Origin of the sequence: Anaerobacillus sp. MEB173, from assembly GCF_052119505.1 — a bacterium.
Classification (GTDB): domain Bacteria; phylum Bacillota; class Bacilli; order Bacillales; family JBJMAU01; genus JBJMAU01.
The window spans coordinates 288,145-345,815 of sequence record NZ_JBJMAU010000001.1; the positions used below are offsets into that span (position 1 = coordinate 288,145).

The window sequence follows — 57,671 nt, forward strand, 5'->3', positions numbered from 1 at the left end:
TTCAGTGGAGGCAGATTCTTTTGTCGATATTTATGAACACGAATAATCCCCCACATCCCTTGTTCAATATCCCAGCGAATATTACCTGACCGATACATGTAATCCCCAGGTAAATGATAAAAGCTGCCAGCCCCATAGTGTACATGTAAATCGGCAGCATGACCTGCAACAATTTCACCTTCAACAGACTTTATCTCAGAAACGATATCCTTATCATCAGTATTCCAATAATGACCATGCAAATGAAACGTATGTGATCGACGACGTTCAGAAGGATTGACGAGCCTGATTGTAATCGGATCACCGGGATATGCTTCAAATAAAGGCGTTGAAGGATCTCCATGCACTTTTGAACTAAATAACTCCTTCAATACAGGGTGCTTTCGCAGACGGTTAATTAAACGTTCTGTTCGATAATTAAATCCTCTGGATCCGTTATCATACGTATCGACAAGATCTCCAATTTCGTTTGGGTCTACCCCTCCCAATATACCATCCACTGGGTCAACAATAAGATCTCCTTTTTTATCAATCAAACGAGCTCCATCATACATGACGAGTACAAATTCCCTCGTTTCTGGTAAAAAAGGATGTCGTAATATGACATTTGCTCCAGTTCTTACCAAAGTCCCTTTGATAGGATGTATATACTCAGTTCCTCGTGGCTCAGCAATGAAAGCTCCAAACGTTCCCAGTGATCGATGATTTCTAATATCAGCCATATCCCACATTCCACATGCTCCAACAGCAAGATCCACATACCATTTGTACGTAACTGTTTCCCCCGGTCCGACTGTTTGATCAGGATTGAATCCGACGGTTTCCCCTGAGGATGTTTTCACATCATATTCAAGGAGCTGCGGATGCAATGATATTCTAAGTGAAGGCGGATAAAAAGCCTGCTCTTTAACAGGTGGGTACGGCCATATCCCATCCGGGAAAGGGAATCGATCACGTTCTAATTTACTTGTCAGGTTGACTTCAACAACCTCTCCTTGATTAGCCCTAATAATAAGCGGTTCAGGCTTCTTCTTTCCATTTACTATGTCTTCTACCTCTTCTTCTAGTGCAAATACAATTCCAAATGGATCTTGTTCACCCCATTTACTGTAAACAATCGGCGTATGGAAGGCGACAATGTTAAAGCGTTTTACAGGTGCATCAGCTGGACCAGGTGAAACAACAATCTCAGCAGGTGCAGGTGGCTTTCCTGTAGGTTTTGGTAATGGCGATGTTCGCTCAGGTGGTGGTTCTCGATCTGGGAGCGGGATAAGAAAATCGACTTCTTGATCAAATGATCTAATCAGTCCCCATAATCCATTCCAGAGGTCCTCTTCCGTTTCAAAAGTCCACAAATAATCACCCGATCTCGGTACAGCCATCTCTAACGTAAACGATTCGGAAATGCCAATGTGTTGCTGTGACTTGAACTTTGTTTCTGAATCTGGATGCTCAGCCTTCCAGCGTAGTCCGTGAATATTGAAACTATGAGATTCTTCTTGTGCCCCTTGCAATAACCTAACCCTTATTGGATCCCCCTCATAACAAAGTAAAATTGGAGTAATTGGATCCCCTTTTACAAATGAACTAAAGGAATAAGCAGGATCACAATCGTCTCCTAGGCGGAATTGAAGTGGCTCGTTTTTATAGTTCACCCCAAATAAACCGGGATCGTCCTGAGAACCAGGGAAATCTGGCGGTTGGAGTGGACAACCGTCTTTATCAAAGAGTAATGAAAAGTCTTGAACCATTAAAACAATGTCCCGGTAATTTGGAACGAATGCATGGACCGCAGTAATCTGTGTGCCATGATCAACTACATTCCCCGTTTTTGAATCCAAAAATGTTGTAAAACGTGGATGAACTACTCCTGTACCAAAGACACCATGCTGCTGATGGAAGTTCGCAAAGAGGTGATCATGGAAAAACCATGCCTTCAATTCAACATCGGCGTAATACTCGTATCGAATCGTTTCTCCAGAAAGAATGCTGGAATCATAATTCCAACCTATGTTTCCCCCATCCGAAACTAATACATCAAATTTGACAAAGTGAACATGTATACCTGTTTCATATGTCCTTGTTACAAGCTGAAAAGCATTTCCCCCTACCACTTCCGGCAAACGGTTTGTAAAATTTATCCGTACACAGGTGTTCGCTGACATGTGAAGGACCAACGGCTCAGGATCCTTACGTCCATTTACTACATCATCAATATCTTCATCCCGTACATAGATTCTGCCTATAGGATCGTTCCATCCTTGACGATTATAGACAATCGGTAGTTGAATAAGAGACACATTAAATTCAACTACCTCTGGATTTTCAACTACTGCACAAGGATCAACAAATACTGCACCCGGTCTCGCACTTGAAACTGCTGCATTTCTTTCAAGCTCCGTCATTTCCCGTCCGCCAACAATCCCAAGCGGTGGTCTTGGCGCTTTACAGCCGATTTTTCCAGGAATAAAATTTGGAAAACCAGGTCGTTCTTTTGTCGGTTTCGGTGGACAAGGACGATCAGGTAATGGTTGCAATTGCTCAATTGGAATCCCATTCGGGTAACATTGACTTCCGTCCTGAAGTGTATCAAATATACGATTGATCCCCCACATCCCAACACCAAAATGTGGATAAAGATGGCAATGGATAATCGCATCACCAATCGCTCCTTGAAGTGACCCTAACCCATAATGGGGTTGAACCGTATACCACGATTGAGGACTTACTGCCTTAGCATCTAATATTTCCGAATCGGTATTTTTAGGGTCTTTGGACCATTGATGAACATGATAATGAAACACATGAGTTTCCTTTACACCGGCATGAACGAGTCTGATTTTGACAGGGTCACCACGATATCCGCGTAATATCGGAGTAGCAGGATCTCCAAATACCCATGAATCATGGTGAACCTCTTCTCCATCACAATCTGGACATACGACACCTTCCTCAAGCAAACGAACTCGATTTTCTGCTGGCTCATAGCGGTAATTTACAGCATGAGTAGACTCTCGCTCTTGGTTCGTTGTCGGACTCAAAGGTTTATTTCCAGTTACGTCTGTTGTCGGCATTTCATCGTGGAATATCCACGCATATTCCCGAAAAGAAGGTACAAATGGGTGATGAACATCCGCATATACACCACTATTTAATGGCCCACCTGTAACAGGATCGGTCCACCAAGATCCTCGTTTTTCTGCAAATAAACACCCAAATAAACCATTGATATTTGTGCCATCATCACTACTATCTGGATTCCCTAAATCGGAAAACATATAGACACCTTCATGATTAACTCTAAAACGATATAAAATTTGATCCCCTGGTTCAGCAAGGGTATCTGGATTAAAACCCACGTTAGCCCCATCTGAATCTACAACATTATAATCCGCTTCTTGAAAATGCATACCTGTCGCATAATGAATGTTATTTTCAAATAAAATTTCAACTTCATCACCAACATTTGCCCGGATACAGAGCGGCTGAACTAAATCTACGGGTGTAAATGGGTTTTTCCGAACCTTTTCTTTTACTTTCAGTTCGTTTTCCTTTAAGACATACATCATACCGTCTCGATTGTAATCACCAAAGTTGTTGAGAACGATCCGAATCGAAATAGCAACAACATGATAAGATCGTTTCATGGTCTCCTCCTCACTAAACTATTAGTCTTCCTTTAATTGCGGTATTCTCGGTTGTCCTTTTCTCTGTATATAATAGGCTTCAACCTGATGAATATGAACATTCCACTGTCGGTTTTCCAATTCTGATATCGATGTGACCTTCACATCAATAACTGCATGGTCTTCGATAACATCGGCCAATTTACCAATGAAAACATATGGGAAGGAAGGAGTCAAAATGAAGATATTGTGACCAATCCCATTAATAAAATCCTGTATAAGCGCTTGATCATGTATGACATTTATTAACGGCAAAGAACCATCAAACATTCCAGATTCATGTTTCATTTGTTATCAGAACCCCCTATTAAACATAATTCAGGTAAGTGGAAGTCTTGCATCACAATCAAAGTCTGGAGTAAAGTGGGCAATTTTTTCTAATGGAATACTTAATGGAGTTGGAAAATTAAAGAATGGCGCATTTACGATTTTAATGTTGACTGGAAATAAAGTGAGATGTCCTTGTTGAACATCAGATATTTTCCCACAAAATATCGGGCGGAAGGTTTGACCAAATAAATTAAGCTGGTCTGATTCTGTTACAATTAAAATATTTTCTCCAATAAGTGCTTGTAATTCTCTCAGTAAACGATCTTCAATCTCCTCTGAGCTTTCATGTATATTGCCGCTCACATTTTTCTCGCTTGCCATGAAAACCCTCCTTTTATTAATAATTGAGAATATCTTATTCAGTATGATAGTGTTGAAGCACGTGCTTAAACAAACTAAGCAGTCGAATCGTTTCGATATACGTGATATCCTTTATAAGGACGTATTCCACACTTCCCCAGAATGACAATGTTAATTGATTATCTATTGAATTAATAATTTTCCCTGTTTTTTTATTACCTTCATCAAGATGAACCACGACCCAAGTTTCTTTCCAGGTGTCTAAATTAGTAAGCAGTGATTCTTCAAAAAATTGTTGTTTTACGAGGTCTCGCTTTGAAACTGTATCTCCAAATTGATGAAGGAGTTTGTAACGTAAATTGTTATCATAAAGATAATGCTGATGCGTATTCGAATAATTAGGCACCCCGAAAACAATATTCGCTGATTCAATCACTGAATACGGAATCCACATTCGTTTTTTCAAGTTTGTAAGCATGACAAAATCCCTGCCAATCGTACTTACTTTCCCTTCTTTATAACGTGATTCTCTACCACAATTAAAATAGATTTCGACTTGCTGATTGCGCTTTGATTTAAAAAACTTGCGTAGCTTTAGTATCTTTCCTCGTTTTTCATCTTGCTTAGATATATGAAATAAATTAGCACGGTCTATATATTCCATTAGTAACCGTGTCTCATCCGTTGTCGTCGTTGTCGTTGGTGAAGTCAACCCTTGCCCATTGCGTTCATTAAATTCATTGATAATGTCTTTCTTCACATGTTCTTGTTTTTGTTTTTCTAATAAATTTTCTACATACTCGTTTAAGTAAATACGCTTTTTCTTTCTTTCTTTTTGATTCACCATCCTGCCCTTCCTCTCTCTTTATGAAACTGATTTATTATCTCTATCAGACTCGCAAAGAGTAATATAGTAAACCAATAGACGTACTAACGAGAGCTGTTCCAAATAGGCTGAAGATAATCATATTTTGATCAACGCTATTTAAATAAGAAGCGGGCAAACCACATAATGCCGGATTTTCAATAACTGCACCAAACATTGTTCCCATAATCCCTCCAATGGCTCCATAGAAAAAACCCGCTAATAATGATTGAAATTTCACAAGAGATCCAAATAAAATTCCGATAGTCCCGCCAATTACGGTCGCAATAAAAGTAATAAGTACCAGGTTTGCAGGTAACAAAAAGTGAATGAGCATCGCAAGATTAACACTTAATACACCGCTGCTGCACATAGTCATAACCATCCCATAACGATCAGTGAACAATTTTCTTTTTTTATACATAAGGTTATATATTAGACTGCCTATTAACCCGTTCACTATTAAAATCATGATCAAAAGAAGGTTCATATTCACCTTTGACAAATCCCTTCCTTCTTGCTACGTATGTTTGGCGGAAAAAAATACTAGAATAAGTGAAAACAGAAAGACAGATTCAATAAAAGAAAGAAAAAGAATACTGTTATTTGCTGCTGCTCCAACCATAGGTGCCATGATTCCCATCATAAGACCATTAATATAACCAGTTAAAAGAGTTTGATAATCAAATAATCCGCCAAACAATCCGCCAATCAACATACCTAGCATTGTTGAGATGATCGTTATAAGTACAAATTTTAATGGGAACTGATAAATTAATATAATACCTGTTACAATCGCGCCAAAGCCTCCAACAAGCATAGAGATATTCATACCTAACTGAAACCCAATTAATTTTCTTAACTTATAAAGATAAACATAAATAAATCCGATCAGCACCAGGTTTCCATACAGTAGATAACCTAGATTTTCAATTAACACTAGATGCCACTCCTCCTACCACCTACTTCTTACATCTATGTTTTTATGGGCTTGCACTATTCAAGTTATTTTCTATTTTAATAAGCAATTTGAATTATCAAGAATTAGTCTGTTTGCCCAACCACAAAGCTAAATGAATCCATACAGTAGTTATATGACCCAAAGAAAGGAGGAATTGGCGATTTCAACTCGTAAGAAGGAAAAACAGACTCATACAGTGATAAAAAAACAAGATAGCCAAGATCCTATCACCCATAAGATGTTTTGTTGTCCAGAAAATGTACCAGTAAATGAGGATGACGGATTTTGCCTCCCTTGTAACTGTCCGGAACAAATTCCTCAACCAAAATTCCCGTCACCTAATACTGCCTTTTCTCCACAAGAATTCGTTGAAATAAAAAAATGTATTGAACAAGCGAATGAACTGTTGCTCGCCCTAGCCAATGATGATGACGATATAAATGAAAGAGCTCTTCAACTTAGTCTTCGCAAATTAAGAAAGCTAACTGTAGTAATCATCGTAAAATGCGGAGTCATGGGGAAAAAGATTTTAGGACGTTTTTTAGATGCAGGTAAAGATTTTATTGTCATGGAGAGTGTGGATACTAATAACATAATGGTTATCATTACGGACAGAGTTCTGTCTATTCATTTTGCGGATAGAAATGACAAACCTCATCAAGAACAAGAATTAATTAATATCGATCCATGCTTTAGACGTAACCTGACTTTTCATTTTAGCGAAGTCGTAACAAGAAGTCCTTTCCTGCTCAATTTATTTTTTGGTTTGGACTTAAGTATGTTCCTTGAAAGTTATGTTGGATATTATTGTTATGTGAAGACCAATAGTGATGAGCACGAACTTACAGGAACTTTCGTCAACGTAAGGAAAAGATCCGTTGTGCTTGAGGAGTATGGGGAAAAACAAGCCATAGACTTTGATGAAATGTGTATCATTGAACTAGAAAAGTAATTAAAAAATGAAGGAATCCACCTTAATAGAGGACTCCTTCATTTTTTAATTCATGAAGTTCTAAAATAACTTTACAACCTTGATGGCGAAATAGTTTAAAATTGATACTATCGGTTAATCCGGCTAACCGTAAGTGAATCCGATCATCGCAAAATGGAATAACATGATCATGTATGCGATTGAATTTCAGACGACATCTGCAATCATTAAAATGATGATGGCAGTGCGAACATGTCAGAGTATGTCTTTCGTTACAATCACAGTCAAGATTGACCCCGTCAACGCATTTGTTTCGGCAGTTACGATCAATCCATTTCACTTTTGAAATCCGGTCTGTTAGTACTCTAATGGTCGTTTGATTATCTCGCACTAGATCGATATGATTAACCCCAATATGACTAATTATGCCACTTAAAGTAATAACAGATCTTTTTCTTCCATGGCTTTTTGACTTAAAGATTTTCTGACCGAGGTGACCAAAGTGATCTTTTTTCGAGGGATCGGTAACACTTTTACTGTTCATGACCTTTTTTTTCCTCCTTCTTTACCTACTGTAATATATGAGTTTTCGTCCAAAGGCGTTCTCTACTTAACAGGGATTCCGCTCTTCTCATACTAGTAACACAAGGTAGGTATCCAATCCCTATATAGGAGGAGAATCTAAGTTATTTATGTCTAACTGGCCTTGGATCGGTATAATCTACAGAAATTCAATAACGAGATTCACAATTACAGGTCCAATAAGGACGATGAAAAGTGTTGGAAAAATGAAAAGAACCATTGGGATCAGCATTTTGACTGGTGCTTTCATTGCTTGTTCTTTCGCTGTATAACGTTGTTTTTCTCGAATTCGCTGTGTTTGTGTTCTGAGTACTTTACTCATCCCTATCCCCATTTGATCAGCTTGAATGATTGAGCCCATAACACTTTTGAAAAAGTCAGACGGTACCCGCTCTCTTAACTCCGTAAATGCTTGTTTTCTTGATTTTCCCAGTTTCATATCCTCTAATGCTGATAGAAATTCCTTTGATAGTGATGTATCCATTTGACTGCATACTTTTTTTAGAGCCCCATCCAGTCCCATCCCAGCCTCAATTGAAACATTTAACATATCAAAGAAATCAGGCATTGCTTTATCAATCAGTTTTGTTTGCAGTTTACTCTTAGCCGTTAAGTAGTAATTAGTATAGGCATAGACAAAAATCGCTACAAATCCTGATAGTATTAGGACCTTCATCGTTTCTCCTGATGCAGGTATAAATAATATCATAAACAAAAAAAATATGCTCATTGGTAAAAATAATTGCAGGAGAATAAAATCACCGGCTGACATACCAAACGGATGTCCTGCAGCTTGTAATTTCTTCTCGATCTGCTCCATTTTTTGCTTTGGCATCTTCCCAATAGCCATGCCACGAATTTTTATAAACAACGGTTGAATTAATCGCTGATAAAACGATTTCTTAGAAAGCTCTTCATCGTGATCTATTTGCATCTCGGCTTCGTTTGTTATAAAAGGACTTGTTCTACGTTGTATAATCATTCTATCGCGATAAACTCGAATGAGGACGATGAGTCCAACCGATGTGAAAAATAAAAATGAGACCAAACATAATAGTAGATTTATCATACATTACACCTCAATCGTGACGACCTTCTGAATAAAAATCCATCCTAAGATACCAGATACCGTCCCTCCTCCTAATAACACCCAGCCTAAAGGATGAGTGAACATTGGGCTAAAAAATTCAGGATTCATGACATTGATTAGTAAGCCTAGTACAACAGGTAATAAAGTGATGACTAAAGCTGACATCCTTCCTTGCGAAGTTAATGCTTTTAATTCATCCTTCATTCTTACTCTCTCAGAAATTGTTTCTTGAATGGTTTCCAGAATCGTAGCCAAATTCCCCCCAGTAGACCGTTGGATTAACACAGCTGTGACAACAATTTCCAGGTCTTTATTTGGTAACCGTTGCAAGAGGTTGTCAAAAGCCACCTCAGTAGAAATTCCTAAATTGATTTCCTTTATTGTTCGTTGAAACTCTGTTCCAAGTGGGTCTGGTAACTCCTTCGATACTAATTGCATCGCCTGCATAAAGCTAAAACCTGACTTCATCGCATTTGCCATGATTTCTAATGCTTGCGGCAATTGTTGCGCACTAGCCGCAATTCTGGCACTCTTTTTCTTTTTTACGTAAACCGATAGCAGTTGCCAGCCAATAAAACCTAACAAAATCGAAACAACAAAGTGTCCACCTAACAATAAGGAAAAAACAAAGGCCATGCCAAAAATGATAATCCGAATTGTAATAAATTCCTCAACCTTTAGCGGTAAACCTGCACTTTCCAATTCATTCTCAAGCTTATTTCGCTTCGTATCAGAAGTTTTTATATTCTTCGAGATACGATGAATGAGGTTCTTCATAGGTGTTTTTTTCATTGGTGTTTTCACATTTTCATAGACAACGTTATTAGATTTATTAGAAATAAATTGCTCGATTCTTCGTTTTACTTTTTGCTGACGTTTTAAAAAAAACATTCCAATAAAAACAAAGCTAAGTGTAGATAGGATAAAAATGATGAGTATCACCAATGTCACTCCCCTTGGAACCAAGCGGCAGGTAGCTCATAGCCATATTGCTCCAGCTTTTCAGAACAGTACGGACGAATCCCTGTGGAAATATGTTTCCCAATCACTTTTCCGTCTGCAGTTGTTCCCGTTTGATTAAACATAAATAAGTCTTGCAAGACGATCGTTTCACCTTCCATTCCAATAACCTCTGTTATACTAACAATTTTTCGGCTTCCATCCTTTAATCGTGATTGTTGAATAATGAGGTCAATGGCACCGGCCATTTGTTCTCTAATTGCTCGGATTGGCAAATCCATTCCAGCCATTAAGACCATCGTTTCAAGACGCGATAACATTTCACGTGGTGAATTCGAATGACCTGTTGCTAATGATCCATCATGACCAGTGTTCATCGCTTGAAGCATGTCCAATGCTTCACCGCTTCTAACCTCACCGATAACGATTCGATCAGGTCTCATTCGAAGAGAGTTTTTAACAAGATCACGTATCGTAACTGAGCCTTTTCCTTCAATATTCGGCGGCCTTGTCTCTAAAGAAACAACATGATCCTGTAAGAGTTGCAGCTCTGCCGCATCTTCTATTGTTACAATTCTTTCGTCATGTGGGATAAAGGAGGATAGGACATTTAATAAACTCGTTTTCCCACTCCCTGTTCCACCGCTAATAAAAATGTTGAGCCTTGCTTTAACACAAGCATCAAGAAACTGTGCCATTTCATCAGTCATCGATCCAAAACCAATCAAATCAGAGATTTGCAGACGATTTTGTGGAAATTTTCGAATGGTAATGGACGGTCCCACTAATGATAATGGCGGGATAATTGCGTTCACCCTTGAGCCATCAGGAAGACGAGCATCGACCATTGGACTGCTTTCATCAATTCTTCTGCCAAGTGGTGAGACAATTTTTTCGATGACCTGTAAAACATGCTCATTATCACGGAAGTAATAGTCACTTAATATGAGTTTCCCTTTTTTCTCGACATAAATTTGAAATGGCCCATTAACCATAATTTCTGAAACATCTGGATCATTTAATAAGGCGGTAATTGGTCCAAAGCCAATTAACTCATATGTCACAGTATTCGTTAACTCTTGTTTATCTTCAAATGATAAACGTTCATTTTTGTCATTGAGAAACTTCATGGCCTCTGTTTCAATGAGTTCCTTTTGCTCGTCATCAGATAGGTTAGGTTTCTTTTTTAACTCGGTAATCAGGTGGCTTTGTAATGCTTTTTTTAGCTCTGACTCCTTTGGTCTGTTTGCTTCCCTATTTTTTAATGAAATATGGTCTTGTCCTTGTTCATTCGTAACAGTAGAGAGATTTTTTTCATTAAGACGTTTTAATAATGACATGTAACATCTCCCTTTATTTTTTATTTTTGCTTAGGAAAAACGATCGTTTCTTCTTTTCTTGCTTTCTTGCCTGTGTGCCTACTGGTTTTAGATTGACTAACTGTTCCGATAGTTTCATCAATGCTTTGGCTACTGGCTTTCTTGGTGCCATTGTGACAAATGGTTCACCTTTATTGATCGATGAAATGACAGTGCGGTAGTCACTTGGAATTGTTGCTTCAATCTTTACCCCCAATACATTCTCAACCACTTCCTTTGTCATGCCTTCTGAATCGGAATCTCGGTTTAAGATTGGTTTGATCTTCTCTTTAAGTCCTAATAAATCCAACGTTTCAATCGCCAATTTCCCATTTTTCAATGCTGGCAAATCTAATGTGGCAACGAGAATAATAATATCGGAATGCTCTAGAGCTACTAAACTTGTTTCAACAAAGGCTGGGGGAGTATCAACGATAATGATATCGTACTCTTTTTTCATCGTTTCTAACAGATATGCGATATGTTCTCCTGTAACCAATTCTGCAAATTCCGGTTGTGTCGGGGCTGCGATAATATCAATTCCACTCTTATTGTGTAATACATACCGGTCAATGGATTTATCGCCGTTCTCATAAGACTGCTTGACCCAGTCATAGATTGATTGGTTGATTTGCTGGTCAAACAACAGGGCGACATCACCAAATTGTAAATCTAAATCAATGACTGCAACCTTTAAGTTATGTTTGTTTAAGGACACGGCAGTATTAACACTAATCGTAGTTTTCCCTACACCGCCTTTTGTACTGCAAACCGTAATAACCTTGCCTTCCTTTTCATCATCATCTCTACTGGAGTCACCTTCGAGCTTTAACTGAACAACTTTTTCAGCTTTTGTGACCGATTCAATTACTTCCGCTTCATCGCTTTCAATATCAAGGACATCAACAGCACCGGCAAACATCGCTTTTTTGTAATCGATATTGTCTTTATTTAATAATAAAAGTACAGCTGTAAGTGGGAACGTTCGTGTAATTTCCTGACAAATGTCGTATGGATTATTGCTACTATTAGGCCCGATAATGACAACGGTTCCTTTAGCTAATGCCAGGTCCGCTTTCAAATCAGAAACTATATCAAAAATCTTGCTGCTTTTTTTCAAATCAACAAGCATCATTTTAACGGCGGTTGAGTACATTCTTTTTTCAGATAAAATAAAATAATTCATTCTCATATTCGTATCATTCCTTTTATCCTGAACAACGGGCAGTTAAAACGCCTATTTCATTAATTGCTCTAAGGATATTTTCACCTGTGGTGAAGGGGCCTCATCTTCTCCTCCGCGAAGCATAAGAGTCATCACACCAATTTCTTGTACATAAGCAAGTGTCGCCCCTTCAGACGGACTTACTTCTAGGGTAACCATTTCATATGGCTCCTGATTCGCATCTGGCTCATTTGTTACTGTTTTGCCAACCGCTATGATTTTTACATTGCTGAGAATCACTTGTGATGATGTATGTTCATCCGTTGGTAAAGGTAGTACAGCGACAATATCAACGTAAGATCCTGGTCTCACAAAGCCTGACACACTTTGAATAGAATTTACTGCAATCGACATCGCTCTTTTTCCTGCTTCAATTTCAAAGGCATCCACTGGGTCCTCCTCAGGACTTGTTTCCTCTACTACTTCCTGGGCTGCCATTACTGACTGTTCATTTGTTTCATCTTGGGAGGCTACTAGATAGATCAAAATGGACATCACCATGCCAAATGTGATAGCCAGCATCCAAAGTTTTTTCATATTCACGTTCATCACCTATTTACTGTGTAAGTTTATATCCATATGTTCCGAAATTGGATTGATTTGGAGAAGATTCACCTGATTGAGCAACCTGTATAAACCGTCCTACAACTTCTGCACCTTGGTTTGTTGAAGAGACACTTTCGATAAAAAATGAAGCAAAACCAACAACACGAACTTGTTTTATTTGATTTTGATCCAATTGAACCGGCTCATAAATTGGGACGAGCACAACACGAGCACAGCCTGGTGGGTAATTTAAATAGGTAGCATTGGGACAAGCTGATATCCTCGGTTGTATCCCATCCCTCGTCGGCCCGGCAAGGTTTCCGGTTTCCGTACTTAAGGTTGACCCTACCTTTAACTCAAATCCATACCCATTCATTAAATCCGTCGTGTAGTTTTTGGCACCGGGACCTGTTAAGGCGATTGCCCCAAAGTTCCCACTAGCCGAATCACTGACCTTTAACGTTTGACTAACACCAAAAGCTAAATTATGAGTTGGTTGAACGCCTAAAGGAATCGCTCCTATTCCAGATTGGATTGGGAGTAAGTCAACTCTCGCCCTTGCTTGGATGGTTGGTTCACTAATTCCGAGTACAGTCGCAAAGTGCATTGTTGCTTGTTTATTTGCGGTGACCTCAATGGATGTATTTTGAATCCTTGTTGAAAAATGACTCAAATCACCTTGATTAAATTGTATCGTTTTATTGACTTCTCCTTGTGCTTTGGCATGAAAACTCGGAAGCTCCTGCGCACCCGCTAATGCCGCCGCATCAACGATTTTTTGGAGTCTGTTTTTTTCAAGGTAAAGGGAACCCGCATCAAGGACTAAAGCCATAAACCCGATAAAAATTGACATACTAAATGCCACTAAAACAATAACAGCACCATCTTCTTTTTTTAGAAAGTTATTCAGCATCATTCAATCCTCATTACCGTTTTCGATTGCAGCACTACGGTTTCAGGTAATATTTCTTTAAACAATGGAATGGAGAATGTTACTGGATAAGACAAATGAACGGTGACATATGTGCCACGCGATCGACTTCCCTTTGAAGGTGAGATTGAAACGTTCATTGCACTTGATGTTAAGGTTGGAGCAGCTGCACTTATCCTTTCATGAATTTGTGCATCCGTTCCACCAACACTCGCTACTCTGGCAGCTTCCCGTCCTGCATGCTCAAGAGTAAGATAAGAATGGAATATACGACCGAAGTCAATAATTCCAAACAATAAAAATAAGAGTATCGTTAATGATAAAGCTAATTCAACAGTTGCTTGACCTTTTTGTGATCTAATCAAAATACATTCACTCCCGTGTAGCAAACTGTACCTAAAACGATCGCCACGCCGTAGGGAAAAGCATGATGGTATTCATTTTTATTCAAACTGTCCAGTGATCTAAGTTGAGCTGAAAAGAAAATTCGCTTTAACGTATTTATTAGCTCTTTTTGCTTAAGTAAAATGACGAAGGCAATCATTCCGCCAATGATTGTAATATAGATAAAGGAACCGAAAACAAAACCTGTTCCTTGTAATGCACCAATTGCCATAAGTAGCTTGACATCACCTGCGGCCATTCCTCCTAACACATAAGGGATCACTAATAACCCAAATCCCATTAAGAAGCCAAATAAACTAAATAAAAACCCTTCCCAGCCGAGTGTTGCAGTGTTAATAATAAAACCTAACAAGATAGCAGGAAATGTAACAACATTGAAAATTTTTCTGTTTTTCAAGTCAGTAAAGAATGAAATAGCTAAAATGATAAAGAGGATTGCAATTGTCATGAAAGATCACCTCGAAAAAAATCCTACTTTCTGCTGTAGATAAAGTAGGATTTTTAGAATTAACATATAATAGTTGTTAGGAATTTAGTAATAAGTAATGACCCTTATTTCAGAACAGACTCTTTAAGTGCCTCAACCTTTGTTTTTAAAGTATCACCAAAGGCAACAAATGCTGCAATTGCTCCAACTGCAATTACTCCTAAAATTAAGCCGTACTCTGTCATTCCTTGTCCTTCTTCTTCTTTTACAAATCGTTTTACTGCGTTCATCATTGCGTGTGACCACCCTTCAGAATATAAAATTATTTTAATATAATGTCATAAAAAAATACTACCCCCGAAGATAGTATCAATGTGATCACTATTTCCGGCAACTGGCTGGCATATCGTTTTTGATGAAGCCCCTCTAGTTTTGCGTCTCAAGGTTTCCCTTGGTTTGCCTTTATCATTTTTTATTTATCTATTAATTTAAGATAGAGTCTTTTAACGCTTCAACCTTAGTTTTTAATGCATCTCCAAAGGCAACGAATGCTGCAATTGCTCCAACTGCAATTACTCCTAAAATTAAGCCGTACTCTGTCATTCCTTGTCCTTCTTCTTCTTTTACAAATCGTTTTACTGCGTTCATCATTGCGTGTGACCACCTTTCAAAATGTTTGGTTTTTGTCATAAAAAAATACTACTCCCCGAAGAATAGTATCTGGTGATCACTATTTTCGGCAACTGGCTGGCATATCGCTTTTCGATGAAGCCCCTCTAGTTTTGCGTCCCAAGATTTCCCTTGGTTTGCCCTTATCATAATTTTATAAAAAGCAACAACAAGCTTCCTGTTTGTTGTTGTCGAAGTGTGTCATTGCTTATGAACTAATATTATCACCCGAATTAATATTGTACAATAGCAACATTATTCCTCTATTACCAAAAAATACACCTATATTAAATCGTTTATTTTACATATAATACGCTCAATCTTAATAAAATAAGTCCGTTATATCTACGTTTTTTTAATGTTTGTTACTATTAATTATGAGATAGAGTAAAAGGTCGTGAGGAAATGAAATTAATTTCAGGGAATCAAATACATAATATTCCAATAACAATTTCAAATTATGATACATTTTTTCAAAGAACAAAAGGGTTAATGTTTCGTTTTAAGCCGATTGTTAATGAAGGAATAATACTTTCCCCATGTAATTCGATTCATATGTTTTTTATGTTTTTCTCGATCGATGTTGTATTTATAAATGCCAATAATGAAATTGTTTTTGTTAAGGAACATGTAAAACCATGGACAGCAATTTTTCCGGTAAAAAATGCAAAAGCAGCAATCGAGTTACCGGCTGGTACCATTTCAAAATATTCCATTCAAAAAGGAGACAGAATTGAGCTTTAGCAGAAAAGCACCAGAACATTACCCCGAACAAAAAATAACTATCAAACAGAGGTAGCTCCGTTTGATAGTTATTTTCACCTTACTATTCTTTTTCCGGTACAATTTCTTTCCATACATCAACAACCAGTCCGACTTGATTTTCATCAAGAACAAATGAACCATTACTGTATCGGTCGGTTGGGTTTAATTGCTGTGAATCTATGACTTCAATATGACCTTTTTCAGCTTGTATGAACATTTGTTCGTCCCCTTCAGTTATTACTTCAAAAGCAACAATACGATGTGGATTTCGCTTTAATTCCCGGAGCATGATTAGACCGCGCTTTGCACGTGACGTCTTCTCAAACTCACTTAATTTCATCTTCTTCATCGCACCCCGTTGTGTGACAACGAATAATTCAGCATACTGATCAGTCGCAATCACTTTGCCGTTCACAACTAAATCATCTTCTTTTAAATTAATCCCTTTTACACCTGAAGCACGTTGACCGACAATGCTGACTTCCTCTTCACTGTACCAGAGTCCGTAGCCAAAATGAGTAACAAGGAAAACATCATTTGTTCCATCGGTTAAAAAGACATCAACGACTTCATCATCCTCTTCTTTTAATTTTAATGCCATTAGTGCCCTTGAAGTTCGTTGTGCTTTATATAACGTCAGCTCTGACTTTTTAATCATTCCTTTTTTCGTTATGAACAGAAGGAAATAACCGCCATTAAATTCTTGAATTGGAATGGCTTGAATAATTTGATCATCACGTTCCATCGTGACAATATTTGCGACATGCTGACCGCTATCCTTCCAGCGTATATCCGGAAGCTGATGGACTGGAATATACAAGTAATTTCCCTTTTTCGTAAACAGTAACAGCGTATCGGTTGTACTCATGTCAAAGTGAGCAAGCAGCCTGTCCGTCTCTTTCATTCCGGGACTTTCCCCGTTTGAGGCGGCATATGAGCGCGGGCTCGTCCGTTTTACATAGCCGTCCTTCGTGACTGTTACCACCGTGTCTTCTTGAGGAACCATTACTTCCAAGTTGATCTTAATTTCCTCAATCTCATCCTCGATCACAGTTCTACGCTCATCAACAAACTGCTTTTTATTTTTAAGCAGCTCTTTCTTAATAACAGAAATTAATTTCTTTTCACTGCCTAAAATTTCTTGAAGTTGCTTGATCTTCTTATCGAGTTCATCAGCCTCTTTTTCAAGTGTAGTCACATCGGTATTCGTAAGGCGATATAGCTGTAATGTCACAATCGCTTCTGATTGAGCCTCAGTAAAGCCAAAACGGGCGATTAAGTTATCCTTTGCATCACGCTTATCCTTGGAGGCGCGAATCGTTTCGATCACTTCATCAAGAATTGAAATCGCTTTGATGAGACCTTCAACTACATGCTGACGCTCCTCAGCTTTGCGCAATTCATACTTAGAACGCTTTGTTACAACGTCCTTCTGATGGTCAATGTATGCTTGCAGCAGCTTTTTTAGGCCCATTAGCTGTGGTGTTTTGTTGTAGATCGCCACCATATTAAAGTTATATGAAATCTGTAAATCTGTATTTTTATATAAATAGTTTAAAATGCCATTCGCATCGGCATCTTTTCGTAATTCAACGACAATTCGAAGTCCTGTTCTGTCTGTTTCATCACGTACTTCAGCAATCCCGTCAACTTTTTTATCCAAACGAAGCTCATCCATTTTCTTTACGAGGTTCGCTTTAACAATTTCATAAGGAATTTCAGTGATGACAATTTGCTGTTTTCCACCTTTAACCGTTTCAATTTCTGTTTTCCCGCGAACAACAACTTTTCCCTTACCTGTTTCGTATGCTTTACGGATGCCATCCTTCCCTTGAATCGTTCCTCCAGTTGGAAAATCTGGCCCTTTTACAATTTTCATCAACTCATCTAATGAAACAGATGGGTTTTCCATTTGCAAGATGACACCATCAATAACTTCACCTAAATGATGCGGTGGAATATCCGTTGCATATCCGGCTGAAATCCCAGTTGAACCATTGACAAGCAAATTTGGATACATTGCTGGTAAGACAACCGGCTCTTCGAGTGAATCATCAAAGTTCGGGATAAAATCGACGGTTTCCTTCTCAATATCACGTAAAAGCTCAGACGAAATCGCGGACAACCTTGCTTCTGTATAACGCATTGCTGCAGGTGGATCACCGTCAATTGAACCATTGTTACCATGCATTTCAATCAGTAGATTGCGCAATTTCCAATCCTGACTCATTCGAACCATTGCTTCATACACCGAGGAGTCACCGTGCGGGTGATAGTTACCAATGACATTACCAACTGTTTTTGCTGATTTACGGAACGGCTTATCGGCCGTATTCCCATCTTTGTACATCGCATATAAAATACGGCGTTGTACTGGCTTTAAGCCGTCTCTTGCATCAGGCAAGGCACGGTCTTGAATAATGTATTTACTATAGCGACCAAATCGATCCCCAATGACATCTTCTAGGGGGAGGTCTAAATAACGTTCATCTGATAGCAAAATTACATACCCCCTCTGTCAATTGAAAGATTTTCGTTTTCTAAAATATTTGTTTCCTCATCTAATCCGAATGCAACATTTGTTTCAATCCATTTCCGACGCGGCTCTACTTTATCACCCATCAGTGTTGAAACGCGACGTTCAGCTCTTGCAGCATCATCGATTTTAACACGAATAAGTGTTCTCGTTTCAGGGTCCATTGTTGTTTCCCACAGCTGAGTAGCATCCATTTCACCAAGACCTTTGTAGCGCTGAATAATATAACCTTTACCGACCTTTTTAATCGCGTCCTTTAAACCGTCTTCGTCCCAGGCGTATTCAATCACTTCTTTCTTACCGGTCCCTTTACTTACTTTATAAAGCGGCGGCAGAGCAATATATACTTTGCCTACTTCAATTAACGGACGCATATAACGGTAGAAGAATGTCAGCAACAATACTTGTATATGAGCGCCATCTGTATCAGCATCCGTCATAATAATAATCTTATCGTAATTGATATCTTCCACTTTGAAATCAGCACCGACATCGCCGCCAATGGCATAGATGATCGTTTTAATTTCCTCATTTTTCATAATATCCGCAAGCTTTGCTTTTTCCGTGTTGATGACTTTTCCGCGCAGAGGCAGAACAGCCTGAAACTTGCGATCACGTCCTTGCTTTGCAGATCCACCGGCAGAATCACCCTCAACAAGATATAATTCGTTGCGCTCTGAGTTTTTCGATTGTGCAGGCGTAAGTTTACCGCTAAGCATCGCATCTTTACGCTTGTTTTTCTTGCCGCTTCTCGCTTCTTCCCGGGCTTTACGGGCTGCCTCCCTTGCTTGTGCTGCTTTAATAGACTTTTTAATGAGCATATTACTCATTTCCGGGTTTTCCTCAAGGAAAAAGGACAGCTTCTCTGACACAACTGCGTCAACAGCAGAACGAGCCTCAGGTGTTCCAAGCTTCCCTTTCGTTTGACCCTCAAACTGCAGCTTTTCTTCAGGTACACGAATCGAAATGACAGCAGTAAAGCCTTCACGAATATCAGAACCGTCTAAGTTTTTGTCTTTTTCTTTTAATAAATTGACCTTCCTAGCATATTCATTCACAACACGCGTAAGCGCTGTTTTCGCACCTGACTCATGGGTACCGCCGTCTTTCGTACGTACATTATTAACAAAGGAAAGTACGTTCTCCGTGTAGGCATCATTAAATTGAAACGAAAACTCAACGGAAATTCCATTTTGTTCGCCTTGAAAAAATACAACTGGATGTAATGTTTCTTTATCCTCATTCAAATATTCAACGAACGCTTCAATCCCGGTTTCGTAATGAAAAAGTTCATGATTTTCCTCATGCCCTTTGCGTTCATCTTTAATTTCAATCTTTAACCCTTTAAGTAAAAAGGCTGCTTCACGTAAACGTTCAGTTATGGTCTCAAAATTGTAAGTTGTGGTACTGAATATGCTCGGATCAGGTTTGAAGTGAATCTTTGTTCCCGTTTTCTTTGTTGTTCCGACTTTTTCAAGTGTTGTTACTGGTTTCCCTCCATTTTCAAAGCGCTGTTTAAAAATATGACCGTCACGCTTTATTTCTACTTCAAGCCATTCTGAAAGGGCATTCACAACAGAAGCCCCAACACCATGTAAACCACCGCTTGTCGCGTATCCGCCTTGCCCGAATTTTCCCCCTGCATGGAGAATCGTTAGGATAACTTCGGGAGTTGGCTTACCCATTTTATGCATACCCGTTGGCATCCCGCGCCCTTCATCACTAACACTAATACTATTATCTTTATGTATGATTACTTTAATATGGTCACCATATCCAGCTAATACTTCGTCGACTGAATTATCAACGATTTCATAGACAAGATGGTGCAATCCTCGACTATCTGTACTTCCTATATACATCCCTGGACGTTTCCTTACCGCCTCAAGACCTTCTAAAACTTGTATCGCATCATCATTATATTCAATTGTTTTTTTTGTAGCCAAAGTGGAAACTCCTTTCCATTTCATATCAAAAATAGAGCGTTTCCATTACGATAATTGCTCTATGTAATGTCGTTTATATTTACGCTTTGCAGGGCTTTCTATTTTAGCATATCGCTATTACGTTGTGTTACAAAAAATTTTTCGGCAATGAACCTGACTGGTATAAAGTATTCCATTTTATGAAAGACAAGCAAAGTCACTTATGTTTCATTTTACCGATAATTTCTTCATTCGCAAACTTTTTTCTACATCAACGGCTTAATCCCCTTTAATCTTCAGCGAAAATTTTTTTATAAGTGGACTATTATTCGGCTGTTTTTAGTTGTAAAAAATTAAAAGGGAATATAAGCAAGCCGTTTCATAGTAGGATATACCATACATCAATTCATATCTAAAAAACGTATGCTCATATGCGTTTTCTTAAAAAAACATTAACTGAACTAAAAAATAAAGAACCTCTAATCTAAAAATAGAGGCTCTTTCATCCATTATTTTGTCATTGCATGTTCGACTTTAATGCAACGATCCATGATCACTGTAATTTCTTTTTCTTTTAAGTAGTCATAGGCTTCTTCATTCGCGACACCTAATTGTGCCCAGAAGACGTCAGGGTTAATTTCAGCTGCTTCCTTCGCGATCTCTGGTAAAAATTCGCTGCGACGAAATACATTAACAATATCGACGTGTCCCTCAATCTCCTTTAATGAGCCAACAGACTTCACACCTAATACTTCATCTACACTTGGGTTAACAGGAATGATGTCATAACCCGCATCTTGCATTGCTTTTGATACCATATACGAAGTTCGCTCTGGGTTGTTTGATAAGCCAACAACAGCAATTCGCTTACTGTTCTTTAAAATTTCTTTAATTTCTTCTCGACTAGGATTCTCAATAGGCATTGGATTCCCTCCTTCATTATCAATAGAAAATATAACCAATTTTATTGTAGCTTATTCTCTCCGCGAAAACAAAACAGTTTGCTTATTAAACTGTGTCTTTACGAAGTCATTTTTTCACGAATTTATGAAAAATGGTCCTTACATTTACGAAGACGATCGTCTTTTTAAATGTAATCATAAACATAAGGAGGATTAAAATGGAGTTTACACCGATAAAATACTGGCACCCTTATATTAGTCCATTTGACCCTTGTCCGCCTATGAGAGTAAAGTGTTATTCAACTCCGCCACATTTGTATATTTGCTATCAACCCTATGGCTGGCCGCAATTTTCACCTCGAGAAGCACTTTATGCCGGTACGTTATGGCCTGCTCTTTACGACCCATATAAAGGCCCGTGCAATCAATTGGGGGTGAGAAATAATGAGTCATAAACAGCTGCCACCTGAGTTTTACCCGTTAATGGAACAGCTTCAAGCAATTGATTTTGTTCTTGTTGAATTAACACTGTACTTAGATACTCATCCCAATGATGTAGAGGCAATCCGTCAGTTTAACACATGCGCCAAGCAACGAAAATATATTAAACGTCAGGTTGAAGCAATTTATGGTCCACTTCAGCAATATGGAAACAGCTACAGCGGTTGTCCGTGGAACTGGAATGACTCACCATGGCCATGGCAAATATAGCGAAGCGAAGGGGGATCTAACGAAAACATGTGGATTTATGAGAAGAAACTACAATATCCGGTAAAAGTAAGTCAATGTAACCCGCAATTAGCAAAATATTTAATTGAGCAATATGGTGGTGCTGATGGTGAATTAGCTGCAGCTCTTCGTTATCTCAATCAGCGTTATTCCATCCCCGATAAGGTTGTAGGGTTATTAACAGATATCGGAACAGAGGAATTTGCGCACCTTGAAATGATAGCAACAATGGTTTATAAGCTGACAAAGGATGCCACACCAGAACAAATGAAAGCAGCTGGACTGGGTGATCATTATGCGAACCATGATAAAGCATTATTTTATCATAATGCTGCTGGTGTTCCGTGGACCGCATCTTACATTGCAGCAAAAGGAGATCCTATCGCTGATTTGTATGAAGATATTGCCGCAGAAGAAAAAGCACGGGCAACGTACCAATGGCTCATCGATATGTCCGATGACCCGGATATTAATGATAGTTTAGCATTCTTACGTGAGCGTGAAATCATCCATTCCCTGCGCTTTAGAGAAGCAGTTGAAATATTAAAAGAAGAACGTGACCGGAAAAAGTTTTTTTAAAAGGTCCAAAAAAAAACAGAAAGGTGTACTCAAACTGAGCACCTTTCTGCTTTAATATAATTATTGTAAATTATAGTGTTACTGATTTGAAAACCCCTTTTTCTCTATGAACTCTTTCATATACATTCTCTTTGGCTGTTCAAGCATTTTCATCATTTGCTCGGACCAGCGATCGGTTCTCTTTCCTTTTGTCCGTTCTGTGTAATAAGCAGATACAATGTCATCATACTGCTTGATTTGCTCTTTATACTGTCTCTCATCTTGCATATACTCGTCCTCATGGTAAATATGTTCCAAAGGAAGACGTGGTTTTTTCGATGAGGAATGTGCCGGATAGCCAACACTTAAGCCAAATAATGGGATCACTCGTTTCGGTACATTTAACAGCTTACTTACCTCAACAAGATTATTTCGTAATCCTCCAATATAACATATACCTAAGCCCATTGATTCTGCTGCCATTGCTGCATTTTGCGCGGCAAGTGCGGCATCAATCACAGCAACCATGAATTTTTCAGTACTTTCAAGTGACTCTGTAATATCTACGTTTTCAACATTAGAAATGACCTCATGACGGTGAAGATCAGCACAAAAAACAAAAAAATGCCCATTTTTAGCAACGTAGCCCTGTTCCCCAGCGAGCGTCGCTAACGTTTCCTTTTTCACTTGATCCTTCACACCGATAATCGAATAGGCTTGAATATAACTGGATGTCGATGCTGCCTGTGCGCATTGAACAATCATTTTGATCTGCTCATCAGTCAATAAGCGATCTTCGAATTTTCGGATTGACCTGTGCTGTAACAAAGTTTCTATTATTTCATTCAACGATATCAGCTCCTATTGAGTTTGTTTCTTCCAACTATCTTAACTATTTGATTATAGTGAAATTATACCAAAAATATGTAAACATAAGAAACCAACCAATCAACATTGTTCTTATGAAAAACAACTGTATGATTAACTAGATTCCCAGTGTTAATTGCTTTATAATAGTTCCATGAAACATATATTTCACGTAACTATTATATTGCAATGATTGTTGAGGTGGTAAGGTAAAGTGTCATTATTTGCAAAATTAAACAAGCAGCAGTCACAGCAACATATGAACAAAACAACGATTCCAATACATATTAGAGAGCAATATCGTTACTTTAGTGAAATGCCGTCCTTTATCCAGGATTATTTAATGAGCCGAATCTCTATTGGATTCTCTAGTTCAACGATTCAGCGATATTTGTATGACTATAAATACTTTTTTGATTATGTGAAAGCAGTTACTGGAGAAAAAGAGTTACAGATGCAGGATGTTCAATTGGATGACTTTATCGAAATTGATCAAATAGGCATCAAAAACTATATTGAATATTTGGCAATCTATGTTGAGAATAATGCCAAAACAATAAATCGAAAACTATCAGCCTTAAAATCTCTTTTTGATTATTTAAAGCAACAGAATATAATCAAAGTCAATCCTGTTGATGGCATTGAGCGGCCAAAAATAAAAAAGCGTGATCCCATTTATTTACAACGAACGGAATATAAACAGTTACTAGAATTCATTTTGTCCGACGAAGGTTTAAGTGCGAGGCAGCGTCCCTTCCATCATCGTTTTAAAAAACGTGACATCGCGATTATTCATATGCTGATGATGACTGGACTGCGTATTTCAGAATTATGTAAATTAACATTGAAGGATATTGATTTAGGAAAGAAAGAAATTTCTGTTACTGGAAAAGGAAATAAACAACGAACAATTCCAATAAGCGATGGGACGCTTATAGTGCTTGAAGATTACCTGAACTCGTTGCCAACTGGGGTGATCCCCACTCAGCCTAGCGATTCTTTATTTATCGGCTTTGACTTTATCACAAAGGAATATAAACGGGACATTTCTATTAGTGCCGTGCAAAAAATGCTGGCGCGTCATCTAACACGGGCAAAGAAACACCTCTCCTTTTTAACATACAAACATATTACGGCTCATAAGCTACGTCATAGCTTTGCAACTGAGCTTGTTTACCAAGGTGTTGATGTGTTAACAGTACAAAACCTTCTCGGCCACGAATCAGTGGCGACAACGCAAATTTACGCACATGTTCAAAACAGCACAAAGAAGAAAGCAGTCTCACTGCTCGATTAAGTTTACATAATATTATTATCGTAACCTATGCATGTTTTTGCTCATTCAAAAAATAATAGTGTTAATAACTAATTTGCGAAGGAGATTTTTACATGCCTGAACTACCAGAAATGGAAACATACAAACGTCTCTTACATGAACGAGTCCGTGGAAAAAAGATAGACCAAGTAATCATTAACAGAGAAAAATCAATTAACGTTCCTGTTCCCTCCTTTCTCGCAGAGGTTCAATCAGCAACAGTTGTTGAGGTTGAACGAAAAGCTAAGCACTTATTGTTTCATTTAAATTCAGGAAAGACACTCCTGCTCCACTTAATGCTTGGCGGCTGGATGTATTTTGGTCCTGATGAAGACAGCCCTGATCGAACAAAACAAATTATTTTATCTTTTCAGAACGGTAATCTTTACTTTATCGGTTTACGTCTTGGCTACCTACATCTCGTTGATGAGCAGTACCTTAAGGAAGAATTGGCTGATTTAGGTCCTGAGCCACTCGATCCTGCTTTTACGAAGGAAGGATTTTTCGAACACATTAGGAACAGGCGTGGCATGTTAAAAACAACATTAGTCAATCAATCATTTTTATCTGGAATTGGAAATTGCTACAGTGATGAAATTTGTTTTCAAGCACAGCTTCATCCCGCGACAAAGGCAGACGAATTGACTGATGTGCAAAAATTATCCCTGTATGAAGCAATCCGCCAAATACTACAAAGCGGAATTGCCCAAGGCGGCTATATGGATCATCCATTTTTTATGGGGGACCAGCTAACCGGTGGCTATAAAACCCTTGTCTATGACCGTGAAGATCAACCATGTTTCCGCTGTAAAAACCCGATTCAGTTAGAAGAGCTATCATCAAAAAAATCCTTCTTTTGCCCCGTTTGTCAACATTAAGAGCTGAAAAAAATGGCTTAGAGAGATCCCCTAAGCCATTTTCTGTAGCTAGCTGAATTTAATCATTCTGGTTCTGGTACTCATCACGCGCTCGGTATTGCTGTGGTGCTCGAGCTGGATACCTTCCGGGAAAGCTAAACATATGCACGAGCTGCGTAAAGGGAATTGAAGCAAATAGAATAAATGATAAGATGACATGTACTTGAAACAACGGTGGTACGGCTGACATTAGCTCATATTCCGGTTGAAAAGCGAGTAAGCTTCGAAACCACGGTCCTATTGTTAAGCGGTACTCATAAGCAATCACCGTCGTATTATAAATAATGGTCATATACGTCCCTAATCCAGCAACAATGAGTAACAGAATCACTGTGAAGTAATCGCTGAATGTAGCATGAACCTTCACGCGAGGATTTGTCACCTTACGAATGAGCAGTACTACTAAACCAAGTACAACCAACAGACCGGCAAGACCCCCGCCCCAAATCGCAAGGACGTGGTACATATGATCAGTAACTCCCATCGCTTCATACACATGAATTGGAATCAATACACCCATGATATGTCCGATAAAAGCAAAAACAATTCCCCAGTGAAAAAGTAACGAACCGGTTCTTAACCACTTCTTCTCGAAGATTTCAGTGGATGGTGCATAAATACTGTCTCTTCGGAAAATAAAGCGGTAAATCGTTACAGCAATAAAAATTGTTAACGTGAGATAAGGGAAAATTACCCACCAAAAAATACCTTCCATTTGTATCCTCCTTAGTTGCCAACTTTAAAGATCACTAGTCAGGGGGTAGACCCCACCGCCCTTAATCCAGCTAACTACACAGTTACTGATAAAGCATCGGATATGGTAGAGGGTCTAAATCAGCTTCTTCTCGTTCATTTTCCAACTGAGCGATTTCTTCTGCACGTGGTGTTTCAAAGGCATAGATCATTAATAATTCTACGATGCGGTGGTACGGGTTATCCGGTGCTAAATTTTTAAGTATCCGATAAATCGCATAAGAAAGCCTGCGGTGAAGGAAATCCTTTTCACCAACCTTTGGTTCTACAGCCAACAATTCAAGCAGCATTGGAATATAATCAGCAATTTCATTACTGCTGCACTCGTAACCAGCTTCTCTAATAATTTCCTTTAGTCGAATTAACGCATCGCCTCTTCTTGGACTATCACCTAGCTCATGAGCCGTCATATAGAGACCTGTACTGTCAATATAATCGAATGTCTGAACGTAAATTTCCTGAAGCTCTTTTGTATTCATTGTAAAAAGAGGCTTAATTCGCTGTTCAATCTCTGCTCGCACTTCAGGTGATGAAATGAGCCCTTGCATCATTTCACGCCACGTGGACAAATCGATTAGAAATTCATCATTTGGATAATCAAGTGCTCTTGCAACAGTGACTAGAATTCCTGGAATGTCATTACTTTTCATAGCGTATCCTCCTTTCTTTCAAACGGATACGTCACCATTCCTTCAGGTGGTGCCAAGTTTTCAATACTGCAAGACCCTTGGCGATAATGAAGATCATCCAGCATTTCACGACGCGCTGTCGGAATGACAAATCGCTCATTATACTTTGCGACACCGAGTAACCGGTTCATATCCTCAAGCTCCTCAATCGTGACATTCGCCTCTTTTAACAGCCTACTTTTTTCTACATCATCCACTCCACCAACAGTCTTTGCCCGCATATGAACGCGCATTGCCGTCATCTTCAAAAGAACGCGGCGGATCACATCCGTGTCGTCCGCAGATAAAATCGATGCTAAATATTGCATCGGTATTCTCATTTGGTCAACAGCAGGGATATAGCCGTCAGCACTTAATTCATCGTGGTTTGTAATATGATTCATAATTGGACTTAATGGCGGCACGTACCAGACCATCGGTAATGTTCGATACTCAGGATGGAGCGGCAATGCAATTTTCCATTTAATCGCCATTTTATAAATTGGTGACTTTTGAGCACCTTCTATCCAGCTTTGATTAATTCCCTGCTCCTTCGCTTTGGCAATGACTTCAGGGTCGAACGGATCGAGGAAAACAGAGAGCTGTGATTCATATAAATCTTTCGGATTTTCAACAGATGCCGCTTCCTTCACACGGTCAGCATCATAGAGAACAACACCAATATAACGAATTCTTCCAACACACGTTTCCGAACAAACCGTTGGCAGTCCTGCCTCTGTACGCGGATAACAGAAGTTACATTTCTCGGCCTTATGTGTATTCCAGTTGTAATACACCTTGTGATATGGACAGCCGTTTTGACAAAAACGCCAGCCACGGCATGAGTCTTGATCGACAAGAACTACCCCATCCTCATCGCGCTTGTATAGAGCACCAGTTGGACATGATGCAACACATGAAGGATTTAAGCAATGTTCACAAATTCGCGGTAAATACATCATAAATGTTTTTTCATATTCCAAAGCAATATGCTCTTGAAGCTTTTGCACATTCGGATCAAGTGGTGCGATTTCATTTCCCCCCGCTAAATCATCGTCCCAGTTTGAACCCCATTCTGGCTTATCAATGTACTCACCTGTAATCATTGAGACTGGACGAGCAACAGGAATGCGATCTTTTTTCGGTGCATTATGAAGATGCTGATGGTCGTATGTCCACGGCTCGTAAAAATCATCAAGATCAGCCATATTTGGGTTGTAAAAAATATTGGCCAGCTTCGAAATCGGTCCACCAGCTCGTAAATGAAGCTGTCCATTTCTAAGTATCCAGCCTCCTTTATAGCGGTCAGTATTCTCCCATTCCTTCGGATAACCCGGACCTGGACGTGTTTCGACGTTGTTATACCAGACATATTCCATCCCAGGGCGATTTGTCCAAGTGTTTTTACAAGTTACTGAGCAAGTATGACAGCCAATGCATTTGTCAAGATGCATGACCATTGCCACCTGTGCTTTAATTTTCAAGCCAATCGACCTCCTTTAATGGTCGGATTATTGTATACGTATCACGCTGGCTTCCTGTTGGCCCGTAATAGTTAAAGCCATAACTTAGCTGTGAATATCCGCCAATCATATGAGTCGCTTTCGGATAAATACGAGTAACACTGTTATGTGTACCGCCACGCTTTTTATTAATGCTATTCGCGGGTACTCCCATTACACGGTCCTGAGCATGGTGCATGAAGGCTATCCCTTGAGGTATTCGATACGTTAGAACCGCTCTAGCTACAACCGCACCGTTACGGTTGTACACCTCAATCCAGTCATTATCTTTAATACCAATTGCTGCACCATCTTTTTCATTCATCCATACCGTTTGCCAGCCCCGGAATAATTGCACCATTTGGTTCGTATCTGTAAACATCGTATGGATTCCCCATTTTTGATGAGGGGTTAAATATCTTAAGGTAATTGATTTTCCTTCATTTTCAACTTCCTTTTCACCTTGGATAAACGTCGTTCGGTCAATCGGGGGTCGATATAACGGCAAACCTTCGCCGTAGTCTAACATAACCTCATGATCAAGGTAAAAGCTTTGTCTGCCCGTTAGAGTATGCCAAGGAATATGAAACTCCTTATTCACTGTAAATGGCGAGTAACGGCGATTGTCATTTTCAAGTCCACTCCATACAGGTGTTGAAATCGCTTGACGAGGCTGTACTGTTAACGCTTGGAGCGTGTATTCTTCTTCCTCACGACCTTCGGATACATGCTTCAATGACTTGCCTGTTTTGTGCTCTAATGATTTCCACCCTTCAACTGCCCGCTTTCCGTTTGTCGCACCAGACATGAGTAGGATCGCGTTACACGCTTGCTCGTCGGTGAACAATTCAGGGTGTCCTTTTCCAACGCCTTCACGCTTTGACTCACCTAAACGCTCAAGTAATTCATTAAATACCTTCTCACCGTCAAGCTTTACCCCTTTTGTACCATAGCCATTTTTTATATTCGGTCCTACCGTTGTCCACATATTGTAGACGTTCGGATAATCTCGCTTTACGATATTGAAGTTTGGCATCGTTTTCCCAGGAATCGCCTCGATTTCCCCTTTACGCCAATCCTTAACCTTACCTAATGGCTGAGCAATTTCGTTCACTGTATAATGTGTTAGCGGTGACATAACTAAGTCTTCTTGCGCTGGTAAATGGTCTTCGGCAAGGTCTGAAAAGACTTTCGCAATTTCCCGGAATGTATCCCAGTCGCTTTTTGTCTCCCAAGGCGGTGATATTGCGGCATTAAATGGGTGAACAAATGGATGTAAGTCCGTACTGCTAATATCTTGTTTCTCATACCAAGTGGCTGCTGGTAACACAATATCGGAAAAAAGACCTGAACTTGTCATCCTGAAATCAACACTGACAAATAAATCTGTTTTTCCTTCAGGTGGCTTTTCATCAATCGTAATATCTTTCGGTTGCCATGATTGTTCATGATCAGATAGGACAGAATCATCTGAACCAATGAGATGCTTTACAAAATACTCATGCCCTTTTCCGCTGTCACCGAGTAAATTAGAGCGCCAGTTAAAGAAGACGCGCGGGAAGTTACGAGGATCATTTGGATTTTCAATTGCAAAATTAAGTTTCCCTTCCTCTATTTGCTTTGCGACATCTTTAATAAGACTCTCATCATCTCCATTTCTCTCTCTTGCTTCTTTCATGATTTCAAGAGAATTTTGTGAGAGTTGCGGAAAACTAGGTAACCAGCCTAATCTTACTGACATTGCATTAAAATCTGCAGGATGCATTTTGTCATACGTGCTGCCCCATTCCGTTTCTTTGTCCTCTGTTTTATATTCATAGCGGAACTGTTCCGTTGCAAAATAGAAAAATGATGTCCCATTAATAAATCGAGGAGCCTTTACCCAATCATTCGCAAACGCAATTTGCCCAAATCCTTCAATAGGCCGTACTTTTTCCTGACCAACATAATGAGCCCAACCGCCGCCATTAACTCCTTGCGATCCAGTTAAAATTACCAAATTAAGAATGGCTCGATAAATCTGGTCGCTATGATACCAATGGTTTGTTCCGCCTCCTAAGGCAATCATTGATTTTCCCTTTGTTCGTGCTGCATTATCCGCAAACTCTCGTGCTACTTGGATAACATGAGCTTTATTGACACCTGTAATGCTTTCTTGCCATGCTGGTGTATATGCTTTTTTTGCATCATCATAATCGGCAGGGTAATCTCCGCTAAGACCTCGATTAACACCAGTGTGAGCCATCATTAAGTCATAAACGGTTGTAATAACAACTTCATTACCATTAAGGTCTTTAATTTTTTTTACAGGAACTCCGCGCTTTACCGTTTTCCCTTCTTCTTCGGCAAAATAAGGGAACTCAACCATGACCACATCATCGGAATCAGAAATAAAGCTTAATTTTGGATTAATCTCTTTTCCATCTTCCGTCGTTAAATCAAGGTTCCAATTCTGACTGCTATCATATTTAAAGCCTTGACTTCCATTTGGAACAGCCAGTGATCCACTGTTCTCATCCCAAACAACCGTTTTCCACTCCCCAAGCTCGTGTTGATCAGATAGATCAGATGCCCGTAGAAACCGGTCAGTACGATCGTTTCCATTCTTTTTATTCAACATTACAAGGAATGGGAGATCTGTATATTGCTTTGCATAATCAATAAAATAAGGAGTTTCATTATCAACATAAAACTCTTTTAAAATGACATGAGTCATGGCCATCGCAAGTGCTCCGTCTGTGCCGACCTTAGCTGGCAGCCACATATCAGCAAACTTTTCATACTCAGCATAATCAGGACTGACCCCAACAACTTTTGTGCCATTGTAACGAGCTTCAACCATGAAATGAGCATCAGGCGTTCTCGTTTGTGGGATGTTCGATCCCCATATAATAAAGTACTTTGTGTTATACCAGTCACCGCTTTCAGGAACATCTGTCTGATCACCCCATACTTGTGGAGAAGCTGGCGGTAGATCGGCATACCAGTCATAAAAGCTTGGCATAACTCCCCCAATAAGCGAAAGAAAACGTGAGCCGCCTGAATAGCTGGCCATGGACATTGCTGGAATCGGACTAAAGCCAGTAATTCGGTCTGGTCCGTACTTTTTAATTGTATAAATACAGGAGGCCGCAATCATTTGCGTTACATCCTCCCATGATCCTCTAACAAATCCTCCTTTACCACGTGCCTTTACATACTTTGCACGCTTATCGGGATCGGTCACAATGTTCTCCCACGCTTTAACCGGGTCACCTGCATCTGCATCCTTTAATTCACCTTTCCATAATTCATAAAGATCCCCTCGAACATATGGATGCTTTACTCGTGTAGGACTATATATGTACCATGAGAAGCTCGCTCCACGCGGACACCCACGCGGCTCGTATTCTGGGAAATTATCACCTGTTGATGGATAATCGGTTTGCTGCGTTTCATAGGCGATAATTCCATCTTTGACATGAATTTTCCAACTGCACGATCCTGTACAATTCACCCCATGTGTCGAACGAACAACCTTATCAAACTGCCAACGTCTTCGTAATACGTCCTCACTATTACGTGGTCTTGGACTTTCCTCCGTCCAATCATCATTAATCCGGTTTCCACGCTTTAGATGTTTAAGCGCTTGTACTAAATTATTTTTCTTTTTCTCCATATGTGCTAGACCATCCTTTCAGAGTATCTGCGAGTGGATTGAAGTTTTCGCCCAACAATCGAAAAGAGTCATCTGAAGCTTCTAACTCCTCTCGAAAGACGTCCCAATTACTAGCATTCGCAGCAGCCAGAATCAGGCGTTGCAGTGTGTGCATATCATTAATCTCATAGACTTGCTGAATCAGTTCTCCAGAAATGTTACCAAACCTCATTCGAATGACGGCAATCAAATCTTCTCGGTCATCAACTAACATTGCATCATTTTCCATTGAAAACAATTACACATCTATCCTTTCTCTCTTATTATCTATGCTTCTAAGGCTTCATCATTTTATAATAGTCTTTAATTAACTGAGTCTTACATCTCTCTGCTGTCGCTTTAAAGAACTCTGTCACATCTTCATCAGGATGCTCGACTTGATCATTGTTAAAATGAGCTGTTTCACTTTGTGAAAATGATTGCGAATACCTCAATGTCACATCAAGCCCATCTTCTTTTCTCATCACTGTTCCTTGAATATCAAATGGATGAATATGATAAGGTTCAAGTGTTTCAACTAGTTTGTTATATAAAGTAGGTGTTGCAATCCGTAATGGAAGCTCCTTATGTCCATTTGCCTCACTCATATAAAATCACCTCATCTCATTAAGTTTTATTATCCTGCTGCTTCAGTGAAATCATTAATGTCATCTGATAGCAGTTCTTCCATTTCGTCCTCATTATGTAGAACATCAACGATAATCAAACCATCAATGTATTTGATCATCTGCTCATCAACCTCACCCGTTAATAACAGTTCTTTCATTTTTCCTACGATTCGTCTCATTAAATCATGGTCACGGGTAAGCTGAGTAATTAATGTATTCAATTGTGTTTTTTTCGCTATGATATCCTGGTATAGCCCTTCCTCCTCTGATTCCGCATGCTTTAATGTACGCATTTCCCAATGCTCAATAATGACCTCACTAATTTGAAGTGCTTTCTCCTTGTCACCTTTTTTCAAGCATCGAAGTAACAGATCTCGTAACTCTTTAGCTTCATTTAAAGCAGCTTCATGAATTGATGAATGGGCATCTTTTTTATGTAAACTAGGACCTGACATTGTTCATATCTTCCTTTCCTCTAAAAAATTTCATTAAATACCAAGTTATGGATACGCTATAAGGTACATTATTAAAGTCTACCCAAAACCTTGTCGAATAATCGTAAATGTATCTTATTTATACGAATGTCATAAAAAAGACTATATTTATTGAGGAAACTATTGCAGTATAAAAATTTGGTAGATAACCAGCTATTAAAAGAGGTGAAGAAGAAATGTATATTGGGAGTCATATGAGTATTCGCAACGGCTATTTTCACGCAGCCAAAGAAGCAACATCTATCGGAGCAACAGCTTTTCAATATTTTCCGAAAAATCCAAGAAGTTTATCGATTAAAGACTTTGATAAAGTTAATGCCACACAATGTGCACAATATTGCAAAGAGAATAATCTTAAATCAATTGCTCATTCACCTTATCCAACAAAGCTCATTCCTTCAACTAAAGCGGAAGAACAGAAAGTGATAAAATCGCTTTTAAATGATCTTGAAATTACAGAGGCTTGCGGCTCAATTGGAACAGTTGTTCATTTTGGAACAGCAAAAGCCGACTTGATTGAAGCTTATAAAAAAATGATTGATCTACTTAATCAGGTACTTGAACAATGGGTAGGAAAGTCGCTCATTCTTATTGAAAACAACGCTGGAGCTGGAACGAATATCGGTATTACCTTGGAAGAAATGGTTCATATACGTAAATTATCTGCTTATCCTGAGAAAATCGGATTTTGTCTTGATACGTGTCATGCGTATGCCAGCGGACTTTGGAATGGAGAGTATTGGAGTGAAATCGTTAAAAAAGGGGAGCAGCTTGGCTATTTTCAACACTTGAAAGCGATTCATCTAAACAATTCAAAATATCCCAGTGGAAAACGAAAAGATCGCCATGCGAATATTGCTACTGGGTATATTACAAAGGCTCAATGGATTGAATTTTTACATTCAGTAGTAGTGGCAAACATCCCGCTTATTTTAGAAACACCAGAAGATGAGAAAATTACCCATGCTGAGGAAATACAACTAGTAAAAAAGTGGCTAACTGAAGAGAACTAACTTTAACTATATTTACATATTTTCCCTAACAGTAACAAAAGATAAACTCTATAATGTTAAATTTCTGTCATACCGGATGTGATTGTTTGAAGTCTCAACAGAACTATATGATTAGCCCTCTTGAAATGGGAATTACAATTATTGCTGTTCAAGTGGGAGTGGCCATTTTAACTCTTCCACGGGTATTGGCTAATACAATCGGTACTCCTGATGGCTGGATTGCTATTATCGCCGGTGGGGCTATCATGATGACGCTTGTCTACTTATATGCGAAATTACAACGTCAGTTTCCAGGGGAAAGTTTATTTGAATTTATTGCTCGAGGACCGTTAGGGAAAATATTAACATATTTTCTTACCATATTATTCGTGATCTACTTTATGTTAATGGTCGCTTATATTTTGCGAGTAGTAACCGTTGTTATTAAAATGTATTTACTTGATCAAACACCAGCTGAGGTTATTGCTTCAATTTTCATTTTAGTTATGTCATATGCCGTAACAAAACGAACACAAGGAATTGTACATTTAAATTTAATGTTCACCCCTATTATTTTAGTTTTATTATTTTTTTTAATACTATTTGCAATACCTGAAATGGAATTTGAATTGATGCGACCAGTTCTTGCGGAAGGAATTCCACCTATTCTCACAGGCGTGAAGCAATCGTTTTTTTCCGTTCTCGGCATTGAAATCTTGTTTTTCTTTATGTCGTCTATGAAAGCACAGGATATTAAAGCATTACCACTAAATAACAGTATAGCTATTACCATACTTGCTTATATCGCCGTTACCGTAACGAGTTATACTGTTTTTACATTAGAAATAACAGAACTGATGACCTTTCCAACGATTGAAATCGCCAAAAAGATAGAAATTCCCGGTGGCTTTTTAGAACGACTCGATTCACTGATGCTTACGATTTGGATTTTAGCTATCTTTAATACATTAAGTATCTATCATTTCTTAACGGTAGAAACGATAAAAAAGTATGTATTGAAACGAGCATCAAAGCAAATCATTGTCCCATCCTTGGCATTTTTCATCTTCATACTTTCCTTTATCCCTGATTCCATAGTAGAATTGATTGAATATACTGGTTTTATTAGCTATATGGGATTTATCCTTGTTGTTTTCAGTATTCTATATGGTTATTTTGTCATTTGGTATCAGAACAAAAAGAAAACAAACAAAAGCAGCGCCAGCTAGACTGGGGCTGCTTTACTCATTTTGCTTTTCTCTTTTTTGTAAAACATCATTAATGGTCTCAGTATGTACAGCTGCCCATGCATTTTCACGAAAATGAAGAAACACACAAATAAAGTCATAGAGAAAAAATAAAGCTAGTCAAAGATTGGATCGTATTAATCACTAAACCTTACCAACAATACATAGTTTAGATTTGCTAGATTTTATCAATAATAGTGATGATCTTAATTTTGCAAAATGACCGGGAAGTGATGGTTTGAAACCTCAAAACAACTATATGATAAGCCCCCTTGAAATGGGGGTTACGATTATCGCTGTCCAAACCGGGGTAGCAATCCTAACTCTTCCAAGAGTATTAGCTAATTCGGTTGGAACACCTGATGGATGGATTGCGATTCTAATCGGTGGTGCAATAATAATGACGCTTGTCTATTTCTATACAAAATTACAACGTTATTTTCCGGGGCAAAGTTTATTTCAGTATATTGCCCAAGGTCCATTAGGAAATGTTATAACCTACTTACTGACCTTACTATTAGTCATCTACTTCATGTTGATAGTTGCTTATGTTTTAAGGATAGTAACAGTTGTTACTAAAATGTATTTGCTAAACCAAACACCTGCAGAGGTGATTACTTTAATTTTTATTTTACTCATTACCTATGCAGTAAAAAAACAGACGCAAGGAATCGTTCATTTAAATTTATTGTTTGTTCCAATTATTTTAGTACTATTATTTCTGTTAACAACCTTTTCTCTACCGGAAGTGAAAATCGAAAACTTACGGCCAGTTTTAGCCGAAGGTATCCATCCAATTTTAACAGGTGTAAAAGAGGCAATTTTTTCCGTTCTAGGTATTGAAATCTTATTTTTCTTTATGTCATCAATGAAAGCAAAGGATATAAAAGCGCTGCCACTAAATCTTAGTATTGGGGTTGTCTTACTTACTTATATTGCAGTTACTGTAATGAGTTATACTGTTTTTTCATTTGAGATTACAAAATATATAATGTTTCCGACAATTGAAATCGCAAAACAAGTTGAAATTCCAGGTGGCTTTTTAGAACGGCTTGACTCATTGATGTTAACGATCTGGTTATTAGCTGTTTTTAATACATTAAGTATATATCATTTTTTAGCAGTAGAAACAATCAAAAAGTATATTTTCAAACGACTATCTATTAATACCATTGTTACGATCCTAGCATTCCTTATTTTCATTCTTACGTTTTTACCTGAATCAGCCATAGAATTATTTGAGTGGACACCATTTATTAGCTATATGGGATTCTTTCTAATAATTTTTTGTATCCTATACGGCTACTTTGTTCATTGGAGACTTAATAGAAAGAGTACAACACCGAAAAGCAACACCAACTAACTGGTACTGCTCCTACTCATTTTGCTTTTCTCTTTTCTGTAAAATATCATTAATGATCTCAGTATGCACAACGGCCCAGGCATTCTCGCGAAAATGAAGAATAACACTAATAAAAATGATGGTTATATACACACAGATAAAAACCACCCATAGGTAGCCTTCTTTAAAGATCGTTTCATGAAGCTGTTTCGAAACAATAAAAAAAACCCAAGGAATAGATGAAACCGCTATCGGAATAATCCCCGAGCCTCCCTTTTCCTTCAACATCCGATAGCGAATTTTATTTAACGTATCATTATCAAGAGATTGATAATACGCCTCAATCTCTGCCATTTCAACAATTTCATTGAGCAATCGAACATCATTTCCATCTTGCTCAGCATTTCTCAGCTTAACATAAAACTTCCAAGCATCGCCACGAAATGAGTACACATTATCAACCTCCATAGTATTAATATGATGGTTGATGAGGGATTTAATGCGTGGGGTTGAGAGAAATCGTTGCAAGAAATTTACAAAATAAAAAGACATGAATAAGATCAGGATCAACTAAACCTTCATTCACGTCAAATTGACTAATGCTGTATTTAATTTATTCCGTTCATTAAGAAGTATAGCGCTAATGGACCTAATATGATGATAAAAATCGTGGGGAAAATGAAGAATACCATCGGAAACAGCATCTTGACCGGCACTTTCATTGCCTGTTCCCTTGCCAACTCTCTTCTCTGTTCCCGAATTCGTAACGTAAGTGTCCGTAGTACTTGCGCCATACCTATACCAAGGTGGTCAGCATGGATAATGGCATTGATTGTACTCTGAAAATGATCAAGAGGAACACGGTTTCTTAGTTCCGTAAAAGCTTCACGCCTCGATTTTCCTAGCTTAAGATCCTCTAGCATAATTAAGAATTCTTCTGATAATGGTCCTTTTTTCTGTTTGCAAACTTTAGCTAAGGCAGCATCTAACCCCATCCCTGCTTCAATTGCTAAACTAACCATATCAAAAAAATCTGGCATGGACTTTTGAATAACTTTCATCCTTTTTTTCTTTAACGAGTTTAATTTTACAATTGGAAATACATAACCAATAACCCCTACTATAATGGATAGAAGAATAATTTTCGCTTTATCTTCCGCTCCAGGAGTAAATAAAAAGAACATTAAGAGAAATAACCCTAAACCAGCAACCACCTGCCGTAATCTTAAGTCTGCAGCAGTCCATTGTTTTGGATTTCCAGCTTCACGTAATTTTTTCTCTAATGTTTTTGATGAGTGACCAGACATTTTTTCAACAATGTAATTTTTTAGTTTATTTCTGACAGGTGTAAATACTCTAATGCCAAATGATACTTTTTCTTGGTTCGAATCCCCTTTTTTACTATCGTTTTGGACACTGGAATTCTTACCTTTTAAATAATCCACGATTCTTTGTTCAATAATTAATTCCCGTCGGTAGATAAAAGCTAATATAGCGACTGAGGCAAGCATTAGACAAATGAAACTTGTCACAATAAATAGAAAATTCAGCATGAACTACACCTCAACTTTTACAACTTTTTGAATCACAAACCAGCCTATCAAAAGGAGAGCCGTGCCAACTCCTAGTAATACCCAGCCTAATGGATGAATTAGCATCGGTGCAAAAAATTCTGGATTTACTACTTTCAAATAGATGCCTAGTCCAATTGGCAAAAGAGTAATAACCCAAGCTGACATTCTCCCTTGAGCTGTTAGTGATTTTAATTCCTCCATGATTCTTACTCTACCGTGAATTGTTTCCTGCATTGTTTCAAGCAGTTCTGCTAAATTTCCCCCACTTGATCTTTGAATCAAGAGCGCTTTAATCACGATATCTAGATCATTATTAGGTAAGCGATTCATTAGATTTTCCAATGCTTCTTCAGTTTTAATACCGAAATTAATTTCCTGTAGTGTACGAAGAAATTCAGGTCCGAGTGGGTCTGGCATTTCCTTTCCTACCAATTGCATCGCCTGCATAAAGCTAAACCCAGCTCGCATTGCATTTGCCATTGTCCCTAGTGCTTCAGCCAACTGATCAGAGCATCGCTTTAGCCTTCTTTCTCTTTTAAACGACACATAAAAACCTACTATTAAATAGCTCAATATTGGCGATAAAACAAAGAATAGCCAATGGTAACCCATTAGAAAAACGATAGTTGCAGCTAAAGCAGCAATTACCACTCTAAGCACAAAAAATTCCCCAGGCTTTAGTGGTATAGCTGCCTGATCTAACTTTTGCCGCCACTTTTGCACAAAAGAAGAATCTTCAAAATGTTTCCCAACAGCAGTTAGAAGTTCTTTTGTTTTCGACAGACCTTTTTTTCTATCATTCTTGTTTTCTATTACTGGTTCAAATTCTTGCGGAATAAACTTGTGTAATCGGATCTTCAAGCGGTTTTTTCGTTGCTTTATAACAATGCCGATCATACCAAATAACGTTGTAAAAAGGATAAATGAAATAATAAGAATCGGTAGGGCACTTTGCTCCATCGTTACCACTCCTCACCAAACCATGACGCCGGTAAATCAATCCCGTTCAATTCAAATCTTTCTGCACAGTGAGGTCTAATTCCTGCTGAAGCAAATTCACCTTCAATGCCACCATTTCTATTGATGCCAGATTCTTTAAAGCGAAACAAATCTTGAAGGACAATTGTATCTCCTTCCATCCCTAAAACCTCGGTGATGTGGGTAATTTTACGACTACCATCTCTTAGCCTCGATTGGTGAATAATGATATCTAGTGCTCCGGCAATTTGTTCACGGATTGCCCGAATTGGTAAATCCATCCCTGCCATTAACACCATTGTCTCCAAACGCGAAAGCATATCACGTGGTGAATTCGCATGTCCCGTACCTAATGACCCGTCATGTCCTGTATTCATCGCCTGTAGCATATCAAGTGTTTCCGCACTTCTTACCTCCCCGATAACAATGCGATCAGGTCTCATACGTAATGAGTTTCTAACGAGGTCACGGATTGTAATTGCCCCTTTTCCTTCAATATTTGCTGGGCGTGCTTCAAGTGTAACAACATGCTCTTGATCTAATTTCAGCTCTGCAGCATCCTCAATTGTGACAATACGATCACTATTTGGAATAAAGGAGGACAACACATTCAATGTACTCGTTTTCCCTGAACCGGTACCACCGCTAATAAAGATATTTAATTTTGCTTTTACACAGCCATCTAAAAATTTTGCCATTTCTTCACTTAATGTACCAAACCTTATTAAATCATGAATTTGAAACGGTGTATCAGAGAATTTTCTTATCGTAATCGTTGGTCCATTTAAGGCGAGTGGTGGAATAATGGCATTTACACGAGAGCCATCAGGTAAACGCGCATCAACCATTGGTACACTTTCGTCGATTCGACGGCCAAGAGGGGAAACAATTCGATCGATAACACGAATCACATGCTCGTCATCACGAAAACGGATATCACACCTTTGCAGCCGTCCCTTTCTTTCTACATAAATAGTATTCGGTCCATTCACCATAACCTCAGAAACATCAGGGTCTGTTAATAGTGCCGTAATTGGGCCATATCCCATTAATTCGCTTTCAACAATCCTTAAAAGCTCTTTTTTTTCCTCAAATGTTAAACGGTCGCCTTCTGTTTCGAAAAAAGAGGATGCAATTTCTTTAATCGTCATTGACATGTTTTCATCTGAAGTTTCTGGATATTTTTTGAGCTCCTCTACTAAAAAATTATGCAAGCGGATTTCCATTTCAGGATTAACCTTTATTTTACGAGAATAATGCAGATCTTCCTTATTTATCGTGCTAGTCGTTTTTTTAGAAGGAGTTGTACTCTGTTGACCTCCTAACCGTTCTAAAAGAGACATATTAGTTTCCACCTCCTAATTTCTAATTAAGAACTTCCTTTTAGACTTTATTAGCTGATTATTTGGGTATAGCTTAGCAGCAATCGCATTGATTTTCTTTGCCACTTTCGCTTTTGGCTTTGAAATAACAATAGGAATTCCTTCGTTCACTGAAAGGGGAACAAACTTATCATCATTTGGAACCTGATCATAAAGAGGCAGTCCCAAAATTTCCTCAATCATATCCGTTAGTATTCCTTTTACTTTTCTGTCACAATTTAAAATCACTTTTATTTTTTCCTTTAATCCTAAGGAGGCTAGTGTTTCAATATAAAGCTTATTATTTTTTAATGTTGGAAGATCCTTAGTTGTAATCAATAGAATTTCTTCCGATTGCTCTAAAGCCATCAAACTCGTCTCAACCAGGAAAGGTGCCGTATCAACAATAATAATGTCGTAATGATGTTTTAAATCAGCAATAATGACTTTTATATGTTCATCCGTAATGACTTCAGAAAATTCAGGCCGCAGTGGAGAGGAAAGAATATCAACACCTGAAGAATGAGAGAGCATAAATCTTTTGATACTTGTTTCTTGATAGCCGTATTCCTCTTTCACCCACTCGTAAATAGTTTGCTTTGGCTTTACATCCATTTGAATCGACACGTCACCAAATTGAAGGTCCAAATCTAATATGGCAACTTTAAATTGCTGCTTAGAGAAAGCCGAGGCTAAATTAACAGATAGGGTAGTCTTGCCAACCCCTCCCTTTGTACTACAGACTGTAATGACCTTTCCTTCCCTCTTTTCATGATTATTGGAAGTAGTTATTTTCTCTGCTTTAGCAAGAAGAGCATTTCTCACCTCTTCAATGGCGTTAATCATTTCAGTTTCTGAAGCGTTCATATCTATCATTTCAGCAGCTCCAGCGCGTATTGCCTTTTTTAAATCATTCTCTTCTTCTGATACTAGTAGAATGGTAGAATGCAGTCTATTAGATAATGAAATTTCTTTACTCAACTCAAAGATGTCATAAACGTCGCTTGATTTTAAAAGTACGATAGCATGTTCAGTATTAGCTACGGCATCATTTAGTTCTGCTTTATCTGTAAACCACTGGATCTCTGCAACTTGTGTTTTTAAAGTCGAATCTAGACTTTTTATACTGACTGTATCATCCGTAAGCCCTAACCAATGTATCATTTTTTGTACACTCCTTTATGGATTTCATCCTCATGTAGATGTGTTTTCTCTGGCTCAACATGGGAATCACCTTCAGATCTTAACATAATATAAAGATCATCTTTCTTCGCAAAACCTAGCGCTAATCCTTCGTATGGTGTGACTTCAAGAATGACTGATTGATAGCGAGCAGCCTCCGATTCACTATCCGCAGCATGCCCTACACCTAATATTTTAACGTTTTGTAATAACATTGATGATGCAGCATGCTGACCTTTTTCAATTGCTTCATCAGGAGGATGACTGACCCAAACTAAATCTACGAAAGAGCCAGGTTTAATAAACCCTTGTACACCGGCCACTTCATCAACTTGTAAAGCAATGGCTCGTTTCCCTTCTTCAAATGGTAATAATTCTTGTTTGAAGGTGACTTCACTGCTTGATTCACTTTCTGCATCAACTTCTTCTGTTGGTTCTTGAGTTTCAGTTGCGGAAACGGATGTATCGATATTTTGATTTGAAAATATCGTAACGTAAAACGTTACAGTCGCAACCAGACCAAAAACTAACGACCATAGCCATATTTTTTTTGTTTTCATAGGTCCTCCTTATTTAACTAGAGCTTACTCAACTAACTTTAATCCGTATGTTGAATAATTTATTGCTTCAGGTGAACTATTTCCTGCAACATTAGCTTTTTCAATAGTTGCAGTAACCTCTATTTTCCCAATTGCATTTCCATTTTCTTTCTTCTCATTCTCTACTGAAGCTATTTTTACCGTAGCAAAACCTTTGATCAGAACACACGATTTTCCACCTTGAGTATTTGTATTAACGCACTCATCGTTTTCTTTAAGCGTATAGTCAGAAGCTACCGTTTCATATATAGGAACTAAAACCGTCTCTCCTTCTAACTTCTTCAAAAGATCATGTATTGAAGCGATATTACCGGTTTGAGTTGGATAGGCTCTACCAACAAATATTTCTTTATAATTATCATACGAATGTATATCCTCCAAAAGGTCTTTAAGAACATCAGCACCTGGTCCGTAAAATGCTAAATATCCAAAATTTCCTTCCTCACTATCACTCCACCTTAAAACAACATCATTACCCACTCCAAAATTGGGATATTTCTCAAGATCAACACCTATAGGTAAAACTCCTTCACCAGAGGATAGGGCATTAAGTTCTACTTTGGCATTTGCTTTTACTGTAATATCATTATTAAAACCTAATATTCTAGCAAATGTAGGGGGGACATCCCGTTCAAGTTGAACTCGAATCCAAGTAGGCGTACCTCCTTCCCCGACTTCAGGGGTAGGAATCGTAGCACCGTTAATATTTTCATTTGCAATCGAGACAGCTTTAGCTTTAGCTTCACTTTCAGAAAATGGCAACTCCTGTGCACCTCCAAGCGCTGCGGCATCAGCTGCTTTTTGTAATTTACTTTTCTCAAAATATAGCATTCCTACATCAACAACTAGAGCGCAAAATCCAAGTATAACAACCATTCCTAGAGCAACGAAAACCATAACTACACCACGTTCATCAGTTTTTAAAGATTTATAGAGTTTCATTTAATTTAAACACCCCCTTATTCGACTCTCATAACTGTCGTACTCTCTAGTTCGATTGGATCAGAGAAGAGTTGAGCCAAAAAAGGTGTTGTTATTGTATAGGATTCTGTAACATAAGCCGTTACTTTTGAACCACGTGCTTTATTCGCATCTTCAAATGTAACTGTTAAATCAAATTCATCATAAATTGTATCTGAATCTTTACCAATGCTTTCCATCCTCGCCGCATCTCTACTAACATTGTTTAACGTTAGTTGTGTATGAAAAATTAAACCAAACTCAAAAATTCCTACTAGGATTAATATTAATAGAGGAATGATAAAGGCAAATTCAACAATACTTTGACCTGATTCAGATGTATTTATTTTACTCATACAATCCCTACTTCAAATAAAATTTGTACAAAGACACCAAACGCAAGTGGTATTCCATAAGGGATCATCTGCTTCCGTGAAAAACCTAACTTAATCATATAAAATACTGCGAAAAATCCACCTAGTATTGCTCCGAATAAAAATGCTTTAAAGACAAATATTGGACCAGTTAATGCACCAATCATCGCTAACATCTTTACATCACCTGCCCCCATACCTTTTAGGAGAAAAGGGATAAATAAAAGCGCTGTCCCGAGTAATAAACCAGAACCCCAGATTAGAAACCCATTTATTCCTTGTGAAACTAACCAATATATTAATGCAATTAAGATTGTCGGAAAGGTAATTTTATTAAAAATTTTTCGGTACTTCCAATCAGTAAAAGCGCAAAAAGCTGATGTAAGAGCTGCAATTGAAACAACCAATTGAATCTCCTCCTATTTTTAAAATAACGTCCTACTTAATAGTAGGACGTTGGTATTATCCATTCTTATTTTATCCTTCTCCTCCACCATCTCCTCCTCCACCTGGGAATTTAATTTTGTCAGCTAAATCGCTATAAAGACCTTCAAGAGCTGGTCTTACTCCGCCCGTATCACTAAATATAAATACTGCAATAATTGCAATTAACCCCGTAATCAATCCATACTCAACCATCCCTTGCCCTTCTTCTTCCACTATCAATCTCTTCATCATTTCCATAAAACAATTCCACCCTTCTATGTTTTAGTTCAGCAATGTTGTCCAGTAACCGTTCTGTATAACGAATATTAATCTAAAAATTCTGAAAAGAAAAGGCCTGTATTTGTCCGAAATTCGTAATAATGAACGGTTGTCAATATATTTTTTTAGCTTTTTCTCGTTTTACCTCCTTTTTCCTAGTTTTTCTAAAAGACATATAAATTTCTTATAACGAATATACTAAGTTTATTTGCTTACTTTGTCCTAACTTTAAACAATGAATTGAAAGGGGTATATGATGGAAAATAACAATTTAATTTCTCTACCACATCGTATAGTCATTGCAGATAATTTTTGGACGAGATTGCGAGGGTTAATGTTTAGAAGAAAGCCGATTAAAGATGAAGCGCTTTTGTTAACTCCGTGTAACTCCATTCATATGTGTTTTATGTTTTTTTCAATTGATGTTGTTTTTTTAGATAAGGATCAAAAGATTGTCTATCTAAAGCAACGTGTTCGCCCCTGGTCCTTCGTTCCTCCTGTACGAACCGCTCATTATACGTTAGAACTTCCGTTAGGTACGATTCAGAATCACAAGCTGTACATCGGTGATCACTTAAAACTTTAAAGATATGAATCTAAAAAGAAACAGTTTTGACTAGCAAAATAGTCAGCTGTTCTTTTTATTTTGTTCGTTTAAAGTGCCAAAATCCAAAAAGGAAGTAATTGTTCGTTATGTTTGTTCATATTGTACTTTATAACGAATAGTTTTAAATAATGTGACCCACGATTCGTTATAACGAAACACTTTATTTTTTGTTGAGAATGGAGAAAGGAGGATGTTCTTTCAAATTTTAAGCTTAATCAACTAGGAAGGAGAACAACATGAAGAGAAAATTTCACATTGTTTTAATGACGATCGCGTTAGTAGTCGGTTTTGGAATTTTCCCTTATGTAGCTGGAACTACAAACACAAGTGCAGATTCAGATGAAGGTACAACGGTTTCTTCAGAGGGTAATAACAATCAAGAACAAAATGAGAATAACGGTAGGCCTGGCAATAGTCAAGGGCAAAATGAAAACCAAGGGCCTGGCAATAACCAGGGACAAAATGATAACCAAGGGCCTGGCAATAACCAGGGACAAAATGATAACCAAGGGCCCGGTAATAACCAAGGGCAAAATGATAATCAAGGGCCTGGCAATAACCAGGGACAAAATGATAATCAAGGGCCTGGTAATAACCAGGGACAAAATGATAACCAAGGGCCTGGTAGTAACCAGGGACAAAATGATAATCAAGGCTCCGGTAACAAACCGAATGATGTACCTGTCATAAATCACAGTGTTCATGTACATTTCTCGAACTCGGTCCCTGCAGATCTTGATGTGTATATCGTGTTTTATGATCAGTCCATCAAACTTGCAAAACAAGGTGGAAAAATGTATGCCGTACACATACCTGAGGGGTTTGATCATCAAAACATAAAATCAGTTAGGGTTGATAACAAAGAATATGATATTGACGATTTAAAAACAGCCGGAAATGCAACAATCAATATATGGGTAAGCTATCCAGGATCTGATGATGATGGTGGTGATAACGGCGGCGGTGATAATGGCGGCGGTGATAATGGCGGCGGTGATAACGGCGGCGGTGATAACGGCGGCGGTGATAACGGCGGCGGTGATAACGGCGGCGGTGATAACGGCGGCGGTGATAACGGTGGCGGTGATAACGGCGGCGGTGATAACGGCGGCGGTGATAATGGCGGCGGTGATAACGGCGGCGGTGATAACGGCGGCAGTGATAACGGCGGCGGTGATAATGGCGGCGGTGATAACGGCGGCGGTGATAATGGCGATTCAGAGCCACCTAAACCAGATCCTTCTGAAAATGATGAATCTCGAGAAAAGCCTGATCATCGAGATCATGTTGAACAGCCTAAGAAAGAAAAAACAGTTAAAAATAAACCTAAAGCAGCAGTTCCAGTAAGCACTAATCCAAGTACCACTGATACTACCCCTTCTACAGTTAACGGTGGAAAGCTACCTGTTACTGCTGGAGCATGGCATACAATGCTCTTATACAGTGGAGTTTTAGCCATTCTTTCTGCTGGAATACTTTGGAGATTACGAAGAAAGAGAAAAACTGATAATGTGATGGGGTGAAAAAAATTAGAACTCTAATGATTTGGGTAGCGGGAGCAGTTTTTTGCCTCTCGCTTTTTTTTATCATTTATTCTTCTATTCAACTACTAACAACTAATTCAAAGATAACTACAACACTTGAAGAATGGGAAGAAAATAAAGTAAATTATCAAAAAGAAGAATCACCTGTTTCTATAGTAGAGCCTCTAAACGTGTCGGTTGAAGATGACCAGTTAGAAGAAAACCTGAACGATACTGTGGAGGAAGAAATAATTACTCCGTTTGTTTATGAAACAAGGCCAAATGTAGGTGATGTGTTTGGAAAAATTATTCTGCCAAGTTTAGATGAAGAATACCCGATCATTTCTGGAACGGATCAGAAAGAATTAGCAAAAGGCGTTGGCCACTATACTGGTAGTGTTCTTCCAGGGGAACATGATAATTCTGTTCTTGCGGGCCACCGTGATACAGTGTTTCGTAGACTAGGAGAAGTCACACTTGGAGATGTTGTCATTGTCGAAACGTATGCTGGTTCATTTACGTATGAAGTGATTACTGAAAGAATTGTAGATCAAGATGACAGGACAGTGATTGTTCCATATGATGAAGCTATTCTAACTCTTGTTACCTGCTTTCCATTTGATTATGTTGGTGCAGCCCCGGAACGGTTTATTTTAACGTTACGTTTAATTGACAATACTTTTTATTAAATAATTGACAACCACAAAAAAAGATTAAACCTACCATAAAATTGATCAGGTTTAATCTTTTTTTGCTCATTTTTCCAAGCCTCTTATTTCGTAAACTTGTTTGCATAACTACTCGCTGCATACGATTCAGGTTTTATTTTTGCATGTAAACCAGACGCTGCAATTCTTTCGGTCATCTCTTTAATAAATTCCTTCGTTAAGCCGTTTTTGCCAATATCCAGGTGGATTTCAAATACGAGTCCGCCCCCTTTGCCAGAATAAGGAGCAACAATCTCTGCTAATTGTGCTAAGTGGTCAGCAGTAAATAAAGTTGCAATTTCTTGACTAAATTTCGTTTCTAACAAAATTTTCTCATGCACAGAGGACAGCTGTTTTTTTATGATCCGTTTTTGCAGACAACCCCAAGCACCTTTACCTAAACGATGTAAATGAATCGCCGTAATAAATCTTGTCCCTTCTTTATGGACATGTGAATCCGTTCCAATTGCCAGACGGTACATTGCAGTTGGATCACTTTTTACAAATTGCTCTATGTTTTTATAGACTTGCAAAAATTCCATTTTCTCATTTGATAGGTTATAAAATATAGTATCCTCTATCATCTATCTGCTCCTTGAATGTGACTTTTCAGAGAATTTACTGATAAAAAATACAACCATCTTTGTGAGCATCCTACTTATAATTTAGGAGATATGTCCTTATTAAATAGCTATTCAGAAAAGCAGCTATTTATGACAACATAACTAAAAAAATGAAGCAAACTCTCTTTTTAGAAGAGCTGCTTCATTCAACCAGAATTATAAGTAACTATGTGTATTAACTATCAATATACTTATTGTTTGCTTCTTCATCTTGCTTTCGCTGTAAATACTGAAAGAATTTGTTTCCGATCATCATTGCAAATAAAAAAATAACGAAAACTGTAACAACTGTTAATAGGATTCCAACCGACATAGCCGTTCCCCCTTTTTATACGTTGATACAATAATATATCGTTATTCCTGTAAATTATGACAAAATAGTGAAACATCAAAAAAAGAAGCGGTATAAATATAACCGCTTCCGCTACGTTCCTATAATTGATAAATGCTTTTATATTTATTTTCTAAATATGAGACTAAGTAGCTGGCATTTAATTCTTCCCCAGTTGTATCCTTTAAGATTTCCAATGGCTTTTTCATTTTCCCGTATTGATGCACATGCTTTGTCATCCATTCTTTAATTGGAGCAAGAGTACCTTCTTCTAGAAGTTGCTCGAAGTTGGGAAGATCTTTATCCATTGCTCGCTTCAACTGTGCAGCATAAATATAACCTAAGGCATAAGATGGGAAGTAACCAAAGGCACCACCTGACCAGTGAACATCTTGCAAAACTCCTTCTGCATCATTACTTGGGCGAATTCCTAAATACTCTTCCATTTTATCATTCCAAATAGTAGGGAGGTCTTTGACTGCAATGGTTCCGTTGATTAATCCTTTTTCAATTTCATAGCGTAAAATAATATGTAGAGCATAGGTCATTTCGTCTGCTTCGATTCGGATTAGTGAAGGACCAGCAACATTAATTCCCCGATAGAACTCATCAAGAGAGACATGATCAAATTGACCATTCGCATGCTGTTTCAATAAATCATAATTTCTTTTCCAAAATGAGTAGTTTCTCGCTACAAAGTTCTCCCAAAAGAGAGATTGTGATTCATGAATTCCCATAGAGGTTCCATCACATAAAGGGGTGCCTATGAGATCCATTGAAATATTTTGCTCATATAGTGCATGTCCACCTTCATGGATTGTCCCAAAGACGGCGGTACGAAAATCTTTTTCATCATATTTTGTTGTTACTCGCACATCACCAGGATTTAGTCCTGTAGCAAACGGATGTACAGTTTTGTCGAGACGACCGGCATCAAAATCATAACCCATTTGCTTAAGAATCTCTAAATTGAACGCTTTTTGTTGTTGTTCAGGGAAATTCTGAAATAAAAAGTCTGTATTGGGTTTGTTCTTCGCTTCTGTTACTGCTTGAACGAGTGGCACGAGCTGTTCACGCAGCTTCCCAAAGACTTCATCAAGAATATCGACAGTGATTCCTGGTTCATAATCTTGTAAAAGAGTATTATACTTATTCCCTTCATAGCCCCATAAATCAACAAAGTGTTTATTAAATTCAACAAGCTTTTCTAAATATGGCTGAAACATCGCAAAATCGCTTTTTTCCTTTGCTTCCTCCCATACCGACTCGGCTGTTGAAGTTAATTTCACATATTCTTTATATTCATTTGCCGGAATCTTTTTATTTTTATCAAATTCCCGCTTGCATTCTTCCACTGTTTTACGCGTAATTTCACTCAATTCTTCTTGAACCGTTTTATCTAATAAGGCTTCTAAATAACCTTCCATTTCCTTAGATGTAGATAAATGAAAAGCTTCAGTTGAAAGGGTACTCACAACCTCTGACCGCTGCTCTAATCCTTTTTTAGGAGCTCCTGTACGCATGTCCCAGTAGATCAATGAGATGGCTTCATTATAGCTTTCAATTTTATTTACATGCTCTAAAAAAGACTTCTCAATTTCATTTATAGATTTACTCAAACTAACACATCCTTTCTATATAGAAACACAACTTCTCTGAAAATAACATTATTTCCTTCTTTTGTTTAGTATTTCTAATCTTCAATCTTTTATCGATAGAACATATTATTTGTCAGACTAGTTTTATTATGTTATAACTTTGGTACGCTTACTATTGGAGGTTTTTATATGGAAATGACAATAACAGATGCAGCCGCACAGCTTTATATAGAAGAAATGGACCTGCAAAAAAATGATTCTCTCCGTCTTTTTGTTCGAGTAGGCGGATGTGGTTCCGGAGGATTTTCAGTCGGAGTAACAAAAGAAACCCCTCAATCCTCTTCTTATTTACTTGAGAAAAAAGGGGTAAACTTCTTTGTAAACGAGGAAGACTTCTGGTACATGGACGGCATGACCATTGACTATAACAACGACCTGAGCTACTTAACTTTTGACAACCCGAAAATTGAGGACGTTGTGAATCCGAAATAAGTTAATAGTTTAGAGTTTAGAGTTAAAAGTTTAGAGTTAAAAAACCTTCGTAGATCCGCCTACGAAGGTTTTTTATTTTAGATCTTCTTGAAACGTCTAAAGAAGAACTTAATTCTAAATTCTAAATTTTACATTTTAAATTGCCTTTAAGCTTTCTTACTCTAAACTCTAAACAAAAAGATGTTATCCCCCAATATGAGACATTTCGATCTTTTTGATTTCTCTTTTATCTGTGTTATTTAGCCGTTCTTCGGAATAGCGGTCGCCTCGTTTTTGCCACGTGTTGACGATAATGTCTTGGAGTTCTTTATCCGTCGCTCCTTCTCTAAGCGGTCCCCGAATATCAGTCCCACCAAACGCAAACAGGCATGTATAGATTTTACCGTCTGCAGATAAACGTGCCCTTGAACACGTTGAACAGAATGCGTCTGTTACAGATGAAATAATTCCTATTTCATCATTACTTCCTTTATAGCGGTATCTAGTGGCGACTTCTCCTTTATAATTGGCCTCGATTGGCTCAATTGGCATTTCTTTATTAATGATACTAAAGATTTCTTTCTTTGATACAACTTGATCTAATTTCCAGCCATTTGAATTTCCAACGTCCATAAATTCAATAAAACGGAGAATGATTCCTTTTTCACGGAAAAACTTTGCCATAGGAAGAATATCGTTTTCATTTACACCGCGTTGAACGACCATATTCATTTTTACCTTTAAACCTGCCTCCTGAGCAGCTTCAATCCCATCAAGTACAGTCGCAACTGTAACCCCGCGACCGTTGATTTTTTCAAATAATTCACTGTTTAGACTATCTAAACTAATTGTAACTCGATCTAATCCAGCTTGTTTTAACGCTTTGGCATGTTTCCTTAATAGGGACCCATTTGTTGTCATTGCTATATCATTGATTTCTTCAATTTGATTTACCATCTCAATAAAACGAGACAAGTCGTTTCTCATTAGTGGTTCTCCGCCAGTAATTCTTATTTTTTTAATCCCAGCCACAGCAATAAATTGTTGGATTAGGCGATGAATTTCCTCAAATGATAGTAACTCTTTTCTTGGGAGAAATTTAAAATTAGAGTCAAAAATCTCAGCGGGCATACAGTAGCTGCAGCGGAAATTACATCGGTCAGTCATCGATATCCTTAGGTCACGCAGGGGGCGACCTAACGCATCATATATTCTAGGCTCGTGCATAGCCATAATAGACACCCCACTTCCTTATTTGGGCAATATTATCATTTTATGTTTGCATAATGTATTGTAATGCTTGTCACTAGAAATGAAAGTGATTTACTTCACACTATATAGAAAGCCGCTACTTATTCTCTATTGCAGAGAATAACAGCGGCTTATTTTTCACCTATCGAAAAACGATAAACCTTAAAAACAATTATAACCATTGTTATATTAATATTATAACATAAAACGAAAATAAAAAGTGAATTCATACTCTAAGAGATTATATCGATTTATTTAATTGTACACCTTTAGGAAGGATTGATGTTATCATCGATTTAAGTTCGGGATCAAAGTGAATACGTTCATCAAAAATTGAAACAATTCCACTGTCATTATGAGTTCGAATCAATCTGCCTATTCCTTGACGTAATCGTAATATCATATACGGTAAATCTACTTCTTGATATGGATTACTTGTTGTTTGTCTTTTTGCCATAAACACAGGGTCATTAGGCGGAAATGGAAGTGACCAAATAATCACATTAACTAATGAAGGTCCTGGAATATCTAACCCTTCCCATAAATGAACCGCTGCCAAACAACTCGTTTCTTCTCGTTGGAAAGTAGAAATTAATTGACTGATTTCCTGATCACCTTCAAATAAAAATTGAATGCCTCGATCCAGGTGATCATCTATCATTTTTTGTTTAAATTGAAGCAGTTCTTCCTCTTGATTAAATAGAATCAATGCCCGACCCTTTGTTTCCTCAATTAACTGGTTTGCATAGTTATATTTTTGTGTGAAAATGTCTTCTGATGTAAGCTCTGGACTATAAACCTCCATTTTCGTTTCATAATCAAATGGAGAAGAAACAGAAAATGAAAGGTAATCTTCTACACCAATACTGTTAGCCATGTATTCAAATGAATCATTACTTGAAAGTGTCGCTGATGAAAATACAACTGGGATCTTTTTGGAGAATACCCGCTCTTTAAGCACCTCTTCAACAAGGCGCGGCATAATGACTAGAGTTAAACCATGTTGATCTTCCGTCACCCAGGAGATTAAATTTTCTCGCTGTATAAACAGTTGTAATGCCTTTTGAATCATTTCAATATGCTCTTCAACAATCCGAAGCTGGTATTGATCAATTGTATAAAGCTCACTTTCAAACACAAGTTCATCCTCAAGTCTCGTCAGTAAACTCTTCAGATGCTTGACCTCAGATACGATCATCTCATTAAACTTTATGTTCTTACGATGAGAACCCGGGATATCTATGATTTGCTGTCGTAGTGTATGGAAAAAATATAAGCTTTGTGAAATCGTTTCATCGATTAAGACAGCAAATTCTTCACGTGTATCATTTTCACTTAAACGACTAAGCAGCTCTTCAAGTACTTCATGCCGCAACTTATAGGTCAATGCTTTCTGCGCAGCAAACTCTAATAAATGTCCTTCATCAAAGACAATGGAGCTAGCTTCTGGCAGTAACGGTAATTGACCTTCCCGCTTTCGTGAATCATATGTCCAAACATGCTCCATATAAAAATCATGGGAACAGATAATCAAATCAGTCGCTTTTCGGTAATGTTCACGTGTTAATGTTTGCCCGCAACGATGCCGCTGCTCACATACAAAGCAATCTTGAAACGTATCCCAGCCGATTTTTTCCCACTTTTCATTATTTAAGTCAGGATAATTTTTTCTGTCTCCATAATGATAAAATGACTGCAACGGAGCATTGCTCGTTACAAATGGTGGTAATTCTTCGTAAATCTCATCATATAGCTCATCATAATCATCTCGATTACGCTCGGTATCTAACTTTTGTAAACATAAATATTGATCTTGGGATTTTGCCAAGCGAACATCAATATTTAACCCAAGATGTTTGGCTAATTTTGCAATATCTCCCTCAGGTTTCACAAGTTGTTCGATCAGTGATTCATCGGCACATGCAATAATCGCCGGCTTACGCATATACCTGGCATAGCAAATCGCATATAACAGATAGACAATTGTCTTACCAGTCCCTACACCTGCTTCAGCAAAGATAACTTTCTTTTCAATAAAGGCTCTTTCAAGTTGAAAAGCCATAAATACTTGCTCATCCCTCAGTTCAAATCCAGCTTCAGGTAAAATATCATAAAAAACATCGCCAACCCATTCACCTAACTTGTCAAAAAACGATTGCGTCTTATCATACGAAAATGGTAAAGATTCAAATTTATTCAACGAAAATACTCCTTTTCACGTTCAAATAGCTGACAAAATATTATCCTATAATTTTCTATATAATGTCAACTAATTAGTTTAGAGTGTAGAATTTAGAGTTTAGAGTTAAAAGAAACGGGCTTTTGCTGTGTCCTCAAAGCCCTTCTTCTTTCAAAGGTTTCAACTCTAAACTCTAAACTCTAAACTAAAAAAGCTCTTCTTCAATTAACCACAAAATCGAAGAGTGCCCGCCAGATTCTTGGTAGACACTCCAATGATGTTTTATTCTTTTGCTTCTTTCAATTGATGGTCAATTCGTTCGATTAGTTCTGAGGAAAATTCAAAGAACTTTTCATCGATTCCTGTAGCATGTGCTACAGCATGATTGTATTGCTGTTTTGCTTGATTTATTGCATCAGTTGCTGCTTTTAATTGGTCTTCATCCATACTCATTGTTGCTTGACCAACCATACGTTGCGCCGATTTGATTGCCATTTCAATTTGTTGTATTTCAGTTAAGCCATATTCTGTTCCATCATTCGTCATTTCATCATCTCCTAACTTTAAACAATATGTAAATAATCATTGGTAAATGCTAAAGAGTTCTGTCCTATTTAGAATGTCCATTTCCCTTCTTTTTTATCCTATTAACAATTGCCATGAATGAGGAAATATGAACTCATTCATGGCATGTATCGCGATACAATATTGAAGCTGATTGTACCAGTGAAGTACTTGTAACCAACTCTTGGTAAGGAATCGAACCTTACATCTGTACTTCCACCTATAAGGTAGTATTTACTCTTTTATGAGTAAGATTCGAGGGAGACTAAGGTAAATTTCGTACCTATTGTTTATTTTTTGCTAAGATTTTTTGCATAAGCTGATCAGCCTCTTTTTTTACTTGATTCGTTTCCTCCTTTGACTGGGTAATTGTTTTCACTGTTGTTCCATCCTCTTCAAATGTGACATCGAACAGGTCACCTTCTTTGGTTCCTGCAGGAAGATGATCAATATGAATATCTTTTTGAATGGATTCATCACTCCGTAATAACAGAATTGCCATATGCCCCTCAATTCGATCAAGTGTATACGTTGGCATTTATCTTCCTCCTTTAGATGGTAATTTGGTGCTTCATATTTTCAAATGTAACCGGTCCAATACGATTAACATTTTTAAGTTGTTCAATTGATGTAAATGGACCATGCTGTTCACGATAATTAATAATATTTTCAGCAATTACTTCCCCAACACCAGTAATCTGCTGTAATGTTTCAAAATTAGCTGTATTAATGTTAACAGGATATATAATCTCGTCCTCATCACCGCCTGAACCTTCTGCATTTCCAGTTCCATCCCAAGGACTTGCTGTTGCATCGTAATTGATTCCATCAGTTGTTATTATGACATCTCCTGAATTTGCAAGTGAATAAAGTTTCGCTCCACTATTTCGTAAACGTTGAATCGCTTCATGATGTGGATGATTGTAACGATTCCCTTCACCATAAGAAAGAATCGCCATTTCAGGTTGTACATCGTAAAGAAAGCTGTTGTTCGATGATGTAAATGAACCGTGGTGTCCTACTTGCAATATTTGTGCTGATAGATCATATTGATTCACCATCTGTTCTTCTGGTCCAAGTTCGGCATCACCTGTAAATAATAAGCTCACTTGATTGTAAGTTAACTTTAAAGCCACGGATGAATCGTTTAAACTTTTCTCCTCAGAACCTGTATTTAAAAATCTAATCGTAACGGAAGGGTCCAAGTCATAGGTTGTGCCTGGTACAGCTTTTGCAAATGGAAGATTCTGATTATCAACATATGTGAGATAATCAAGATAAGTTTGTGACGTATGAGTACGCCCACTATCAATGATTTGTTTAATTTCAAATTGTTTCAAAACATCGACTAAACCCCCGATATGGTCAGCATGCGCATGTGTAGCAATAACCAAGTCAATTGAAGAGATACCCGCTTTTTTTAGATAAGAAACGATTTTTTCACCTGCCGATTTGTCACCTGCATCAATTAGTATTGTTTTTCCGTTTGGCAGTTCGATCAACGTTGCATCTCCTTGACCAACATTAAGGAAATGCGCTTTTAACGGTTGTTGTTTAACATCTTTTTTGAATTCATCATTTAATGTTCTTGCCATAAACACAGAAAATTCAGCCCGTGAAATATTTGAGCGGGGTTGAAACGTCCGGTCTGGATACCCTACAGTAATTTGATTGGCAACCAATGATTGAATCGCTTCATGACCCCAAAATTTCGAGGAAACATCATTAAACTCAAAATCGCCTTCCCCTTGTAAGCTGTAGGCTCGTTGAAGTATCGCTGCCATTTCAGCTCGAGTTAAAGGTGCATTCGGCATAAATTTACCTTCATACCCGGTTATAATTTCCTCATCTGCTAATGTAGCAATGACATCATAATCTGGATGGGTTACATCAACATCAGAAAAATTTGGTGCTGGTCGATTCGATGTATCAAATTGTAACTCACGTTGCAACATTAATGCCGCATGGACTCTTTTTATTTCATCCTTAGGACCAAACCTTCCATCGGGATATCCACCGACAATGTTTTGATTTTTTAAAAAGTGAATTTCATCTTTTGCCCAATGGGCAGCTACATCCCGAAAGCTGCCCCCCTGTTGAAGTCCTTGTAATGATCCCTCGGTAATACTCGAATCCCCATTACTTTCAAAAGGAATTATCTTTTCATTACTACAACCAAACAATATTAGGCAAACACTAAGTAAAAGAAAAGAAACCCTATAGATCAACTTCATTCCAATCCTTCCTTAACCAGTATTTTTTAACTTTCAACTTTTAACTACTTCAGATGTGTTTGCCTTATTTTCCGCTTCAAAGATCAAAACATACTCAAATAAACAAAGAAAACATTCGTGATAATTAAATGAATAAACCGTTTATCACTATCAATACTAAGGATAGAAATTATAGGTATTTATGGTATGTAGTTTAATTAGCTTTATTTATAAGGGAAATGGAGAATAACGACCTAGGATCACCAATTCACAATCAACCGTAACATATAAAACAGGCGCCACCACTAAGGCAGCTCCTGTTTTTTGGTTTGTATGGTTTTAATTCCAAATTTTACATTTTAAATTTTAAATTATTAAATGCTTAACTGAATCTGATCTTTTCTTTCAAAAGCAAGACCCGTTCCAATAGCAACACAATCTAATGGATTTTCTGCAATATGTACAGGGATCAATACTTCATTTGCAAGTACTTTATCTAAATGTCGGAGGAGTGATCCACCACCAGCTAACACAACACCTTTGTCAATGACATCTCCTGCGAGTTCAGGTGGTGTTTTTTGTAATGTTACTTTTACCGCATCAATAATGCTCGCCTTAACATCGTAAAGTGATTCATATATATCTGTAGAGGTCACTTCGATAATTTTTGGCAATCCACTAGTTATATCAATACCTCTGACAATTTTTGTTTCTGCTTTATTTAGAGGCATTGCACTTCCAATTTCAATTTTTAAAAATTCAGCTGTTTGTTTTCCAATCTCAATATT

Annotated in this window: 61 protein-coding genes and 2 riboswitches (2 of these 63 only partly in view); of the genes, 14 read left to right on the top strand and 47 right to left on the bottom strand. The window is 38.0% G+C overall.

Annotation, left to right across the window (positions count from 1 at the left end; translation table 11 throughout):
* The 6 genes in view from ACJ2A9_RS01415 to ACJ2A9_RS01440 are tightly spaced (at most 43 nt apart) and all read right to left on the bottom strand, a layout consistent with a single transcriptional unit that may run on beyond the window.
* Positions 1-3,647 carry the 5' portion of a multicopper oxidase domain-containing protein gene (locus ACJ2A9_RS01415; RefSeq protein ID WP_441419817.1) on the bottom strand. Its footprint begins 25 nt before the window's first position, so only the first 3,647 of its 3,672 coding nucleotides appear in the window; it begins with the start codon at positions 3,645-3,647; its stop codon lies off the left edge, out of view.
* Positions 3,648-3,668: 21 nt separating this feature from the next.
* The gene (locus ACJ2A9_RS01420; protein ID WP_441419818.1) at positions 3,669-3,974 is read right to left on the bottom strand and encodes a hypothetical protein; all 306 of its coding nucleotides are present in this window, start codon (positions 3,972-3,974) and stop codon (positions 3,669-3,671) included.
* Positions 3,975-4,004: 30 nt separating this feature from the next.
* The gene (locus ACJ2A9_RS01425) at positions 4,005-4,337 is read right to left on the bottom strand and encodes a hypothetical protein (RefSeq protein ID WP_441419819.1); all 333 of its coding nucleotides are present in this window, start codon (positions 4,335-4,337) and stop codon (positions 4,005-4,007) included.
* A 34-nt stretch (positions 4,338-4,371) separates the two neighbouring features.
* Positions 4,372-5,163: a hypothetical protein gene (locus tag ACJ2A9_RS01430; protein WP_441419820.1), complete on the bottom strand. Its 792-nt coding sequence runs from the start codon at positions 5,161-5,163 to the stop codon at positions 4,372-4,374.
* A gap of 43 nt (positions 5,164-5,206) precedes the next feature.
* Entirely contained in the window at positions 5,207-5,677 is a 471-nt protein-coding gene (locus tag ACJ2A9_RS01435; protein ID WP_441420379.1) for a hypothetical protein, read from the bottom strand.
* Between the two features lie 24 nt (positions 5,678-5,701).
* Entirely contained in the window at positions 5,702-6,121 is a 420-nt protein-coding gene (locus tag ACJ2A9_RS01440) for a hypothetical protein (protein WP_441419821.1), read from the bottom strand.
* 175 nt (positions 6,122-6,296) lie between these two features.
* Here ACJ2A9_RS01440 and ACJ2A9_RS01445 point away from each other — a divergent pair, with 175 nt between their 5' ends.
* Positions 6,297-7,094 (top strand): hypothetical protein, encoded by a 798-nt coding sequence (locus tag ACJ2A9_RS01445; RefSeq protein WP_441419822.1) that lies wholly within the window; start codon positions 6,297-6,299, stop codon positions 7,092-7,094.
* Between the two features lie 22 nt (positions 7,095-7,116).
* On the opposite strand, the gene ACJ2A9_RS01450 is transcribed toward ACJ2A9_RS01445, so the two are convergent.
* The 11 genes from ACJ2A9_RS01450 to ACJ2A9_RS01500 all read right to left on the bottom strand — a co-directional run bounded on the left by ACJ2A9_RS01450 (position 7,117) and on the right by ACJ2A9_RS01500 (position 15,248).
* A complete protein-coding gene (locus ACJ2A9_RS01450; protein ID WP_441419823.1) occupies positions 7,117-7,617 on the bottom strand; it encodes a hypothetical protein in 501 nt (166 codons plus the stop codon).
* 177 nt (positions 7,618-7,794) lie between these two features.
* Positions 7,795-8,724: a type II secretion system F family protein gene (locus ACJ2A9_RS01455; protein WP_441419824.1), complete on the bottom strand. Its 930-nt coding sequence runs from the start codon at positions 8,722-8,724 to the stop codon at positions 7,795-7,797.
* Positions 8,725-8,727: 3 nt separating this feature from the next.
* Positions 8,728-9,687, bottom strand: a complete 960-nt coding sequence (locus ACJ2A9_RS01460; RefSeq protein WP_441419825.1) for a type II secretion system F family protein — start codon at positions 9,685-9,687, stop codon at positions 8,728-8,730.
* A gap of 5 nt (positions 9,688-9,692) precedes the next feature.
* A complete protein-coding gene (locus ACJ2A9_RS01465; RefSeq protein WP_441419826.1) occupies positions 9,693-11,045 on the bottom strand; it encodes a CpaF family protein in 1,353 nt (450 codons plus the stop codon).
* A gap of 13 nt (positions 11,046-11,058) precedes the next feature.
* Positions 11,059-12,255, bottom strand: coding sequence for an AAA family ATPase (locus ACJ2A9_RS01470; protein ID WP_441419827.1), 1,197 nt, complete (start codon positions 12,253-12,255; stop codon positions 11,059-11,061).
* A gap of 45 nt (positions 12,256-12,300) precedes the next feature.
* On the bottom strand, positions 12,301-12,825 hold the full coding sequence (gene cpaB, locus ACJ2A9_RS01475) for a Flp pilus assembly protein CpaB (RefSeq protein WP_441420380.1): 525 nt from the start codon (positions 12,823-12,825) through the stop codon (positions 12,301-12,303).
* Between the two features lie 19 nt (positions 12,826-12,844).
* Positions 12,845-13,747 carry a pilus assembly protein TadG-related protein gene (locus tag ACJ2A9_RS01480; RefSeq protein WP_441419828.1) on the bottom strand — a complete coding sequence of 301 codons (903 nt, stop codon included), beginning with the start codon at positions 13,745-13,747 and terminating at the stop codon, positions 12,845-12,847.
* Positions 13,747-14,130 carry a TadE/TadG family type IV pilus assembly protein gene (locus ACJ2A9_RS01485; protein WP_441419829.1) on the bottom strand — a complete coding sequence of 128 codons (384 nt, stop codon included), beginning with the start codon at positions 14,128-14,130 and terminating at the stop codon, positions 13,747-13,749. Before ACJ2A9_RS01485 ends, ACJ2A9_RS01480 begins: the two co-directional genes overlap by 1 nt.
* Positions 14,127-14,618: an A24 family peptidase gene (locus ACJ2A9_RS01490; RefSeq protein ID WP_441419830.1), complete on the bottom strand. Its 492-nt coding sequence runs from the start codon at positions 14,616-14,618 to the stop codon at positions 14,127-14,129. Before ACJ2A9_RS01490 ends, ACJ2A9_RS01485 begins: the two co-directional genes overlap by 4 nt.
* A gap of 104 nt (positions 14,619-14,722) precedes the next feature.
* On the bottom strand, positions 14,723-14,890 hold the full coding sequence (locus tag ACJ2A9_RS01495) for a Flp family type IVb pilin (protein WP_441419831.1): 168 nt from the start codon (positions 14,888-14,890) through the stop codon (positions 14,723-14,725).
* A 93-nt stretch (positions 14,891-14,983) separates the two neighbouring features.
* Positions 14,984-15,068: riboswitch (cyclic di-GMP riboswitch) on the bottom strand.
* 12 nt (positions 15,069-15,080) lie between these two features.
* Positions 15,081-15,248, bottom strand: coding sequence for a Flp family type IVb pilin (locus tag ACJ2A9_RS01500; protein WP_441419832.1), 168 nt, complete (start codon positions 15,246-15,248; stop codon positions 15,081-15,083).
* Positions 15,249-15,332: 84 nt separating this feature from the next.
* Positions 15,333-15,418: riboswitch (cyclic di-GMP riboswitch) on the bottom strand.
* 253 nt (positions 15,419-15,671) lie between these two features.
* Here ACJ2A9_RS01500 and ACJ2A9_RS01505 point away from each other — a divergent pair.
* A complete protein-coding gene (locus ACJ2A9_RS01505; protein ID WP_441419833.1) occupies positions 15,672-16,010 on the top strand; it encodes a DUF192 domain-containing protein in 339 nt (112 codons plus the stop codon).
* A gap of 82 nt (positions 16,011-16,092) precedes the next feature.
* Here the strand turns inward: ACJ2A9_RS01505 and parC are convergent, their stop codons facing one another.
* The 3 genes from parC to ACJ2A9_RS01520 form a co-directional block, all read right to left on the bottom strand.
* Complete coding sequence (gene parC / locus ACJ2A9_RS01510) at positions 16,093-18,531, bottom strand: DNA topoisomerase IV subunit A (RefSeq protein ID WP_441419834.1); 2,439 nt, start codon at positions 18,529-18,531, stop codon at positions 16,093-16,095.
* Between the two features lie 2 nt (positions 18,532-18,533).
* Positions 18,534-20,513, bottom strand: coding sequence for a DNA topoisomerase IV subunit B (gene parE / locus ACJ2A9_RS01515; RefSeq protein WP_441419835.1), 1,980 nt, complete (start codon positions 20,511-20,513; stop codon positions 18,534-18,536).
* A gap of 488 nt (positions 20,514-21,001) precedes the next feature.
* Complete coding sequence (locus tag ACJ2A9_RS01520) at positions 21,002-21,415, bottom strand: CoA-binding protein (RefSeq protein ID WP_441419836.1); 414 nt, start codon at positions 21,413-21,415, stop codon at positions 21,002-21,004.
* Positions 21,416-21,612: 197 nt separating this feature from the next.
* Here ACJ2A9_RS01520 and ACJ2A9_RS01525 point away from each other — a divergent pair, with 197 nt between their 5' ends.
* Genes ACJ2A9_RS01525 through ACJ2A9_RS01535 form a run of 3 tightly spaced genes read left to right on the top strand, consistent with a single transcriptional unit; the run spans position 21,613 to position 22,702 of the window.
* Complete coding sequence (locus tag ACJ2A9_RS01525) at positions 21,613-21,849, top strand: spore coat associated protein CotJA (protein ID WP_441419837.1); 237 nt, start codon at positions 21,613-21,615, stop codon at positions 21,847-21,849.
* Positions 21,839-22,105 (top strand): spore coat protein CotJB, encoded by a 267-nt coding sequence (locus tag ACJ2A9_RS01530; protein WP_441419838.1) that lies wholly within the window; start codon positions 21,839-21,841, stop codon positions 22,103-22,105. The genes ACJ2A9_RS01525 and ACJ2A9_RS01530 overlap by 11 nt, the downstream gene beginning before the upstream one ends.
* Before the next feature lie 27 nt (positions 22,106-22,132).
* On the top strand, positions 22,133-22,702 hold the full coding sequence (locus ACJ2A9_RS01535) for a manganese catalase family protein (RefSeq protein WP_441419839.1): 570 nt from the start codon (positions 22,133-22,135) through the stop codon (positions 22,700-22,702).
* 78 nt (positions 22,703-22,780) lie between these two features.
* On the opposite strand, the gene nfsA is transcribed toward ACJ2A9_RS01535, so the two are convergent.
* Positions 22,781-23,530 carry an oxygen-insensitive NADPH nitroreductase gene (nfsA, locus tag ACJ2A9_RS01540; RefSeq protein ID WP_441419840.1) on the bottom strand — a complete coding sequence of 250 codons (750 nt, stop codon included), beginning with the start codon at positions 23,528-23,530 and terminating at the stop codon, positions 22,781-22,783.
* 232 nt (positions 23,531-23,762) lie between these two features.
* On the opposite strand from nfsA, the gene ACJ2A9_RS01545 reads away from it, so the two are divergent.
* The gene (locus ACJ2A9_RS01545; protein ID WP_441419841.1) at positions 23,763-24,845 is read left to right on the top strand and encodes a tyrosine-type recombinase/integrase; all 1,083 of its coding nucleotides are present in this window, start codon (positions 23,763-23,765) and stop codon (positions 24,843-24,845) included.
* A 92-nt stretch (positions 24,846-24,937) separates the two neighbouring features.
* Positions 24,938-25,741 carry an Fpg/Nei family DNA glycosylase gene (locus tag ACJ2A9_RS01550; RefSeq protein WP_441419842.1) on the top strand — a complete coding sequence of 268 codons (804 nt, stop codon included), beginning with the start codon at positions 24,938-24,940 and terminating at the stop codon, positions 25,739-25,741.
* A gap of 58 nt (positions 25,742-25,799) precedes the next feature.
* Here the strand turns inward: ACJ2A9_RS01550 and narI are convergent, their stop codons facing one another.
* The 7 genes from narI to ACJ2A9_RS01585 form a co-directional block, all read right to left on the bottom strand.
* Positions 25,800-26,495 carry a respiratory nitrate reductase subunit gamma gene (narI, locus tag ACJ2A9_RS01555; RefSeq protein WP_441419843.1) on the bottom strand — a complete coding sequence of 232 codons (696 nt, stop codon included), beginning with the start codon at positions 26,493-26,495 and terminating at the stop codon, positions 25,800-25,802.
* 82 nt (positions 26,496-26,577) lie between these two features.
* Positions 26,578-27,183 (bottom strand): nitrate reductase molybdenum cofactor assembly chaperone, encoded by a 606-nt coding sequence (gene narJ, locus ACJ2A9_RS01560; protein WP_441419844.1) that lies wholly within the window; start codon positions 27,181-27,183, stop codon positions 26,578-26,580.
* A complete protein-coding gene (gene narH / locus ACJ2A9_RS01565) occupies positions 27,180-28,685 on the bottom strand; it encodes a nitrate reductase subunit beta (RefSeq protein ID WP_441419845.1) in 1,506 nt (501 codons plus the stop codon). Before narH ends, narJ begins: the two co-directional genes overlap by 4 nt.
* Positions 28,675-32,361 (bottom strand): nitrate reductase subunit alpha, encoded by a 3,687-nt coding sequence (locus ACJ2A9_RS01570; protein ID WP_441419846.1) that lies wholly within the window; start codon positions 32,359-32,361, stop codon positions 28,675-28,677. The genes narH and ACJ2A9_RS01570 overlap by 11 nt, the downstream gene beginning before the upstream one ends.
* Positions 32,342-32,629: a hypothetical protein gene (locus ACJ2A9_RS01575; RefSeq protein WP_441420381.1), complete on the bottom strand. Its 288-nt coding sequence runs from the start codon at positions 32,627-32,629 to the stop codon at positions 32,342-32,344. Before ACJ2A9_RS01575 ends, ACJ2A9_RS01570 begins: the two co-directional genes overlap by 20 nt.
* A 46-nt stretch (positions 32,630-32,675) precedes the next feature.
* Entirely contained in the window at positions 32,676-32,987 is a 312-nt protein-coding gene (locus tag ACJ2A9_RS01580; protein ID WP_441419847.1) for a hypothetical protein, read from the bottom strand.
* Between the two features lie 29 nt (positions 32,988-33,016).
* Positions 33,017-33,463, bottom strand: a complete 447-nt coding sequence (locus tag ACJ2A9_RS01585; RefSeq protein WP_441419848.1) for a hemerythrin domain-containing protein — start codon at positions 33,461-33,463, stop codon at positions 33,017-33,019.
* 215 nt (positions 33,464-33,678) lie between these two features.
* On the opposite strand from ACJ2A9_RS01585, the gene ACJ2A9_RS01590 reads away from it, so the two are divergent.
* From ACJ2A9_RS01590 to ACJ2A9_RS01600, 3 genes are all read left to right on the top strand, one after another.
* A complete protein-coding gene (locus tag ACJ2A9_RS01590) occupies positions 33,679-34,515 on the top strand; it encodes a deoxyribonuclease IV (RefSeq protein ID WP_441419849.1) in 837 nt (278 codons plus the stop codon).
* 86 nt (positions 34,516-34,601) lie between these two features.
* Entirely contained in the window at positions 34,602-35,723 is a 1,122-nt protein-coding gene (locus ACJ2A9_RS01595; RefSeq protein WP_441419850.1) for a GerAB/ArcD/ProY family transporter, read from the top strand.
* A gap of 256 nt (positions 35,724-35,979) precedes the next feature.
* Positions 35,980-37,104 carry a GerAB/ArcD/ProY family transporter gene (locus ACJ2A9_RS01600; protein ID WP_441419851.1) on the top strand — a complete coding sequence of 375 codons (1,125 nt, stop codon included), beginning with the start codon at positions 35,980-35,982 and terminating at the stop codon, positions 37,102-37,104.
* Positions 37,105-37,116: 12 nt separating this feature from the next.
* Here ACJ2A9_RS01600 and ACJ2A9_RS01605 read toward each other — a convergent pair whose 3' ends face one another.
* From ACJ2A9_RS01605 to ACJ2A9_RS01650, 10 genes are all read right to left on the bottom strand, one after another.
* Positions 37,117-37,536, bottom strand: a complete 420-nt coding sequence (locus tag ACJ2A9_RS01605; protein ID WP_441419852.1) for a hypothetical protein — start codon at positions 37,534-37,536, stop codon at positions 37,117-37,119.
* Between the two features lie 155 nt (positions 37,537-37,691).
* Positions 37,692-38,636 carry a type II secretion system F family protein gene (locus ACJ2A9_RS01610; protein WP_441419853.1) on the bottom strand — a complete coding sequence of 315 codons (945 nt, stop codon included), beginning with the start codon at positions 38,634-38,636 and terminating at the stop codon, positions 37,692-37,694.
* Between the two features lie 3 nt (positions 38,637-38,639).
* Positions 38,640-39,617, bottom strand: a complete 978-nt coding sequence (locus tag ACJ2A9_RS01615) for a type II secretion system F family protein (RefSeq protein WP_441419854.1) — start codon at positions 39,615-39,617, stop codon at positions 38,640-38,642.
* A 2-nt stretch (positions 39,618-39,619) separates the two neighbouring features.
* Positions 39,620-40,978, bottom strand: coding sequence for a CpaF family protein (locus ACJ2A9_RS01620; RefSeq protein WP_441419855.1), 1,359 nt, complete (start codon positions 40,976-40,978; stop codon positions 39,620-39,622).
* A gap of 15 nt (positions 40,979-40,993) precedes the next feature.
* Entirely contained in the window at positions 40,994-42,160 is a 1,167-nt protein-coding gene (locus tag ACJ2A9_RS01625; protein ID WP_441419856.1) for an AAA family ATPase, read from the bottom strand.
* Positions 42,157-42,738, bottom strand: coding sequence for a Flp pilus assembly protein CpaB (gene cpaB, locus ACJ2A9_RS01630; protein WP_441419857.1), 582 nt, complete (start codon positions 42,736-42,738; stop codon positions 42,157-42,159). The genes ACJ2A9_RS01625 and cpaB (ACJ2A9_RS01630) overlap by 4 nt, the downstream gene beginning before the upstream one ends.
* A 24-nt stretch (positions 42,739-42,762) precedes the next feature.
* Entirely contained in the window at positions 42,763-43,719 is a 957-nt protein-coding gene (locus ACJ2A9_RS01635; RefSeq protein WP_441419858.1) for a pilus assembly protein TadG-related protein, read from the bottom strand.
* A 17-nt stretch (positions 43,720-43,736) separates the two neighbouring features.
* Positions 43,737-44,093 (bottom strand): TadE family protein, encoded by a 357-nt coding sequence (locus ACJ2A9_RS01640; RefSeq protein WP_441419859.1) that lies wholly within the window; start codon positions 44,091-44,093, stop codon positions 43,737-43,739.
* Positions 44,090-44,518, bottom strand: a complete 429-nt coding sequence (locus tag ACJ2A9_RS01645; protein ID WP_441419860.1) for an A24 family peptidase — start codon at positions 44,516-44,518, stop codon at positions 44,090-44,092. Before ACJ2A9_RS01645 ends, ACJ2A9_RS01640 begins: the two co-directional genes overlap by 4 nt.
* 70 nt (positions 44,519-44,588) lie before the next feature.
* On the bottom strand, positions 44,589-44,795 hold the full coding sequence (locus tag ACJ2A9_RS01650; RefSeq protein ID WP_441419861.1) for a Flp family type IVb pilin: 207 nt from the start codon (positions 44,793-44,795) through the stop codon (positions 44,589-44,591).
* A gap of 277 nt (positions 44,796-45,072) precedes the next feature.
* Between ACJ2A9_RS01650 and ACJ2A9_RS01655 the strand changes: the two genes are divergently transcribed.
* From ACJ2A9_RS01655 to ACJ2A9_RS01665, 3 genes are all read left to right on the top strand, one after another.
* Complete coding sequence (locus tag ACJ2A9_RS01655) at positions 45,073-45,402, top strand: DUF192 domain-containing protein (RefSeq protein ID WP_441419862.1); 330 nt, start codon at positions 45,073-45,075, stop codon at positions 45,400-45,402.
* A gap of 257 nt (positions 45,403-45,659) precedes the next feature.
* Positions 45,660-46,946: a hypothetical protein gene (locus tag ACJ2A9_RS01660; RefSeq protein ID WP_441419863.1), complete on the top strand. Its 1,287-nt coding sequence runs from the start codon at positions 45,660-45,662 to the stop codon at positions 46,944-46,946.
* A complete protein-coding gene (locus tag ACJ2A9_RS01665) occupies positions 46,943-47,635 on the top strand; it encodes a class D sortase (protein ID WP_441419864.1) in 693 nt (230 codons plus the stop codon). The genes ACJ2A9_RS01660 and ACJ2A9_RS01665 overlap by 4 nt, the downstream gene beginning before the upstream one ends.
* A gap of 83 nt (positions 47,636-47,718) precedes the next feature.
* On the opposite strand, the gene ACJ2A9_RS01670 is transcribed toward ACJ2A9_RS01665, so the two are convergent.
* The 3 genes from ACJ2A9_RS01670 to ACJ2A9_RS01680 form a co-directional block, all read right to left on the bottom strand.
* On the bottom strand, positions 47,719-48,237 hold the full coding sequence (locus ACJ2A9_RS01670) for a ribonuclease H-like YkuK family protein (RefSeq protein WP_441419865.1): 519 nt from the start codon (positions 48,235-48,237) through the stop codon (positions 47,719-47,721).
* A gap of 214 nt (positions 48,238-48,451) precedes the next feature.
* Positions 48,452-48,589 (bottom strand): hypothetical protein, encoded by a 138-nt coding sequence (locus ACJ2A9_RS01675; protein ID WP_441419866.1) that lies wholly within the window; start codon positions 48,587-48,589, stop codon positions 48,452-48,454.
* A gap of 119 nt (positions 48,590-48,708) precedes the next feature.
* Positions 48,709-50,226: a carboxypeptidase M32 gene (locus ACJ2A9_RS01680; RefSeq protein WP_441419867.1), complete on the bottom strand. Its 1,518-nt coding sequence runs from the start codon at positions 50,224-50,226 to the stop codon at positions 48,709-48,711.
* Positions 50,227-50,394: 168 nt separating this feature from the next.
* On the opposite strand from ACJ2A9_RS01680, the gene ACJ2A9_RS01685 reads away from it, so the two are divergent.
* Positions 50,395-50,697: a HesB/YadR/YfhF family protein gene (locus tag ACJ2A9_RS01685; RefSeq protein ID WP_441419868.1), complete on the top strand. Its 303-nt coding sequence runs from the start codon at positions 50,395-50,397 to the stop codon at positions 50,695-50,697.
* 183 nt (positions 50,698-50,880) lie between these two features.
* Here ACJ2A9_RS01685 and moaA read toward each other — a convergent pair whose 3' ends face one another.
* The 6 genes from moaA to ACJ2A9_RS01715 all read right to left on the bottom strand — a co-directional run.
* Complete coding sequence (moaA, locus tag ACJ2A9_RS01690; protein WP_441419869.1) at positions 50,881-51,909, bottom strand: GTP 3',8-cyclase MoaA; 1,029 nt, start codon at positions 51,907-51,909, stop codon at positions 50,881-50,883.
* A 259-nt stretch (positions 51,910-52,168) separates the two neighbouring features.
* Positions 52,169-54,127: an ATP-dependent DNA helicase gene (locus ACJ2A9_RS01695; protein ID WP_441419870.1), complete on the bottom strand. Its 1,959-nt coding sequence runs from the start codon at positions 54,125-54,127 to the stop codon at positions 52,169-52,171.
* A gap of 261 nt (positions 54,128-54,388) precedes the next feature.
* Complete coding sequence (locus ACJ2A9_RS01700) at positions 54,389-54,652, bottom strand: DUF2564 family protein (protein ID WP_441419871.1); 264 nt, start codon at positions 54,650-54,652, stop codon at positions 54,389-54,391.
* Between the two features lie 301 nt (positions 54,653-54,953).
* Positions 54,954-55,208: a DUF3006 domain-containing protein gene (locus tag ACJ2A9_RS01705; protein WP_441419872.1), complete on the bottom strand. Its 255-nt coding sequence runs from the start codon at positions 55,206-55,208 to the stop codon at positions 54,954-54,956.
* 13 nt (positions 55,209-55,221) lie between these two features.
* Complete coding sequence (locus tag ACJ2A9_RS01710) at positions 55,222-56,904, bottom strand: S-layer homology domain-containing protein (protein WP_441419873.1); 1,683 nt, start codon at positions 56,902-56,904, stop codon at positions 55,222-55,224.
* Between the two features lie 353 nt (positions 56,905-57,257).
* Positions 57,258-57,671: the 3' portion of a rod shape-determining protein gene (locus tag ACJ2A9_RS01715; RefSeq protein ID WP_441419874.1), read on the bottom strand. Its footprint extends 603 nt past the window's final position; only the last 414 of its 1,017 coding nucleotides appear in the window; its start codon lies beyond the right edge, outside the window — the gene reads right to left on this strand; it ends in the stop codon at positions 57,258-57,260.

Bases quoted from the DNA above. Each gene is read 5' to 3' on its own strand.
- ACJ2A9_RS01710 (WP_441419873.1), bottom strand. From the start codon at position 56,904: ATGAAGTTGATCTATAGGGTTTCTTTTCTTTTACTTAGTGTTTGCCTA.
- ACJ2A9_RS01420 (WP_441419818.1), bottom strand. From the start codon at position 3,974: ATGAAACATGAATCTGGAATGTTTGATGGTTCTTTGCCGTTAATAAAT.
- ACJ2A9_RS01580 (WP_441419847.1), bottom strand. From the start codon at position 32,987: ATGAGTGAGGCAAATGGACATAAGGAGCTTCCATTACGGATTGCAACA.
- ACJ2A9_RS01535 (WP_441419839.1), top strand. From the start codon at position 22,133: ATGTGGATTTATGAGAAGAAACTACAATATCCGGTAAAAGTAAGTCAA.
- ACJ2A9_RS01585 (WP_441419848.1), bottom strand. From the start codon at position 33,463: ATGTCAGGTCCTAGTTTACATAAAAAAGATGCCCATTCATCAATTCAT.
- cpaB (WP_441420380.1), bottom strand. From the start codon at position 12,825: ATGAAAAAACTTTGGATGCTGGCTATCACATTTGGCATGGTGATGTCC.
- ACJ2A9_RS01625 (WP_441419856.1), bottom strand. From the start codon at position 42,160: ATGATACATTGGTTAGGGCTTACGGATGATACAGTCAGTATAAAAAGT.
- ACJ2A9_RS01465 (WP_441419826.1), bottom strand. From the start codon at position 11,045: ATGTCATTATTAAAACGTCTTAATGAAAAAAATCTCTCTACTGTTACG.
- ACJ2A9_RS01430 (WP_441419820.1), bottom strand. From the start codon at position 5,163: ATGGTGAATCAAAAAGAAAGAAAGAAAAAGCGTATTTACTTAAACGAG.
- ACJ2A9_RS01635 (WP_441419858.1), bottom strand. From the start codon at position 43,719: ATGAAACTCTATAAATCTTTAAAAACTGATGAACGTGGTGTAGTTATG.
- ACJ2A9_RS01705 (WP_441419872.1), bottom strand. From the start codon at position 55,208: ATGCCAACGTATACACTTGATCGAATTGAGGGGCATATGGCAATTCTG.
- ACJ2A9_RS01495 (WP_441419831.1), bottom strand. From the start codon at position 14,890: ATGATGAACGCAGTAAAACGATTTGTAAAAGAAGAAGAAGGACAAGGA.
- ACJ2A9_RS01550 (WP_441419842.1), top strand. From the start codon at position 24,938: ATGCCTGAACTACCAGAAATGGAAACATACAAACGTCTCTTACATGAA.
- ACJ2A9_RS01455 (WP_441419824.1), bottom strand. From the start codon at position 8,724: ATGATAAATCTACTATTATGTTTGGTCTCATTTTTATTTTTCACATCG.
- ACJ2A9_RS01590 (WP_441419849.1), top strand. From the start codon at position 33,679: ATGTATATTGGGAGTCATATGAGTATTCGCAACGGCTATTTTCACGCA.
- ACJ2A9_RS01470 (WP_441419827.1), bottom strand. From the start codon at position 12,255: ATGAGAATGAATTATTTTATTTTATCTGAAAAAAGAATGTACTCAACC.
- ACJ2A9_RS01575 (WP_441420381.1), bottom strand. From the start codon at position 32,629: ATGGAAAATGATGCAATGTTAGTTGATGACCGAGAAGATTTGATTGCC.
- ACJ2A9_RS01490 (WP_441419830.1), bottom strand. From the start codon at position 14,618: ATGACAATTGCAATCCTCTTTATCATTTTAGCTATTTCATTCTTTACT.
- cpaB (WP_441419857.1), bottom strand. From the start codon at position 42,738: ATGAAAACAAAAAAAATATGGCTATGGTCGTTAGTTTTTGGTCTGGTT.
- ACJ2A9_RS01615 (WP_441419854.1), bottom strand. From the start codon at position 39,617: ATGGAGCAAAGTGCCCTACCGATTCTTATTATTTCATTTATCCTTTTT.
- ACJ2A9_RS01700 (WP_441419871.1), bottom strand. From the start codon at position 54,652: ATGACGAATGATGGAACAGAATATGGCTTAACTGAAATACAACAAATT.
- ACJ2A9_RS01610 (WP_441419853.1), bottom strand. From the start codon at position 38,636: ATGCTGAATTTTCTATTTATTGTGACAAGTTTCATTTGTCTAATGCTT.
- ACJ2A9_RS01640 (WP_441419859.1), bottom strand. From the start codon at position 44,093: ATGAGTAAAATAAATACATCTGAATCAGGTCAAAGTATTGTTGAATTT.
- ACJ2A9_RS01620 (WP_441419855.1), bottom strand. From the start codon at position 40,978: ATGTCTCTTTTAGAACGGTTAGGAGGTCAACAGAGTACAACTCCTTCT.
- ACJ2A9_RS01650 (WP_441419861.1), bottom strand. From the start codon at position 44,795: ATGGAAATGATGAAGAGATTGATAGTGGAAGAAGAAGGGCAAGGGATG.
- ACJ2A9_RS01530 (WP_441419838.1), top strand. From the start codon at position 21,839: ATGAGTCATAAACAGCTGCCACCTGAGTTTTACCCGTTAATGGAACAG.
- ACJ2A9_RS01675 (WP_441419866.1), bottom strand. From the start codon at position 48,589: ATGTCGGTTGGAATCCTATTAACAGTTGTTACAGTTTTCGTTATTTTT.
- narJ (WP_441419844.1), bottom strand. From the start codon at position 27,183: ATGAAAAGTAATGACATTCCAGGAATTCTAGTCACTGTTGCAAGAGCA.
- ACJ2A9_RS01505 (WP_441419833.1), top strand. From the start codon at position 15,672: ATGAAATTAATTTCAGGGAATCAAATACATAATATTCCAATAACAATT.
- ACJ2A9_RS01480 (WP_441419828.1), bottom strand. From the start codon at position 13,747: ATGCTGAATAACTTTCTAAAAAAAGAAGATGGTGCTGTTATTGTTTTA.
- ACJ2A9_RS01500 (WP_441419832.1), bottom strand. From the start codon at position 15,248: ATGATGAACGCAGTAAAACGATTTGTAAAAGAAGAAGAAGGACAAGGA.
- ACJ2A9_RS01520 (WP_441419836.1), bottom strand. From the start codon at position 21,415: ATGCCTATTGAGAATCCTAGTCGAGAAGAAATTAAAGAAATTTTAAAG.
- narI (WP_441419843.1), bottom strand. From the start codon at position 26,495: ATGGAAGGTATTTTTTGGTGGGTAATTTTCCCTTATCTCACGTTAACA.
- ACJ2A9_RS01525 (WP_441419837.1), top strand. From the start codon at position 21,613: ATGGAGTTTACACCGATAAAATACTGGCACCCTTATATTAGTCCATTT.
- ACJ2A9_RS01570 (WP_441419846.1), bottom strand. From the start codon at position 32,361: ATGGAGAAAAAGAAAAATAATTTAGTACAAGCGCTTAAACATCTAAAG.
- ACJ2A9_RS01660 (WP_441419863.1), top strand. From the start codon at position 45,660: ATGAAGAGAAAATTTCACATTGTTTTAATGACGATCGCGTTAGTAGTC.
- ACJ2A9_RS01450 (WP_441419823.1), bottom strand. From the start codon at position 7,617: ATGAACAGTAAAAGTGTTACCGATCCCTCGAAAAAAGATCACTTTGGT.
- ACJ2A9_RS01685 (WP_441419868.1), top strand. From the start codon at position 50,395: ATGGAAATGACAATAACAGATGCAGCCGCACAGCTTTATATAGAAGAA.
- ACJ2A9_RS01670 (WP_441419865.1), bottom strand. From the start codon at position 48,237: ATGATAGAGGATACTATATTTTATAACCTATCAAATGAGAAAATGGAA.
- moaA (WP_441419869.1), bottom strand. From the start codon at position 51,909: ATGGCTATGCACGAGCCTAGAATATATGATGCGTTAGGTCGCCCCCTG.
- ACJ2A9_RS01425 (WP_441419819.1), bottom strand. From the start codon at position 4,337: ATGGCAAGCGAGAAAAATGTGAGCGGCAATATACATGAAAGCTCAGAG.
- ACJ2A9_RS01655 (WP_441419862.1), top strand. From the start codon at position 45,073: ATGGAAAATAACAATTTAATTTCTCTACCACATCGTATAGTCATTGCA.